Raw genomic sequence first — 57,671 nt, 5'->3', positions numbered from 1 at the left:
GCTGGTGTCCACCGGGAATGTTGGGGATAGGTATCGGCGGGACAGCTGAAAAAGCGGCGGTTTTAGCTAAAGAGTCGCTCATGGCGCCTTGCGATATTCATGAGCTCAAAGCTCGTGGCGCCCAAACCACAGAGGAAAAACTGCGCCTAGCAATTTATGACCGGGTCAATAAACTTGGTATTGGCGCCCAAGGGCTGGGTGGATTAACCACGGTTTTAGATGTGAAAGTTAAATCTTTCCCAACTCATGCCGCATCTAAACCTGTTGCACTGATTCCCAATTGCGCAGCTACTCGGCACATCCATTTTGAACTGGATGGCCATGGGGCCGCAGAATTTACACCGCCAGATCTCAGCCTGTGGCCAGAGATTACGCAAACAGCTTCAGGTGAGGTTAAACTGGTCAATTTAGATGATATTGATTCAGAAGAAATTGCAACTTGGAAAGCCGGAGACACATTGCTGCTCAACGGTAAAATTTTAACTGGACGAGACGCTGCTCATAAACGAATTCAGGATTTGTTAGCAGATGGCAAGCCACTCCCTGATGGAGTTGATTTCAACGGGCGTTTTATCTATTACGTTGGGCCTGTTGATGCGGTCAGAGACGAAGCGGTTGGCCCAGCAGGACCTACGACCTCGACACGGATGGATAAATTTACGCAGATGATGCTTGCCAAACTTGGGCTGCTTGGCATGATTGGTAAAGCCGAACGTGGTGAGCAAACGGTGCAACTGATTCGAGAGTATCAAGCCGTTTACTTGATGGCTGTTGGCGGCGCTGCTTATCTTGTTTCCAAAGCGATTAAAAAAGCTCGAGTTGTGGCTTTTGAAGATCTTGGTATGGAAGCCATATATGAATTTGAAGTCAAAGATATGCCAGTGACGGTCGCTGTTGACTCTCGTGGCAATAATGTTCATGAGCAAGGGCCGGTGATTTGGCGCGGTAAAATTGCTCAGATGCAGCCATCTTAAATGTCATTGCTCTGTTAGTGTAGCGGTATAGCTCTTATTTGGGTTATACCGCTTATTGATGGTTTTGTTGAAAAATATTTAAGTTTGAGTCCTTTCGCTATATGATGCTTTTGATATTTTTTAAGATTTAATTTTATGTGGCTGTTTAAAAAAACGATTTACTCTTTTTTAGCGATTGCGGCGAGTGTGAGTGGGTTATCTGGGTGTGTTTCTACGCATTCATCGCCACCAGTTCTGCATGCGTCTTCTTCCCCAAGCAGTTCGATGCAAACATTGATGGTAAGTCGTGATGAACGTTATCCGTTAGTCATTGGCTCGTTAATTCGTTTTTCGCCACAGATGACCCAAGCGGTTGCTCATAACAACGCTGCGTTAAAACCCCATTACCAGTGGCTTGAGTCTCAGTTGCATACGCTGTTAAATTACCGTGGATTTATGGTCACGCCTTCAGCTGCGACCCTCTATTTTGCTGCGGCGCTTTACCACCCACCTTTACAAAAAAATACGGATTCATTAGCGCGTATTTATCAGGCCAATCGCCAAAGTCCAACGGGTCGTGAAAGTTTGTCTCTACTGCTTAGAATTTATCGTCGGGGGGCTGCTGACCCTCTGTGGCAGGGGGCAGTGGATGGCTATGCGACTCTCAATTCAGATGGAACACTTGAGGTTGATTTAAAAAAATCCCGGCAGACTTTAATCAGCTTGTTAAAGACTATTCCCATGCGCTCTGCAAGTCAGTAATTATCTCTGCGTGTAAACCTATGTTTACGTTTTACGAACTGGTCTGCAATAGTAGGTCAGTTAATTTTTCTATTACGCGATACAATCATCGAGCATAAAAAAAACCCAGCGACTGCGAAGTGCTGGGCTAAGGACTGTGTTTAATTGCTTGGCATAATATAGGACTGCCGTCAGGATAAAAAGTTCATCAGAAACTCAAAAAAAAATGTTTTTTGTCGATAAAGTGTTGTAGCCCTTTGTTGGTAAACCATAAAAATAAATGAATCTGGTTTAAAAAGGACCTCATTATAAATACAACGAGAGAGCAGATATAAAATTTGCTCATTGGGGGAAATATGGAACATAAGAAAGGATTATCGCTGAAACTGAAACTTTCAGTCGCAGCGACGGTTGCAATCCTTGTTGGATGTCTTGCAGTAATGACTGTCTCTTTTTTCAGCTCAATTACACAACGTACCAATATATTAAATCAACAATTACAATCATTAACGACTAACTATAATCACTACGTAAAAGACTGGATTGATGCTCGCTCACGAGTATTAAAAGCAATCCCGACTAAACTTCCAGCCGATAATCTACTGACTACACTCAAACAAACTCGCGATAGTGCCGGTTTTTCCAACGTGTTTATTGCCTATCCGGATGGTTCTCAGCAAAATGCCGGAGGGGTGACCTTAGCGCCAGATAATAATGATCCAAGGATTTGGGGCTGGTATAAAAATGCCAGTAAAGAACCAGAAACTTTGTACATGGACAACCCATCGGTTGCATCGGCAACAGGTGAAAATGTAGTTTCATTTGGCTTAGCTCAACAGATGAACTCACAGCAGGTGGTGTATGGGGCTGATATGAATATGAGTAAAATTTTAGTTTTGCTCAAAAGCGCCCAATTACCTGGCAAAGGCTGGGTATTAATTGCCAATCAACAAGGCAATATCTTTGCTTATCAAAATACCAAGTTGCTAAATCAGCCAGTCAGTTCAATTGCCAGCCAACTCACCAAAGCTAAACTAGATGAGCTGGCGCAGTCTAATCAAATGGTTAATATGGATATCGGTGGTAACAGTTCATACGTAATGGTGTCACCGATAGCTGACAGCCGTTTATATACGGTTGTTGTTATTAATAAAAACTCAATTTTAAGTCCACTTTATAACTCTCTTTGGTCGCAGCTAGCAGTGGCGTTAGTTGTTGCGATTATCTGTATCATTTTGTTTAATTTATACAGCTATCATTTACTTAAAGCCTTAACCGTGGTTTCTAATGCGTTGGCAAAAATTGCCCAAGGCGGTGGTGATTTGACTCAGCGTATTGAAGTGTCCAATCGCGATGAAGTGGGAATGTTGGCTAATAACTTTAATCAGTTTATCTCATCAATGCAGACCCTGATTGCCGATTTGCGCGAAGATATCAGCCAGCTCAGTGATGCGGCAAAAGCATCAGAACAACGAGCCAATGGCACTGCGAAACGGTTAAATGAGCAGCAGAGGGATGTAACCTCTGTTGCTACCGCTGTCGAAGAGATGGCCTCAGCAACGGCTGAAATTGCATCTCACGCTCAACATACACTTGAAGCCGTTGGCGAAGCGACGATTAAAACCGGTGAAGGTCGCCAATTAGTTGAAAGTAATCGCGAGTCTATTGATACCTTGGCAGGTTCTGTTGAGAAAACTTCGAAAGTAATTGGGGAGTTGCATGAACATGCTCAGAGTATCAATGATATTTTGACTGCGATTCAGACTATTGCTGAGCAAACAAACTTGTTGGCATTGAATGCGGCTATTGAGGCTGCTCGAGCTGGAGAACAGGGCAGGGGCTTTGCCGTAGTTGCTGATGAAGTTCGCAACCTTTCGCAGCGCACACAAAGCTCAACCGAACAGATTCAATCGACCATCACCACCTTGTTGTCGATAACCGATAGGGCTGTGTCGATGATGCAGCAAAGTTATGAGAATTCTCAGCATACCGTTGAAGATGCCTCAAAAGCTGCACAAGCGCTCAACCAGATTGATCAGGCTGTACAGGTGATTAGCGATATGAATGCGCAGATAGCAACAGCTGCTGAGGAGCAAGCGCAGGTTACCTCTGATGTCACCAGTAACAGTGCTCGCATTAAAGACGTCACGGATCAGCTTGTGTCTGATGCCGCTAAATCGCGAGCCCATTCGGTCGATTTAGATGGACGAGCCGAACAGCTTGCTCATAAAATTGCGGCATTTAAGATTGAATAAATAATAGAAAGGCCCATACAAGATGGATGGGCCTTATTAAACAACCACGGTCAAAACTAGTGGTTAGTTGTGATTCATGATTGTTCAATGCGTGAATCACGCAATGTCTTTTTCACTTTTTTCAGGTTTTCCCGGAATCTATCACCGCGGCGCAGTGTAAACCCGGTTGCCAAAACATCAATCAAAGTCATCTGCGCGAGACGAGATGCCATTGGCATATACACATCAGTATCTTCAGGGACATCCATTGCAACCAACAAGTGGCAATATTCAGCTAGCGGCGAATGCTTTGATGTCATCGCAATGACTGCCGCGCCATTACCTCTGGCTAATTTAGCAATATCAACTAGCTCTTTGGTTCGCCCCGTGTGGGAAATGAGTACAACAACGTCATCTTCTGTGCTCAAGATACAACTCATACGCATCATGACAACATCGCTAGAGCAAGACACAGGGACGTTGAAGCGAAAGAATTTATTTAGCGCGTCTTGAGCTACGGAAGCAGATGCTCCGAGGCCACAAAATGTAATGCGTTTAGCCTGCGTCAACAGGTCAACGGCACGATTGATGACATTTGGATCCAAGCTATTTTTAGCCGCTTCTAAACAGGCAATCGATGATTCAAAGATTTTTGCCGTGTAGGCTTCTGGTCCATCATCTTCTTCTACATGGCGGTTCACATAAGGAGTGCCATTGGCCAGACTTTGTGCCAAATGTAATTTAAAATCCGGAAAACCTTTCGTATCCAGTCGCCTACAAAAGCGATTGACGGTGGGCTCACTGACATCAGCCATTTTTGCTAAGGTTGCTATGCTCGAGTGAATCGCTGTTTGTGGAGACGCAATAATCACTTCAGCGACTTTCCGTTCGGATTTACTAAAAGAGTCAATATTCTTGGTGATTTTTTCGAGCGTATTCATAAAATTCTGTCTAATGTTGTTGTCGTTTTAAGCAAGTGTCCGGAGAACTTGGTGAATTTTTGTACCTGCTTCAGGTTAGCGCATGATGAACAGTACTTATATTACGCTCAACCGATCCAGTTGTTACCCTATCTGTAAGATTTTTTCAGTTAGTCAAAATGCACGACTAAATGGTTCCATTCAAGATAAAATTACCACTAAACAACTTAATAGTAGATGTTTTTATTGGATTTTAGTATGACTTAAATCTAAATTTAGCTATTTTTGTCATCTCTTTCGTAATTTTATAACGAAATTTATTCACATTAGAGAACAGTGGGTTTTATCTTCAGGCCAATACGGGCTAAAATATGAGGATCAATAAAAGTAAAAGGAGTAGCCCATGGCGAGTGCCGGCTTAATAGCAGATGTTGGCGGGACGAATATTCGTCTAGGTGTGGTCGATTATCAAAGTGGCGAAATTAGTCACATTATCAAATATCGTTGCAGCGAGTTTCCGGGGATTGAGGATGCAATTCGTACCTATCTGAACGAAGTGGACGAAAAACTGCAGGAAGCGTGTATCGCTATTGCTTGTCCTACTGGCGGTGACTGGATTGCAATGACTAACCACAGTTGGGCTTTTTCCAGAAGTGAGACAAAACGCAATTTGGGGCTAGAAAGCTTCAATGTGATCAACGATTTCACAGCAAATGCGATGAGCATTCCGACCCTAACTGATAAGCAAAAAATTCAGATTGGAGGCGGTCCTGCTGATCCTATGGCACCTATTAGTGTTTATGGGCCAGGAACTGGGCTAGGGGTGGCTCATCTTATCAATCATCAAGGTCGGTATATTCCAATCTCATGTGAAGGTGGACACGCTGATTTCTCGCCAATCTCTGAGCTTGAAGTTGAATTGCTGTCTTTCTTAAAAGGTCGTTTTGGTCGAGTTTCAAATGAACGAATCCTTTCCGGGCCTGGGCTGGCAAATATCTATGAAGCGCTTTGCCATATTCACCAACAGCCAGTTCAGCAATATCAACCTGCTGATGTTTCTGCTAAAGGCCTAAGTGGTGAAGATTCTGTCTGCCGTCAAGCATTGGCGATGTTCTGTCAGATGATGGGGAGCTTCGGTGGTAATTTGGCGTTAACACTAGGTGCTTTTGGTGGCGTTTATATCGCTGGTGGCGTGGTTGGTAACTTTGTCGATTACTTTATTGCGAGTGATTTTCGTAACCGTTTTGAAGAAAAAGGCCGCTTTAGCCGTTATTGCTCTAAAATCCCAGTCTATCTCATTACCGCTGAGCAACCTGGTTTGCAAGGTGCTGCTGCATATTTGCGCCAAGAGTTGGGTTATCATTTAGGTGCAAAGATTGCTGAGTGAGCAAATTGGTGATTTGCTCACCAATCAAACACTAAAGTAAAGAAAATAGTTGAAAGACGAGGCGTGATTCCATAACATACGCCTCGCCTTTAAAGGTAACAGTGGTGACGTGTCCGAGTGGCTGAAGGAGCACGCCTGGAAAGTGTGTATACGGCAACGTATCGAGAGTTCGAATCTCTCCGTCACCGCCACAATGAGTTCTAAGTTCTAAACGGTGAGATGGCCGAGAGGCTGAAGGCGCTCCCCTGCTAAGGGAGTATAGGGTTTATAGCCCTATCGAGGGTTCGAATCCCTCTCTCACCGCCATTTTTAACCTTCATTTCTCTTTCAAGCATTTATCACATTCTTTTCACTCAATAGTCATTATTCTTTATCTATACTTAATTAACTACTTGTTTTGCGACTTATATTTTTAGGATGAATAGTTTATGCAAGTGGACTGGATTGATTCACAGAGTATGGATGCCGCTATCGAGCTATTGGCAGATAAATATACCGAATATTCTCATGAAGAGTTGGCTAAGCAGGTGAGTGTTCAGCGCCAGAAGTTTCATTATTTGCTTATCGGCGTATGGGTTGAAGATGAACTGGTTGGCGTCATTGGTTTTACCGAAGGGATGAAGCTGAGCTGGGGCAAATATATTTTGCTTGATGATTTCTGTGTTGCCCATAAATGGGAGTACACCGGGGTTGCAGAAAAATTAATTGCTTGGTTGCAGCATTATGGAGAACAAACAGGTTGCAGACAATTGCACATGAACTGTGATGTACAAAACTTTGCTGCGCATAAATTTTTGTTGCAAGAAGGGTTTCAAATCTCAAGCCACCACTTCAGTTATCATTTAGCATCTTTGTGAAGTGGCAGCTTAAGTGGGGCATCGTTTTAATTAGTTCTTAGTTACTGCAGCCGTGGCTCCAAGTTCAAGTAAACTTGCGTTGCCACCAATTGCCGTGGTGTTAATCGTGCAGGTTTTTTCAACGCCAAAATTAATACAAAATGAGGCATTATTTATGGTCGTCAGATAAGGGTCAGTTTCGCAAATCAAAGGCACAATGATGCCATCGCGCAGAGCTAGCTGGCGATTAAGCGAAATAATTAACTCATTATTTTTTGACCCCAGAGCCACTATTCTTAATTCAGGTTCATTAAGCAATTGCTCTTTTTGCTCCCAACTGACAATTGACACTTCCCCCGTAGCAACAAAGCGTCCCATAAGCTGTTTAAGCATCCCTTCAGCATAAGGTTTTAATTGCGGATGGGCGGCTACTTTCACTTTGTTCCGGCATAATAGGGCTGCGCTAATCATGCCACTTATCGCAGCAGCTGGCATATCTTCATCGATAATAACCGCGCTGAGCCCGCGGGGTTCAATCCATAGCTCGTTACTTTCGCCTGTTACGCCAGGCATCTGATAGATCCCTTGGAGAAATTTTTTGGCGCTAAGGCATTGATAATCAATCATGGCAACGCATTCTTGCCACTGTCTATCATCACTGGGTTGTGATTCACGAACCGATTGCGCCCATTGGCGCAGTTTATTGATGCGGGTTCCGACTATCTCACTTAATTGCGGATGACTGGTTGCGATGCTATCAGAGAGATATGTTTTAAGCATTTCCATGGCTGCTCTCCTTGTGAGTGTCGGCTACGACAGTGAAGTTTTTGCTAAAACGGTAAAGGTAGTGAGGCCCTCCGGCTTTGGGCCCGGTACCTGATAATCCTCGGCCACCAAAAGGTTGCGATCCGACAGTCGCGCCAACCTGATCGCGGTTGATGTAACAGTTTCCGACCTGAGCGTTTAAGGCAATGTTTTTAAAGCGATGTTCGATACGACTATGGATGCCCAAAGTGAGTCCATAGCCGAGTTGGTTTATTTGTTCGATAAGCGTTTCAAGCCCATGAGCGGGGTAGCGTATGACGTGTAAAATCGGCCCAAATTGTTCTTTTTCAAGCTGATTGAGTGAGCTGATTTCATACGCTGCGGGCGCGACGAAAATACCTCGGCTATCTTTTGGCTCTTCAAGTTCACAGATTGTTTGCGCTTCGTGGCGCAGTTTGGATTGGTAGGCTAATAACTGCTTTTGAGCGCTTTCATCAATCACGGGGCCGACATCTGTATTGGGCTCAAGTGGGTTACCCACTTGTAACTCAGCCATCGCACCAGCGAGCTGTTTGATAAATAAATCTGCTATATCATCTTGGACACACAATACTCGTAATGCGCTGCAGCGCTGACCTGCTGAAACAAATGCTGAGCGAAGAACATCCTTGATGACTTGTTCGGGTAGGGCGCTGCTATCAACAACCATGGCATTTTGCCCACCTGTTTCGGCTATTAGTGGGACTGGCAGTTGTTCTCGTTGTGCTAATGAGCGATTAATAGCTCGCGCTGTTTGGGTGGAGCCGGTAAAAGCGACGCCTGCAATTTGTCCTGCTGACACCAGAGCTTGACCAATTTCACTCGCGCCTGTAACTAAATGAAGCACATCGGTTGGGATCCCTGCTTGATGAAGGATCTCAACGGTGCGAACCGCAATCAGAGTGGTTTGTGGAGCAGGTTTCGCGACGACGGTATTTCCGCTTACTAATGCGGCCACGATTTGCCCGGTGAAAATTGCCATTGGAAAATTCCACGGGCTGATGCAAGCAAATACGCCGCGACCTTTGTATGCGCTGGCACAGCTTTGATTGGTATAGTCGGTAAATACGTTGGAGCTGCTTAAGCGTCGTTGCGCTTGCATCGCGTAGTAGTTACAAAAATCAATGGCTTCGCGGATTTCATCAATTGAGTCTTGCAGCGTTTTTCCTGCTTCTCTTTGGCATAAGGCGATAAATTCAGCAAAGTTTTCTTGCATTAACTGCGCTGCTTTTTGAAGGCATTTTGCCCGCGATGCAGTGTCTTGCTTAGACCATTGCGGATAAGCTTCTAAAGCACTGTGCAAAGCTTCGTTAAGTTGTTCTGGTGATGTTGAACTGACTAATCCAACCTCTTGGGCCCGGTCATAGGGCGACAGTACGCTTTGGGCATTTTCAGGGATAAATTTAAGCGAGCCATTAATTAATGGACCTGCATGCCACTGCTTGGTTGCAAATTTGTCGCGAGCTGCAATAAACGCATGAAAGTGATGATCAACATGCAGATTCACCCCTTGAGAATTGGCTCGTTGTTCACCATAAATTGCTTTAGGCAGCGCAATGCGAGGATTCGCAAATTGACTTTGAGCACTGAGTTTAGCAATTGGATCTTCGATAATTTCTTCAACGCTGCATTTAGGGTCAACGAGGCGATGAACAAATGAATTATTGGCCCCATTTTCTAATAATCGGCGCACCAAGTAGGGCAATAGATCGGCATGTCTACCAACGGGCGCGTATATTCGCACGCTGATATTCTCTTTGCTGATAATGCGATCGTAAAGAATATCTCCCATACCATGCAAGCGTTGAAACTCAAAAGGATGAGTTTTAGGGAACTGCAAAATCGCTGAGATGGTTTGCGCATTGTGGCTGGCAAATTGGGGATAAATTAGCCCTTTTGTGGCGTCACTTAGCATCATTTTGGCACAGGCTAAGTAACTGACATCGGTGCTTTCTTTGCGAGTATAAACGGGATACGTTTGAAGCCCCCGTTGCTGATATAATTTAATTTCGCTGTCCCAGTAGGCGCCTTTGACTAAACGGGTCGGAATTTCATCGCCCACTTCATGGGCTAATGATGCAAGCCAAGCCAAAACCGCGAGCGATCTTTTTGAGTATGCTTGGACGACTAGCCCCATTTTGCCCCAGCCTCGGCAGGCATCGTCACGAAATACTTTTGCAAAAACTTTAAGCGAGATTTCTAAGCGTTCCGCTTCTTCAGCATCAATGGTAATGGCGACGTCTCGCTCACGAGCTTCTCGAACCAGCTCTAAAACTGTAGCAACTAGTTGCGTTAATACGCGCTCCTGCTGCAAACTATCATAGCGCGGATGAAGGGCTGATAGTTTAATCGAAATGCTTGGTTTAGGGCTATTCGGCAGTGCTTTGGTTGCGCCAACAGCGCGAATACTGTTGAGGTAGTCTTGTTTATAGGCGTTTGCATCCTCGGCTGTTAGTGCTGCTTCTCCAAGCATATCAAACGTGTAGGTATAACCTCTTTTACGATAGCTCTCGCCATTTTTTAATGCCTGGTCAATATCTTCTCCGAGCACAAATTGGTAGCCGATAATTTTCATTGATTTTCGGATCATGCTACGGATTGTCGGGGCACTAAAGCGCGAGAGCATCACGCGAATTCCCGACTCAGCCTGACTGGGGGGAAGGTTGAGCAGTTGACCGGTAAGGCGCAAACTCCACGTCGCAGTGTTAACCAGAAGAGAATCTGATTTACCCCGATGGGCACTCCAGTTGCCTGATGTGAGTTTGTCATCAATGAGTGCTTGCGCTGTAACTGGGTCAGGAATCCGAATGAGAGCCTCACAAAGGCTCATTAACAACACGCCTTCGCGGGTATTGAGGCTATATTCGAGCAGCAACGCATCAAGCATGCCCATCGATTTTTTGTCGGATTTAATTTCACTGACTAATTGGCTGGCTGATTGAGCAACTGCGCTCTGATCATATTGTTCTTTTGCCAACGTGATTAATTCGGCTAACCATTCATCTTCATCAATGTCATTAAGCAGAGCTAGATTTTCCCATAGCTCTTGAGGTGATTGGGTTAAATAGTTGCGATCCAGTGTGTTTTTTGCATTAAACATAGGCCATTCCTTTCATCGTTGACCAACGAGGCTTTTATTTTTGTAAGCGTATTGTTGCGATTTTAAGGCTAAGTTTTGGGAAAAGTATTGAACCAACCTCCGATTTTTTTGTGTAAAAATCGGATAATAATCATTTTATGTAACTTATTGGCTACTTGTATGAGTATTTCGATAACGTGCTGGCGAAAAGCCAGTGATGCGACGAAACACATGACTAAAGCTACTCTGAGATGAAAACCCACAATTTTGGGTCACTCTTTCGATACTCATTTGTGTATCTTCTAGCAGCTTTTGAGCCTGTTTAACTCGTAATTTGGTGACGTAGCGTGATGGCGTTTGCCCAGTTTGTTGTTTAAACCGAGCATAAAATTGGCTTTCACCCAAAAAGACTCGACTTGCTAATTGCGCCACACTGATGGGGCTTTCAAGGCGACTAATAATATACTGATCGAGAAGTTCGAGGTTAAAACTGCGTGATGCGGTACTGGCATTACTTTGATAAACAGGTAAAAAATGTTTCTCTAATAAACATAACAGAGTATCTCCGCATGAACGTTTGAGTAACTTATCGCCTGGATTTCGGCTTAGCTCTTTGACTAAGTTCAGGATTAGCTGCTGGGCGCTTTTATCTAATTGAAAATAGCCGGGTTTGCTTAAGAGTGGGAGTATTCGTTGATGAACTTCTTTGGAGAAAAAGTAGTTATGTTCTGGCAAATTTAGAACGAGGATTTGATTTTTACCGGTTCCGCGAAACGTATGCCCCTTGCCAGAAGTGACCATGACCCCTTGGCCGCGAGAAACTCGATTGCTAATCCCATCAATCACAAAATCAATATAACCTTCCAGCCCAATCACTATCTGATGATGATCATGGCAGTGCAGCATGGTCTGCTTAGTTAACGTCTGAAGTTCCACTGGTTGCAGAGAAAAAGCCATATTCAATCCTTGTTATGTGGCTAACAGGCATTATGGATGATTTTTCAGCTGGTTAATTTTCGATTTGACGCCGGAAAAATCGAATCATTTCATCGCGTGTTTTAACATGATCTAAGTGGAAAATATCATGGGGGAATAACAGCTCAATCACTCCTGAATCAAAAATCCGTTTCACTTCGTATTCATTGTGCGAAACATCTTGTTGATACATATAGTTGAGCCAAGTTTGGTTGGTATGAATAATAAATTCAACGCGCATGCCTCCCAAACGAGCAAAGAATTTTAGCATCGAAGTTTGCGAACTCGAGCCAACTGCATGCCCACGATAAATAGCACTTTCTATTAATGTATCAGAAATGTCTTCTAATACCATTAGAGAGTTAGCGCGAGCAGCACTGCGAGTCAGATGTTGTTGGAATAATTTGATATCACCAATATTATCCAGAACGGCCATTAATCCTAATTCATCGTCCACTGCAACCGCTGGATTTTTTTCGTTTTTGCGCAAAAGCTTTAAAACTTTTGCTTCCGGTGGCTTTTTGCGAATCGATACATAGATAGGAACTTGTCGGCCACTACTGCCAAACCGACGTCGTTTTAAAACCGTTAACTTTTCACCCGGGTTAAGCGCCACCAATTCAGCTTGTTTAGGGTTTAGAACTTCGACATGGGTGCAGCGAAAATCATCACTTGAGTGTTCTGAATGCAGATAAACTGGGTCTAATTCACCGATTTTTAAATCGGGGCTCCACACATAGCTATTTAAGAACCCTAAGAAATTGGAGAATTTGGTAGCAATTTCGGTTTCTCGTTCACGTTGGTCAATACTGGCCGCTAAGCTCATTAAGGTGATTTTGCGACGAGCTTCAAAACGTGCTTTTTTATGATAGCGGTCATCGAACATAATTAGCATCAGTTCGATGGGGTTATTTGCCATCTCAATTTCGTTGGTGGTTTCAATAAATGAGGCGTAAGGCGAGAGAATTTTGTCTTTTAAAGAGTGAATAACGGCATCAGCGGTTCTGGCGTATTCATATACCCGATCATGGATCTCTTTGGGCGTCCCATCAATACCAAACATATTGCTTAGTAGCTGAAATGCGCGCTGAGCGCGTTGCTTTTTAAGCTCTTGAGATTGGATTAACTGGTCAATCTGGCTAAAGCTTTCAATCCCTAAGAATTCAAAAAGCTGGCTGCGCAAAGCACGATACTTAGAAATGTTGTTACTATCCTTGCGAAGATTTTTGACCCACTGTCGCGTCGAGGCACTAAAGCGGCTGCCATTAAGCGCTGATTTTTGAACGGCAAAGGGGCCATCTTGCAGTAGGGAGGTGAAAATACTTGACGAGGATAAAACGGACATATCCAAATTCTTTCTCATGCTATGCGGTACCGCTCAAATGAGCGGTACCATGACTAAAGTTAAACTAGCTAGTTTGTTTAATCGCTAATTCAATGTAAATATCGCGCAGGCGCTGGGCCATAGGGCCAGGTTTGCCATTGCCAATTACTTTATCATTAATTTTCACCACAGGATAAACAAAAGTGGTCGCAGAGCTAATAAAAGCCTCTTTGGCACTCATTGCTTCTTCTGGCGTGAACAAACGTTCTTCAACTTTAATCTGTTGTTCATCGGCAAGTTTCATTAATGCTGCACGCGTAATTCCGTGCAAAATGTCGTTACTTAGCGGGCGAGTGACCACTGTATTATCAGCTGTAACGATATAAGCATTGTTTGAGCTACCTTCGGTGATATAACCGTTTTCTGTTAGCCATGCATCATCAAAGCCTTGATCATGAGCTGTCTGTTTAGCCAATGCAGATGCTAAAAGTTGAGTCGTTTTGATATCCCGGCGGTGCCAACGGATATCTTCCATAGTCATCACTTTTAGTCCTTCTTTGGCTTTTGGACTATCCAACAGAGAGCGAGATTGGGTAAACATCACTAATGTTGGTTGTGCATCTTCAGGAAAGCCAAAGTCACGATCGCCAGCAGAACCACGAGTCAGTTGCAGATAAATGCCACCTTCGGTGATCTGGTTGAGACGAATCAGCTCATTTTGAATGTGCTCAATTTCATCTACGTTCACTGGTAAAGTAAGCTGCAACTCATGACAAGAGCGAGTCAAACGAGCCATATGACCTTCGTTATCAACTAATTTACCGTTGATTACAGCGGTTACTTCATAAACGGCATCTGCAAACAAAAAGCCACGGTCAAAAATTGACACTTTAGCATCGTGTTCGTTGATGTATTCCCCGTTAATGTAAACAATACGGTTTAACATGATCTGTTTCCTTTGTTTTATTGTTCTTATATCAACCCCAGAGTTCGGCCGTCATTGGCTGCATTTGACTCTGAGCCGTATAAGTAAACCCTTCGCCTTGGTCTTTTGCGAGCAATAGCGGGCCATCTAAGTCAACAATTTTGGCATCTTGAGCTAAAGCAAATGCTGGAGCCATCGCAAGAGAGGTTCCGACCATGCATCCGACCATAATACCAAAACCGGCCTCTACTGCGGCTTGTTTTAGTGCTAATGCTTCGGTCAGTCCACCTGTTTTGTCGATCTTAATATTGATCATCTCATAGCGACCTTTGAGATTAGCTAGATCTTTACGGTCATGACATGATTCATCGGCACACAGCGCGATAGGGTGTTCCAGCTCAGCAAGAATGTGATCTTCTGCTTGTGGCAGCGGTTGTTCAATCATCTCAACACCCAGTTTCACAAGCTCTGGAACTAACTGTTGATAGATCTCTTTGGTCCAACCTTCATTGGCATCAATGATGATACGAGCATTCGGCGCACCATTACGTACCGCTTGTACTCGTTCTAAGTCGCCAGCTCCTGCCAGTTTAAGTTTGAACAGCGGACGCAGTTTATGTTCAAGCGCCTTTTGTTTCATATTTTCTGGCTCATCAAGCGAGAGAGTATAAGCTGTAGTTAACGCTTTAGGGGGAACATCTAACAACTGCCAAATACTCTGACCTGAACGTTTGCACTCTAAATCCCAAAGTGCGCAATCGACAGCATTACGAGCGGCGCCTGCGGGCAACATTTTTGAAAGTTGCTCGCGGGATAACCCGGCTTCTAATGCCGGGCGAATATCTTCAATCTGTTGAGCTACACTTGCAAGCGTTTCATCATATCGCGCATATGGCACACACTCACCGCGTCCAACAGCTGTACCGTCAGTCAATTTGACCTGAATTACTTTTGTTTCGGTGCGGCTACCACGGGAAATTCGAAAAACTCCAGCGATTGGCCAACTCTGTTCGATAATTTCTAATTGCATAAACACTCGCTTATAACGCTAACATGTTGTCTACGATACGGCTAACACCTTGGCGGAATGGGTCAACAACAGGTAAACCAACTTCTTTTTCAAGCTGTTCCATATATTCAAAGGCTTTCGCTTCATCTAATTTTGCAGTGTTTACAGAAACACCTACAAATTTAACCGCAGGGTTAGTGAGTTTAGCGACAGCTAAGTTTAACTGCATGCATTCTTTGATATCTGGCAGAGCAAAATCAGGAGTCCCGCGCATATGTTCACGAGTTGGTTCGTGGCAAAGCACTAAAGCATCAGCTTGAGCTCCGTGAATTAAGCCTGCGGTAACGCCAGCAAATGATGGGTGAAATAATGAACCTTGACCTTCAATCACATCCCAGTGATCAGGGTCGTTGGCAGGAGCTAAAACTTCAACCGCACCTGAGATAAAATCAGAGATAACAGAGTCAACACACACGCCTGCACCGCTAACGAGGATACCGGTTTGGCCTGTTGCACGGAAAGTTACTTTCTGATCGCGTTTAGCCAGTTCTTCGGTGATAGCAAGAGCGGTATACATTTTACCAACAGAGCAATCGGTACCAACTGGCAGCACGCGTTTACCAGGGCGTTTAGTCCCAGCTGCAACAGGAAAATCCTGTGTTGGGAAACGTACGTCAAACATTTCACGGCCAAATTTGCTTGCAGTTTCAGCCAGTTCTGGAATGTCATTCAAACGAACATGTAAGCCTGCTGCTAGGTCCATGCCAGCTTCCAGAGCTTCTTGTAAAACTTTGATCCAAGCTTTGGAAATAAAACCGCCACGGTTGGCAACGCCAATTACCATGGTTTTTACGCCTTTAGCTTTAGCAGTAGGGATATCAATATCTTCCAGTCCACAATCAGCATTACAGCCTTCCATCCGATACTGACCTACGCAGTATTCTGGATGCCACTGTTTGATCCCTTGAGCTACTTTAGCTGCCAGAGCGTCAGGGGCATCACCTAAAAATAATAGGTACGGTTTTTGAATTTCCATTGTATTTCCTTAATAAAGCAATATTGTGTCGCTGATTTGATGAACTATAGTGGCTCGATGACCACAGCTCTATGCTTGCTTATGATGATTCATGAGCAAATAGATTCATCGGTATTTTTATCTTACTAAGCAATTAACGTGACATTTTGCAAAATTCTTGGCTAAGAAAAAGAAGCTTTTTTGGGGGTATCTACAGGATCGCAAAATTGCCATGTAATGATTCAGATGTATTTAGAATGATGAAATAAATATCTTTAAATTTAATAGATGGTGGTTGTTTATACTTTCTATTAAAAATATATATTTATCTATATATATTGATTATATATGCAAAAAATGAGCATTTTATGAATGATTTTGACTTATTTTGGTGCAATATTTTAATAAATGGGCTCTATTTTGGTGCTCTACCTATTTTTTATAAGGTTATTAGTTATTATTAAGCGATTTTTTTTGAGCTTATTTATAGAAAGGGAATACTGCTCTAAAGCTATTTTTAGTTAAAATGTCTTTTCGCAAATAAAAACCTAGAATTTATAACTATTTTTCAATGAATTGTTTTTTTAATGGTAATTTGGCAGATTAATTGCCTTAATCAATCAAAGATAGTTAGTTTGATAAAATCTGGGCTATAGCCAGATTATTGATTTGTTGGCCGGATGGTCGTGGAGTGTTTGAGATGGTTACCGCTGAAGCAGTTATTGATTTAGCCGCATTAAAAAATAATTTAGCTCGAATGAAGTCGTGTCAGCCTAACAGCAAAATGGTTGCCGTTGTTAAAGGGAATGCTTATGGGCATGGTAGTATCGAAGTTGCTCATGCGTTAAGTGCATCGGTTGATAGTTTTGCTGTTGCGCGTTTTGAAGAAGCTGTTGTACTGCGCAATGCTGGCATTCAAAATGCCATCGTTCTTCTGGAAGGTTGCTTTGATCAGGATGAAACCAATAAAGCGATCGAGCTTAAATTTCAGCCCGTTGTACAAAACGATCAACAAATTGCTTGGATTAAAAACGCTTCAACCTCTGGCAAAACTAATTTTTGGCTCAAAGTCGATACGGGGATGCATCGCCTTGGATTTGCGCTACACGAAATAGTAGAGAAACATTCTGAGTTGGCAAAACTGGCAGCAGTCGATAGTTTTGTTGGGTTTGTTAGCCATTTAAGTCGCGCTGATGAGCTTGATTGTTCAAGAACTGATGAGCAATTGGCCAATTTCATTGAAGCAACAAAAGATCTTAAAGGACCTCGCTCACTTGCTAACTCTGCAGCGTTGCTCACTCGCCCTGACATTGTGTTTGATAAAGCTCGCCCTGGTATCGCTCTGTATGGCGTAACGCCTTTTCCTGGGCGCTGTGGTCAGGATGAACAGCTCGAACCTGTTATGACGCTTAAATCTAAACTTATTGCTGTGCGAGACCATAAAAAAGGAGAACCTGTTGGTTATGGCGCGCTTTGGCAATCACAAGCGGATACTAAGCTCGGTGTTGTCGCAATGGGTTATGGCGATGGCTATCCAAGGTTAATGCCAACCGGGACGCCAGTTATTGTCAATGGCCGAACCGTTCCACTCGTTGGGCGAGTTTCAATGGATATGCTCACTGTTGATTTAGGTCCTGATGCGAACGATAAAGTGGGCGATGAAGTAATTTTATGGGGTAAAGAAAATCCTGTAGAACCACTTGCGCAAAGTGTTGGGACCATTGGTTATGAGTTGCTCATTCAACTAGCATCCCGAGTAAAACGCAGCTATATCAACGGTGACAATTGATCGCTAAGTTTAATAATGAGGGGCGTGAGTCATATCATTGCCCCACATATTGTACCTTTTGGCGATTTCTGACTATTGCTCTTTTGTACTTCGCTTTTACTTCATTTCTCGGAAATCTTCATTAGTACACTTTATTTTCTGCCTTTTTCCATGAGCTATAGAGCAATAAGTCACGGTTGGCAGGGGTATTCATTGGCAGTATATTAGTTGCTTCTAATAACTCGGGCTTGTCCTGTCCTGTATAATCTTGAAGTTGGGATTTACGTTGAGAACAAATTTAGTAACCCCCGAAGGGTTCGAAAGATTAACCAAAGAGCTTAATTATTTGTGGCGGGAATATCGTCCTGAAATTACCCAAAAAGTTGCGTGGGCCGCAAGTCTCGGTGATCGCTCTGAAAATGCAGATTATAAAGAAAATAAGCGATTACTTAGGCAAATTGACTCACGAGTTCGCTTCTTACGTAAGCGCTTAGATGCACTCAAAGTCGTTGAATATTCACCTGTTCAAGAAGGGAAAGTGTTTTTCGGTGCCTGGGTTGAAGTTGAAAATGAACAGGGTGAACAAAAGACCTTTAAAATTGTCGGGCCTGATGAAATCTACGGAGAACATCAGCATCACTATATTTCAATTGATTCCCCCATGGCCAGAGCGCTGCTAAAAAAAGAGGTGGATGACGAAGTGACGGTGAATACACCTAATGGTGAGCAGCTTTGGTATATCAACAAAATTAGTTATCAAACAGCGTTGCTGTGACAGTTGTCGCTAGGAGTATTTTTTAAAGGGGAGAGGTCGATATAGAGAACAACTCTTTATTTTTGTAGTACTAGGATTTTTGTAGTGCTGGTTTAATGCGTCTTTAGCTTGAAGGCAAAAATAACCTTGTCTGTTATCAGACAGAAAATAATAAGCCTTAAGCTAAACAGGGCAGGTTGACATGCCCTGTATTATCGGTAACTCGATAATTGCCTATGCTGAAACGGTGCTCTCTTGGCGAGATTTTTCTTGTTTTAATGGGCTTTCATAAACGCCAGCCAAGGCAGCATAGCCTTCACACATGACATAAAGCCAAGCGCTTCCAAACCCGCTAATATCGCAGCGGATACGGTCATGAACGGTTGGATAACGAAAATAACTATCCATCTGTTTGAGTTCTGCTAAATTAACTGCGTAAATTTTGACATCCAATGCTTGGTTGCCACCACGAATCACGACAGGTTTTTGTTTGTACTGGTAAAGTGCAAATTGAGCCGGGGTTTGATAGCGGCCTATATAATCACAACTTGCCAACAGTTGATTTGTTTCTAAGCTATGTTCCTCACCAACTTGACCATAAACAGCAATATAGATATCTCGTTCCGGTTGAGTATGTTGCATGATTAACTTACCTTAATTGTCCTTAATCTAACTTAAGAAGAAGTTCTTTATATCCCCTTTAAAGGGCTATCAGAGTTTCTGATAAATTCATATATCAATTAAATGACCAGGGAAGGGTATATGACACCTTCCCTGATGAGAGCTTATGCCAATGATGGCATATGGGTTACATCAATAATCGCGCCTTTATGACGAATCACGGTTCCCGCAAGGTCGTGTCCCCACCTTGCACAAGTTTGTGGATCTTTACCCAGTAGCATTGCACCAATAAAACCAGCGCCAAAGGAATCACCTGCGGCGGTCGTATCAACAACGGCTTCTTTAGGTACAACATTTGCGGCCACAGTATAATGATCATTTTCTACATAAATATGACAAGGTTTGGAGCCCATTTTCAATACAATTGATGTCACTCCTAGCTGGCGGGTTCTGGCTAGGCAGTCATCAGTTGTATGTTCGCCATAAAGTTCAAGCTCATCATCAAAAGTTAAAAGAGCTAAATCAGTAAGGCTGAGGATTTGTTTATAGATCTGCTGGGCTGTTTTTGCATCGCTCCAAAGTGCAGGGCGATAGTTATTGTCGAAAATAACTTTGCTACCAGCAGCTTTGGCTTTTTCTAGTGCTGCAAATAGATTTTCACGACTTTTCGGCGTTAATATAGCCAATGATATGCCGCTTAAATAAATCCAATTAAACTGCGTCAACGCTTTTGCAATCTGCGGGTAGTTGTCTTGTTCTAAACAATATTTAGCAGCGGCGTCATTTCGCCAGTAGCGAAAATGGCGTTCACCATCTGGATCGGTTTCAATCAGGTACAAACCTGGCAGTTTGTTTGCAATTTGCTGGACATACTGAGTATCAATTCCTTCTTGTTGCCAGCTATTAAGCATTTCCTGACTAAAGATATCCTCACCAAGTCCGGTAATATAACTTACGTTAACATCAGCCGAGCGGGTTAGCCGAGAAAGGTAAACAGCTGTGTTTAACGTATCACCACCAAATTTACGACTTAACAACCCTTGTGACTGTTGTTGCAGTTCGACCATGCACTCGCCGAGTATGGCTATCTGCAATTGACCCATGATTACTCCTACAATGTGACGCAAGATGCGCTTGTATGAAAGATTCAGATAACTATTCTAACGGTGAGTTTTTTCATCAATATTGATTTAACACCATTTTTTCATTATCCAACGAAATTTTTCACTAGATTAAGAAACACCGTTTTAATTATATCGTTGATGGAAATTTGTTCCTAGCTTTTCTTTACAGATAAATCGGAACGATGTTCTAATGTAAGCGTTAACAAAGGGGATGGATATGCTCGAACACTTTATGGGCCACTTCTGGGGCCAATTGTTTGGTTTTATTAGTTTTGCTTTAGGCGTCTTAAGTTTCTTGCAAACCGATGATCGAAAACTCAAATTGATCATGGTTGTTTTAAATATCAGTAATACCATTCATTATGCTTTATTTGGGGCGATGACCTCGTTGGTCGCTTCTATTTTGTCGACCTTTCGAACCGCCTTGTCCGTTAGAACACGCTCATTAGTTGTGGCTCTGATTTTTATTGCTTTAAATATTGGCCTCGGCAGTTGGGTTGCACAGTCTTTTTCCGATTTATGGAGCGTGATTGGGATGGCGATTGGCACTTATGCTCTATTTAGGCTGAAAGGAATGCCAATGCGATTTGCTTTTTTAGTCGGATCGAGTTGTTGGCTCGTCAATAACATTATTGTTGGATCAATTGGTGGGACCTTATTGGAAATTATGATGATCTCGGTGAACGCGACAACAATTTTCCGACTGTTTCGGGCCCGGAATAAAGCGCTTTGCGATGCACATTAAATGTATCTGTGATGAGTTTATTCGCTTAAGCGCTTAAAAAAATTAGTTTTGAATCTTTGCCAAGGTTCGCCCCCATAAATCAATAGGTTGAAACTTACCAAATAAACTGATTGGAAAATTCTATCTATCAAAGAAAAGATCAGCGTTATAATCTGCCTTGATGAGTTGGCTCATCAGTCCAATTAATCAAGGGAGGTGTTCATGGTGTTGGTTTGCCTCATTAGCCTGGGAGCTTTGTTGGTCGTTGCCTACTGGCAATCTCTTGGGCGTTATACATTTGTGCTGATGATTGAGAAGGATGGCGTTCGAATGCTCAAAGGACATGTGCCTGATTCGTTTATTACTTTTTGTCAGACTGTTTCGTTCATTACTCCTGCACAACATCGGGTCATCGTTCGTGGCGATCGCCATCTGGGGCAGCTCCGCCTCACTTTTTCACGTCATGTCGATGAAACAACGCGCCAGAAGCTGCGCAATCAATTTCCTTATTCAGCTTATGGCAATGCTCAATTAGATTGGAAATTACCAAATCATCTTGAGTAATTGATTTTTCATGAATTAATAAAAAAGGTAGCGTTAATCGCTACCTTTTTCTTTATGGGATAAAAGTTAAACTTTAAAGCGACTGACCAGTTGGTGTTGCTCTTGTGCAATATTGCCAATGACTTGGCTCACTTGCTGAGTTTGGCCGCTCACTTTTGTGATACTTTGTCCAACTTCTCGAATTTGATTGACGTTTTGACTGATTTCATTGGCTACAGCACTTTGCTGTTCTGCTGCACTTGCGATTTGCTCTGCCATTTGCAATACCTCGTTGTTAGCTGAGGCGATATCAATCAGTGTTTCATTGGTATGTGAGACCTGTTGGGCGGTGTCTTGAGCTGCCTGATTGGCTTGTTCAATGGTTTGTACAACGTCGTTAGTTTCAAGTTGCAATTGACCAATCACCGATTCAATTTCACCGATCGAGTCTTGGGTGCGGCTAGCAAGCGAGCGAACTTCTGAGGCGACAACTGCAAAGCCTCGGCCATGTTCTCCGGCTCGGGCCGCCTCAATCGCTGCGTTAAGAGCCAATAGGTTGGTTTGTTCGGCAATATTTTGGATAACGAGTAAGATATTGCTGATATTTTCACTGCTCGCAACGAGTTTTTTAATTCTTTGTTGAGACTGTTCTAACTGACTACTCAGTGAACTCATCGCTGTTTGAGAATCTTGTGCAGCTTTTTGTCCTTGGTGGACTGACTGCTGAGCCGTATTCACAGTTAAGTTTGTTTGTTGAGTATTATCGGCAACTTCTCGTGAGTTTGCTGCCATCTCTTCGACAGCCGTCGCGACTTGGTCGACCTGAGCAAATTGCTTGGTAATACTCTGACTGGTTTGGTCAATCAATTGAACCGTGTGGCTACTGTTTTGCTTCATGTTATCAACTGAGATGACCACATCTTTAATTAATTGGCGCAATGAGCCTACAAAACGGTTGAAGGCATCACTGAGCTGACCGATTTCATCCTTACTAGTTACCGGAACTTGGTAAGTAAGATCAGCATCCCCTGTGGCGATTTTTTCAAGTTCATTGCGTAATTTATGCAGTGGTCTCAGCAGCGGGCCAGTAAACACCCAAGTTAAAACAATCATCACGACCGCAACGATAATTCCAATCAGAAACTGCTGACTTAGCGCTTTGGTTGCATTGGTGGAGAGTTCTTGACTCATCACCTGCTGGGCTTTTAGAACTTGTTGCTCTGGCAAGCGAACCATGATGCCCCATTGGGTATTTAAATCGGCAAACGATAGTGGGTAAAAGCTGGTAAACTGATGTTTACTCTGGTCCCATTGGCTGACGATTTTGTCATTACTAATCAGCTGAGCCATATTACTAGGCGTGCTACTTTGGTCGCTATCACGTGTAATCAACGAGCCATCTTGTCCTGTCAGTACAATGCTCCCTGAGCCATCGTATAGAGCTTTGTCCATAGACTGGATCTGTTGATTAATCAGTGAGGAATCGATAAGCAGGGCGGCCTCAGCAATGACTTTGCCTTTTTCTTTAATCGGTATCGATAACCAGAAACCTTGGGCTTTATTGGTCGCTGCGCGTAAACAAGCCGTTGCATTATCTAAAGCGCAAAGTGCCGGTTGCAGTTCTGGTGATTTAAGTTGTTTGGAACTGATGGGCTTTTGCGTATATTTACCATCATTATTAATCCATCGAGCGGTAAACTGACCTACATCGTTACTGCCAAGATAATCCGATCCGATATAGCTGATATCATCTTCACCTAACTGGCCCGATTTAAATATGATTGTTATCTGGGAAGCATGTTTGTCACTGCTTAATTGTGCCTTAAGCATGGCAACGATGGATGAGCGTAGATTTGAACCTGGCAAGTAATTTTTAAGTGTATTGGCCTTGGAAGATAAGATTTGCGTGCCTAATAAATCTAACTGGTTTTTGCGAGTTTCAATTGCCCTGGTGAGTTGAGAGATCCGGCCTTTTAATTCGGTAGCGACCAGCTGTTGGGCATTTTGTTTAAGAAGCGTTCCCGCTTGTTGAGTAATTATTTTGCTATTGTGGCGAGATGAATAGATAGTTGAAACCATCAATAAGCAGACGGTTACAATAAGTGCCACCGCAGTAAATACCGTAAGTTTCCATCGAAAAGACATCTTTATCATTCCATTACAGTTTCGAAGTCTACAAGATTAGCCGATTTCCCGGTGCCCATCAATTATAACTAAGCCTTAAATCACTAATAAATTTCAAGAAAATCCTCAATGGGAGGTTATCTCTGCTAAGTTGTTTTTTAAAAGTGGAATATGCCAGACAAGTCTATTTTTTAATCAGCATTTAGATAAATTAGTTAATTAGTAAGTCATTTATAACAAAACTATCGATTAATAACGGAGATCGGTATGATAGTGACTTCTGTTTATTAGCTGTGTTTTATTTTTATGATTAATAGTCCTAGTGATGCCTTTCGTACTTATTTAAATATGCCGGAACGGATGCCTTGTTATTCAGGTGAAAAACACCCGTTTCAGGTCATTGATAATATCTGTGAAATTAGTGATAAAATTGATGTATTTCTATTTGATGGCTATGGAGTTCTCAATGTTGGCCAGACTGCGATTGATGGCGCTGTTGAGCAAATTAATAAATTAAGAGCCATGGGTAAAAGTATTTATGTGCTAACCAATGCAGCCACTCAAGACATGCCAGGACTAGTTCAAAAGTATCAAAAATTTGGTTTCAATTTTAAGTCAGAGCAAATTATTAATAGCCGTGAAGTGATGATGCAGGAATTTTTAGCGCAAACTTCACCAGAGCAAGGTTCTGTTGGGGTCATTGTTCCTGAGCAGTATCGCCCGGTTAGCACTGATTATCATGAAATTTATCCTGAAGATGACGCTTTTTGGGATGCTGATCAGTTTTTGTTTTTAAGTGGCAATGGTTGGAATCAGAATTTACAACAACGCTTAGTGCAATCGCTAAAAAATAAACCACGGCCAATTTGGGTCGGAAATGCAGATTTGATTGCACCACTTGAGCATGGGGTTTCCCATGAGCCAGGCAGTTATACATTAACGCTTGATGAGCAGCTTTATCCTTGGGTTCACTGTTATGGTAAGCCGTTCCGACCTATCTTTGAGCGCGCATTAAGTTACATTGAACGCGATTGTGGAAAGGTTGAACCATCACGAATTGCTATGATCGGTGATACCTTACATACCGATATTCTTGGCGGGGCTGCTATGGGCTTTAAAACCGTGTTGGTGACCGGGTATGGTTTTTTGCGTGATATGGATGTGCAAGTAAGCATTGATCAAGCGCAGATATTTCCAGATTATTGCCTAACTAAAATCTAGCGCAGTTATAAAAAAGCCCACTGACACAGCAGTGGGCTTATACATATTTTAGTTTACAAGCAATTACACTTTATAAGCTTCGTTATGTACGTTTGCAACTGCTCGGCCTGATGGGTCAGCATGCTGCGTAAAGCTTTCATCCCACGCTAATGCTTCAGGTGTTGAGCAAGCAACCGATTTACCCCATGGTACACATTCAGCCGCACTATCTAATGGGAAGTGCTCTTCGAAGATACTACGATAGTAATAAGCTTCTTTTGTGTCTGGTGTGTTGATAGGGAAACGGAATTCAGCGGTTTCCATCATTTGATCAGTGACTTCAGTTTCCACAAACTCTTTTAAGCTGTCGATCCAAGAATAGCCAACCCCATCAGAGAACTGCTCTTTTTGCCGCCAAGCAACGCTGTGCGGTAAATAGTCTTCAAACGCTTCACGCACGATATGTTTTTCAATTTTACCGTGGCCACACATTTTAGCTGCTGGGTTCAAACGCATTGCAACATCCATGAACTCTTTATCCAAGAATGGTACGCGACCTTCAAGGCCCCAAGCTGCCAGAGCTTTGTTAGCCCGCAGACAGTCAAACAAATGTAGTTTTGACAATTTACGAACAGTTTCTTCATGAAACTCTTTGGCATTCGGCGCTTTGTGGAAATACAAATAGCCACCGAAAAGTTCATCAGAACCTTCACCAGAAAGAACCATTTTGATGCCCATTGCTTTGATTTTTCGAGCCATCAAATACATTGGGGTTGAAGCACGTATAGTTGTGACATCATACGTTTCAAGATGATAAATCACATCACGCAACGCATCTAAACCGTCTTGAACGGTAAAGTGAATTTCGTGGTGAACCGTACCTAGATAATCGGCAACTTCTTTCGCCGCTTTTAAATCGGGTGAACCTTCCAAGCCAACAGCGAAAGAGTGCAATTGTGGCCACCAAGCAGCTGATGCATCGTTATCTTCAATACGGCGATCTGCAAATCGTTTGGTAATGGCTGAAATAACCGATGAATCCAAACCACCCGAGAGCAGTACGCCATAAGGTACGTCACTCATGAGCTGACGTTTAACCGCGGCTTCTAAAGCATCACGCAATTCTTCAACAGAAGCTGGGTTATCTTTGACATTGTCATATTCTTCCCAATCACGCTGATAATAACGAACTAACTCACCATCTTTGCTATCTAAGAAATGTCCCGGTGGAAATTCACGAACAGTTTTGCAAATAGGGGTCAGAGCTTTCATCTCTGAAGCCGCATAGAAGTTACCGTTTTCGTCATAACCTGTATACAGTGGGATAATTCCCATATGGTCACGACCAATCAGATAACGATCTTGTTCTTCGTCATAAAGGATAAATGCAAAAATACCGTTCAAGTCATCTAAGAAGGCATTTCCTTTTTCTTTATAAAGAGCAAGGATGATTTCACAATCGGATTCGGTTAAAAAGTTGTAATTGCAATTGAGATTAGCGCGCAACTGTTTGTGATTGTAGATCTCACCATTAACCGCTAGAACATTCGTCCGTTCTTCATTATAAAGCGGTTGAGCTCCATTATTTACATCAACGATTGCCAATCGTTCGTGAGCTAGGATTGCGTGGTCTGAGGTATAAATACCCGACCAATCAGGACCGCGGTGACGCAGCCGTTTTGACATTTCCAGAGCAACTTTTCGAAGCTCTGAGACATCCGTCTTAATGTCAAGCACGCCAAAAATTGAACACATATATTTCCCTTCGTTTTTTATCTCAATTAAACAACTATCCCTTACGGGGATAACCGATCATTCCAATTTGCCAATATCAGCAAATATTGCAAGTGGTTATTTGTAATTTTCTAAAATATTTTATTTTTGGAATGGCTTACGGATGTTTCTACTGTTTTATAGGGGATTTGGAGTGAAAAATTAACGTTTACTGTCTGAGCTGTTAACCGCATCATAGATGTGTTGAGCAAAACCAAGGCCGGCTTCTTCATACAAATTAACCACATGGTTAACTCCAAGAGCTTTTAGCGCGTCTTCATCATCTTCAAATCGACAGATAGCAGCAATTTCACCGGCATAATCGCGCCGATGTAATTGGGTAACGGCATATTCATTACCATTATGGTGAGGCATGGTCAAAAGTACCAGTTTTACGGATTTACTTAAAACCAGTTTTTCCCAAAAATCTGAGTCAGTTGCATCGCCTTGAATCACCACGCGGTTTGCTTCGATATGAGACTGAACTTTATTTAAATCGGTATCAATACCAATGACTTTCCCTGGGTAGTGTTGGCTCATGAGCTCATAGGCGCCAGAGCCAATACGGCCCATTCCGAGAATCACAATTTCCATATTTCCCAATTCGATAGGTAAGTCATCTAAGTGCAATCGATTTCGTTGTAATCGGCCGAGTAAATTCTGTACGCGCCGATAGATATAGTCGGCTTTTTGATTCAGTGGTGCACTAATAATAAAACTTAAGCTCAGTGCAATGGCTAAAATAGCCAGCCAGTGCCCATCGAGTAAATTACTTTTAACCGCTATGGCTGAAACAATTAAGCCAAACTCACTGTAATTGGCCAAGCTCAGGGTTCCCATCCAAGCTGTGCGAGAGCGAAGCCGGAAAACTAACATTAAAAGTAGATAAAGAATGGCTTTTAAAGGCAACAGTAGGGTGATTAATATTGCAATGACTAAGCTTCCAGCAGTTGGGAAATAATGCATGCCAATGGAGAGAAAAAAAGCGACTAAAAATAGCTCTTTAAATGCAAATAAATCACGGCTTAAATTGTTCGCTTGTGGAGTACCCGCTAACAGCATACCGATTAAGAGCGCACCTAAATCGGGTTTGATATGCACGCTATCAAACCATGCATAACCGACTACAAAAGCCATACAAAAGCCGACCAATAGCTGAACTTCACCGTGGCCTGCTCGATTTAGAAGCCGCAACAAGACAGGCCGAAGGGGGATGAGCGCGAGCAATGATAGCGCCCACAGCGATGGAACTTTTCCCGAGCTTACACTTAGGTAGATCACGGCAAATAGGTCCTGCATGACCAAAATACCAATTGCAACGCGGCCATATAACGATTGCAGTTCACTTTTGTCTTGCAAAACTTTTACAGCAAACACGGTGCTAGAAAAACTCAAGGCGAATGCCAGTAGCATGAGCGCTTCATTTGAGAGCACTTTTAGCTGGGAAATGGCCAGCCATTTAAGCGCGCTAAAAATGGCTAAAAATAAAAGCCCATTACAGATTAAGTGTAAGAATGCCGTCCCATAGACTTCGCGGCGTAAAAGAGTCCGTATATCCAGTTTTAAGCCAATTGAAAAGAGCAGTAACGTTACCCCTAAATTAGCGATGATATCGATGGCTGGAGCCTGATGAATACCTAACAGGTGCAGAACGAATCCGGCAACTAAAAAGCCTAATAGGGGCGGGAGTTTAACTAATTGAAAAAGAAATCCGGAGCAGGCTGCTGCCACTAAGATGACGATGTAATCCATTGTATTCATCGACAACAGTCCTTGAGCATATCAATCCTTTATCTGTATGCGTAATGAGTCTGGTGAACAAGAAGAGTGACGCGTGAGTTAAATATTCAATTTTCTGCTCGGTTAAGGCAAAAAAGTCATGTTATCTCGCGGCTTACAGAATAAAGCATAGCACCTGGTTTTTAATTCGCCTAGCTTTTGCAAGCAGAGTCGTTGCTGGATGTAATGCTATGCGCCATACCTTGATTGCGAAAATCTCGGGCTAAACGTAGAAATTGTTCGGGGGATTGTTCAAGAACGCTTTGATCGATAAGCAGGTCGTAACCCGTCATCTGACGCATGTTTGCCATGCGGTTTGCGAACATCGCTTTTAGACCGTGATAAATTTTACCTGAATGAGTATGGTAATAGTCATCTTCTAAAAGATGGTCACTGGGGCAAGTGCCTGAAGGGCATTCTTGGCGAAGAGCTGCATAAAGAGCACTGCGTTGTTCAGTAAGAAGATGAGCACATAATCGAGGGGAAAGGGTATCTAGCAAAAACTGTTCGTCGTTCAGCCGAATGCCAATATAATTTAATTCCAGTCGTTCAAAGCCACGTCCTACGCAGGGTATACCAAAACGATCTATTTGACGCCATGGTAAAGCCCAACCGCCATAACGGTGGTGAAATTGCAGATGGTCATGACACAACACCAGACCAAATTGAGGTTGGCCCGATTTACTCAGGCCGATACGAATCCCTAAATAGGCGAGGATAATACCAAATGCGGCAATAAAACTGACCGCAATGTTCGGAATATATAAAATGCCAACGCTAATAATTGCTAAAGCTATACCGATATAGAGACAGCTTTTGGCATTTTTTCGACAGCTTGAAGGTAGTTTAATGGTATCCATATCTGAGCCATGCATCTACGCCACTAGTTGTTAATAGTATGTTGCTTGACCCAAATAAATGCAACTGAGCTAAATCGAAATGGCTATAACCAATACCAAAAACCGCGGTTTACCCACTGCGTTAGTTGGCTAACAAATGCCTCATCTTTAAGCGCTTTATTTAAAAGATTGAAGTTAAGCTGACTTTGGTTGGCTAGCTGCTGATAGCCGGTAAAGTCTCCGTCAAATGGATAAGCTTCGCCGTCAATAAATAGCTCGCTTAACCCTTGCAAATAGATAACTTTTAGACCTTCAACGCGATGTAATATTTCCCCTTGCTCGAGTTGTTCGATTAACATCTCTGCTGTCAGGCACTCATCATCTTGCAGTGGTAAAATGTCAATATCGCGACGAGTCTGCGAAAAAAACCGACCAAAAAAGTCTCGCATCTGGCGGTTATCATTAAGCAAGTTTTGCATCAAACCTAATAATTTCTGCTGCTGGTGCCGAGTAATTTCGCCCCAAGCGTGGCCAGCAACCAATTCTGGATCGTTGTAACGGGTAAAAGGTTGGCTTTGATCGAGTAAATGGTCGGCAAAGGCACTGAAGAGCTCTTTTTGATCTGGGGCGCGAAAACCAACTGAGTAACTCAATGAATCATCAATTGAGACACCGTTGTGTGGGCAACCTGGCGGGATATATAAAACATCGCCACTTGATAACACCTCATCAATCGCAGGTGTAAATGGTTCACACTGTTTTAGCCCCGCTTCATTGGCAAATTCTTTGAGGTTCTGGCGTTCACCAACTTGCCAGTGGCGCTGTCCATGTCCTTGAATAATAAATACCCCATATTGATCAATATGAGGTCCTACTCCGCCTTGCGGGGTGGCGAAACTTATCATTAAATCATCAAAGCGCCAATTGGGAATAAAATGAAATAGTTCAGCCAATTTGGCGCAATCGTGATGCCAGTGATTGGTTGCTTGAACCAATAGTGAACTAGCGGGTTGTTCTAGCTCGTCAAATCTCTCAAATGGGCCAAACTGCACTTGCCAGTGGTTATCTCGAACAGTAACCAATCGCGACTGCAGTTCGTCTTCCATGGCGAGTCCTGCGAGTTCTTCAGCACTTAAAGGGTCGATAAAATCGGTAATTCCCTGGCGAATCAACAAAGGTTTGCGTTGCCAGTAATCCACCATGAAATGGTTGATGTCAAAATTAAGTTTCATTCCGTCTCGCTACAATAAAAGGCGAAAAAGCCACAGCACTGCGGCTGCGGCTTATTTTTATATTAAATGTCTTGGGCAAGTTTGATGGCTTGGCCAATATAATTTGCTGGAGTAAGCGCTTTGAGCTGAGTTTTTACTTGCTCTGGCAGCTCTAAGGTATCAATAAACGCCTGCATGATTTGCTGATCTACGCGTTTGCCTCGAGTCAGTTCTTTTAGTTTTTCATACGGTTTTTCAATGCCGTAACGACGCATGACGGTCTGGATTGGCTCGGCTAGAACTTCCCAGTTATGGTCTAGATCGGCAAGAATATTCGCTTCATTCACTTCTAGTTTACGAATACCTTTAAGCGTTGCTTGATACGCTATCAGTGAGTAACCCAGAGCAACACCGATGTTTCGTAATACGGTTGAATCGGTTAAGTCGCGCTGCCAACGAGAGACAGGAAGTTTACGCGCTAAATGGTCAAACAAAGCGTTTGCAATACCGAGGTTGCCTTCAGAGTTTTCAAAATCAATTGGGTTGACTTTGTGCGGCATGGTTGATGAGCCAATTTCACCGGCAATAGTTTTCTGTTTAAAGTAACCTAGGCTGATATAACCCCAGATATCTCGGTCAAAATCCAGCACAATTGTATTAAATCGAGCCAAGGCATCATAAAGCTCAGCGATGTAATCATGCGGTTCAATCTGAGTGGTATATGGATTCCAGCTTAGACCAAGGCTTGTTACAAATTCTTCTGAGAATTGATGCCAATCGATATCAGGATAAGCGCTAAGGTGCGCATTATAGTTACCCACTGCACCGTTGATTTTACCTAATATTTCAACTTGTTCGACTTGTGCTAACTGGCGACGCAGACGAGCTACGACATTGGCCATCTCTTTGCCAATTGTAGATGGAGATGCAGGCTGACCGTGCGTGTGCGAAAGCATTGGAATTGCCGCATATTGTTTGGCCAGTTCGCTGATGGCATCAATCATCTCATTAAGCTGGGCTTTGAGAATGTTTTCACGAGCTTCGCTAAGCATCAATGCGTAGGATAGGTTGTTAATATCTTCTGATGTGCAAGCAAAGTGAATAAATTCGCTCACCGCGAGCAATTCACTGTTATGGGCAACTTTTTCTTTAAGAAAATATTCAACGGCTTTAACGTCGTGATTCGTCGTGCTTTCAATGGTTTTAATGCGTGCGGCATCTTGCTCTGAAAAGTTCGCAACTAAATCATCTAGGAACTGATTGGTTGCGTCACTAAATGGGGGCACTTCACTGATCTCATTATGCGAGCTCAGTTTTTGTAGCCAACGGACTTCGACGGTAACTCGGTATTTAATTAAACCGAACTCGCTGCACAGTGCGCGCAATTGACGAGTTTTAGCACCGTAACGACCATCAATGGGGGAAATGGCTGTCAGCGCTGACAATTCCATGGCTTATCTCCTGGTTTTCATTTTTTCTAGAGTGTCGATAGACATTGCTCTACCTGGGTGAGTAGCTTACTTCGTTGGAAGATCAGCTGTAGTCGTTTACCTCCGACCTGCTGCCAGAGTATCGCCGCGCGGATCCCAGCAAGAAGGGTCGCACGAACACGATTCTGATTAGCAGGCTGCTGCAGTAAACGGCGATCGCCAGTTACCTGAATACGGCTTCCTAGCGGACTAATTATATCACTGTAAATGGCCGCTAAGCTGGCCTGAATTTGTTCATCAGTGATGGCAAAATGGTTAAGTTGGCGTTTCACTTGAGAAATACGCTCAGCGAGCATCGCCTGCATATCAGCGCGTTTATTGAGCCGCTTGGCTAATGCCAGAAGACCGACAATATAACGAGTGACTTCTGGGTCGCGCAGCTCATTGCGATGTCCCATTTGAGCTTTCATGGTATCCAAGCCGACTTTTAAACCGTTTAAAGAACCATAAACTGATTCTGTGGTGGGCGGATCGGTCTGTAATATACTGTTTAGTGACGCTTCTAAACAGTCTTGCGCAACGGACTGCCCGCGAGCAATTTGCTGAACAATTCGACAAGCCTGACAAATCCCAGCGAATCCAATTACTTGTTCTTCTAATGTATGAGTCATAGCTGCCTCTGGGCGTAACGAATCTCAATAATGCCGCCACCAAGACATTCTTCATTGTCATAAAATACTGCCGATTGGCCGGGTGTGACTGCTATTTGATAGCTATCAAATTCAACCAGCAATGTGTCATCATCAACGGGGACAATTTTGCACGGGATATCCTGCTGACGATACCGCGTTTTAACAACCGCGCGAAATGGTTCTTTGCGAGTTTGGCGATTAACCCAGTGCAGCTGTTTGACCTGCATCGCCATCGAACGCAGTCGGGGATGATCGTGGCCTTGACCGACAATTAACACATTACGTTCAACGTCTTTATCAACTACGTACCAAGGTTCTTCGTTGGCATCTTTACGTCCACCGATATGGAGTCCTTTACGTTGCCCCAAGGTGTGATACATCAACCCTTGGTGCTCACCGATGACTTCACCTTCAGCGGTTTCAATCTTGCCAGGACGGGCCGGCAGGTAACGCTGTAAAAATTCGGTAAACTTGCGCTCACCAATAAAACAGATCCCAGTGGAATCTTTTTTATCTGCGGTCACCAAACCTTGCTCTTCGGCAATTTTGCGCACTTGTGGCTTTTCTAGCTCACCGACAGGGAAGAGCGTTTGGGCCATATGTTGTTCACTTAATGTGTACAAGAAATAGCTTTGATCTTTGTTCGAATCTAAACCGCGCAACATTTTCCAATGGCCATCGATTAAACCATTACGAACATAATGACCTGTTGCGATGTAATCGGCACCGAGTTCTTCGGCCGCAAATTCTAGAAATGCTTTAAATTTAATTTCTTTATTACACATAATATCTGGGTTTGGCGTGCGTCCTGCCTGATATTCAGCTAAGAAATGCTCAAAGACGTTATCCCAGTATTCTGCGGCAAAGTTGACCGTGTGCAATGGTATTGCGAGTTTGTCACAAACGGCCTGAGCATCGGCTAAATCACTGGCGGCAGAACAGTAATCGGTCCCATCATCTTCTTCCCAGTTCTTCATAAACAAGCCTTCAACTTGATAGCCTTGTTCACGTAACAGGTAAGCTGAAACGGATGAATCGACACCGCCGGACATGCCGACAATTACTTTTTTACTGCTATTTGTGCTCATGCTAACTCGATACTAAAAATTTGCTCGCTATTCTAGCAGATGAGGCTAGGGCGATCACTATAAAGGGGTCTTTTTACGGCGTTTTGTTGGTGCTTTAGGCGACTGTTTTATTAGTTTAGCAATATTTGGATCATTGCTGATATCAGCGCTTTGCCCCGGTTCAAGTTGGTCCAAATGCCAAGGCCCAATTGATGCGCGAATTAAACGCAATGTGGGATGACCGATTGCCGCCGTCATTCTTCTAACTTGGCGGTTTTTGCCTTCTTTAATAACAAGTTCTATCCAAGTTGTGGCGATATTGGCGCGATAGCGAATCGGTGGGTTACGCGGCCAAAGTTTAGGTTCATCGATGATTTTAGCCTTCGCTGGGCGAGTTTTGCCGTCTTTAAGCTCAACTCCATCGCGAAGCTGTTTAAGTGCCTGTTCATCAGGCTCCCCTTCAACTTGCGCCCAATAGGTTTTTGCCATCTTTTGTTTAGGATTGGCTAATTGGTGAATTAGCTGGCCATTATTGGTTAGGATTAATAACCCTTCGCTGTCGCGATCAAGGCGTCCGGCCGCGTAAATATCAGGAATACTAATATAATCAGCGAGTGTTTCTCGTCCTTCGTTGTCTGAGAATTGGCAAAGCACCATGAAAGGTTTATTGAGCATGACAACACGGGTTGATGCTTGTGTTGTAATAGGTTTAGTGCGGTGACGTTCTTGGTGCGGACGTTTTTTATGCACAGATAAAGTCGTTTTATTCATGGGTTAATGATAGCAAAAATGCGTCATAAAATATGCGGTTATGATACAGGATTATGGGTAAAAACAGCCACCAAGATATTTTAGACAAAGAGAGTGCAAAGCAGCTCTTAAGAGCGGGTGTATTAGAGGACAAATGAAAAGCGGACCTATTATTATATTAAAAGGTCCGCTTTAGCTATCAGCGACGTAATACGTTCAATTATTTTGAGTTATCGTCAAAAACGATGCTCGTCGCGTGGTTACCTTTCGGGCCTTTTTGCATTTCAAATTGAACGTGCTGACCGGCTTTAAGGGTCCGATACCCCTCCATCTGGATGGTTGAGTAATGAGCGAAGATATCTTCGCCCCCCTGATCAGGGCAAATGAACCCAAATCCTTTGGCATTGTTAAACCATTTTACTGTTCCGGTTGGCATACGACATATCCCTATTTACTTGTGTTTTTACCAATGAACCACCATCATATCTAGAACAACTTAAAATATAGACATGATTTGCTATGGCAATTTTACAATCTAGTAAAAAAGTGCCAGCAGTCAAGAAGCAATTTTCAATTCTGCTGGTGTTGTCATTTTAAAGTCGTTAATGTGGTAGATATATTTCATTGAGGCTATAGTTTGAGATATGGGTAATCAGCCGAGCTGGACTGATTTTGAAGAATTAATCCAGACAGATAGAAAAACAGAACTTGAGCCCCCATCTCTATATAAAGTGGTGTTGAATAATGATGACTATACACCTATGGAGTTTGTGGTTGAGGTTTTGCAGCGATTTTTTAATATGGACCTAGAAAAGGCAACACAAGTGATGTTAACGGTTCATTATCGGGGTAAAGGCATTTGTGGGGTATTCACAGCGGAAGTTGCCGAAGCAAAGGTTGTTCAGGTGAATCAATACGCAAAAGAATTTGAGCACCCTCTGCTATGTACAATGGAGAAAGCCTGATTTAATCAATGATGTAGGGCCGTTTTGCAGGAGTCAGCTATGTTAAATAAAGAACTCGAGGTCACTCTAAATAAGGCGTTTAAAGAAGCTCGCCTGAGAAATCATGAATTCATGACGGTTGAGCATCTGTTGTGCGCTTTGCTAGATAATGGTTCTGCCAAAGAAGCATTAGAAGCATGTGGGGCGAATGTTAACCAACTCAGAGAAGACTTAAATAGTTTTATTGAGCAAACGACACCCGTTATTCCATCTAACGACAGTGATCGTGAAACTCAGCCTACGTTGGGATTCCAAAGGGTATTGCAACGAGCTGTATTCCATGTTCAATCATCGGGGAATCATGAGGTTACTGGAGCTAACGTTCTGGTGGCAATTTTTAGTGAACAGGAAAGCCAAGCGGTCTACTTTTTGAAAAAGTCAGACATCAACCGGCTTGATGTCGTTAATTATATCTCTCATGGCGTACGTAAAGTCGATGGTGATGATGATGGATTAGGGGGCGCAGCCGAAGAAGGCGAAAGCGTTTCTGAAGAACAAAAACAGTTAGAGAATTTTGCCACGAACCTGAACCAACAGGTGCTCAATGGTAAAATTGACCCACTGATTGGTCGTGATAGTGAGTTATCTAGAACGATTCAGGTCTTATGCCGTCGTCGCAAAAACAATCCTCTGTTGGTCGGTGAAGCGGGTGTCGGTAAAACTGCTATTGCCGAAGGGCTTGCTTATCGAATCGTTCATGACGATGTTCCTGAAGTTATCAAAGACGCGACTATCTACTCGCTAGATATGGGCTCCTTGTTGGCTGGAACAAAATATCGCGGCGATTTTGAAAAACGTTTTAAAGCATTGCTTAAACAGTTGTCCGGTGCTGAAAACGCAATTTTATTTATCGATGAAATTCACACCATTATTGGTGCTGGTGCGGCTTCTGGTGGTCAGTTAGATGCTGCCAACTTGATTAAACCGCTGCTCAGCAATGGCATGTTGCGTTGCATGGGCTCGACCACTTATCAAGAATACAATCAGATTTTTGAGAAAGACCGCGCGCTTGCTCGGCGCTTCCAAAAAATTGATATTGTTGAGCCTAGCGTTGATGACACAACAAAAATTTTGATGGGGCTAAAAAGCCGTTACGAAGCCCATCATGATGTGCGTTATACCAATAAAGCGATTCGTACTGCAGCCGAACTTGCCGCCAAATACATCAATGAACGTCATCTGCCAGATAAAGCGATTGATGTGATTGATGAAGCGGGCGCTAATATGCGGATGTTACCTGTTAGTCGGCGGAAAAAAACGATTGGCGTTTCTGATATCGAAGCAATTGTTGCCAAGATTGCTCGAATTCCAGAACAAAAAGTTTCTTCCACCGATAGAGAGGTTCTCAAAACCCTTGGTGAAACTCTGAAAATGATGGTGTTCGGTCAAGACCGAGCAATCGATGTCTTAGTTGATGCGATTCGTTTGAATCGTTCCGGCTTAGGAGTTGAAGGCAAACCTGTGGGCTCATTCTTGTTCGCAGGCCCAACTGGTGTTGGTAAAACCGAAGTGACACAACAGCTTGCCAAGGCAATGGGGGTTGAGCTGGTGCGCTTTGATATGTCCGAATACATGGAGCGTCACACGGTATCACGCTTAATTGGTGCGCCTCCAGGGTATGTTGGTTACGATCAAGGTGGGTTATTAACCGATGCTGTGATGAAACATCCGCATTGTGTGGTATTGCTCGATGAAATCGAAAAAGCCCACGAAGATGTCTTTAATCTGTTACTACAGGTGATGGACCACGGTACTTTGACCGATAACAATGGCCGACATGCTGATTTTCGTAATGTGATACTGGTAATGACCAGTAACGCAGGCGTAAAAGAAACGCAGCGCAGCTCAATTGGCTTTAAACAGCAAGATCACAGCTATGATGCGATGGATGAGATCAATAAAATTTTCTCGCCAGAGTTTAGAAACCGTTTAGATAGCATTATCTGGTTCAATGCACTGGATGAATCGATTATTGATCGCGTTGTCGATAAATTTATCGTCGAATTGCAAGCGCAGTTGGATGCTAATGGCGTCTCTCTTGAAGTGGATAAAGATGCACGCGCATGGTTGGCGATTAAAGGCTATGACCCAATGATGGGCGCACGTCCAATGGCTCGAGTGATCCGCGAGCAGTTGCGCAAACCATTAGCCAATGAGATTTTGTTTGGTGAACTAAACAAAGGTGGGCATGTAGATGTCTCTGTCGATAATGACACGGATGCATTGACCTTTGCTTATAATCGGGTTGCAGCAGAGCAAGTTTAATCGCTTGTTAGCGGATAACTTAAAATAAAAAAACCAGCGATTGAGCTGGTTTTTTTACATAGCGAAACAGTGACTTAGCGGGCACGGAATACAATACGTCCTTTAGACAGATCATAAGGTGTCAGCTGAACAGTCACTTTATCGCCTGTTAAAATGCGGATATAGTTTTTACGCATTTTACCGGAGATGTGAGCAGTGACCACATGACCGTTTTCCAGTTCAACGCGAAACATTGTGTTTGGTAATGTATCGAGAACTGTGCCTTGCATTTCAATGTTGTCTTCTTTCGCCATGATTCCTCAGTGAGTATACTCCAAAACTAAACGCCGCAAGAATGCCAGAATAAAGGCCTTGTGTAAAGTTTATTCGTTATATTCGCCCAGCCATTGGCCATATATAAAGCGTTGATGAGGATGAAAATGCTGTTTGTAATTCATCTTCTGACAACTGTCTATTTGGTAGCCTAAATAGAGCCATTGTTTTTGATTTTCTCTGGCTTGTTGAATTTGGGTAAGAATTAGCCAGCGACCCACCGAGCGTTTTTCAAGTTCAGGCGCAAAAAAGCTGTAGACAGCACTTAGACCCAGTTCTAGCCAATCGGTGATTGCGACGGCAACTAATTCATCTTGCAGGTAGGTCTCTAAAAAGCGAGTTGTCTGCCAATGGCTATGAATAAAGTCCCGATAGTCGTTAAAGTTATGGTGGGTCATTTCACCATCATTATGGCGACAATTTAAATAACGCTTATATAAATCAAACTGTTTAAGACTGAGTTGGTCTGCCCAGCGAAAAGACAAATCTTGATTGCGCTTTAGAACCCGCTTTTGCGAGCGAGTCGGCGTAAAGTTTTGAACGTCAACTTTTAGCGATTGGCATTGCTGACATTCAATGCAATGTGGGCGGTAGACTTCGTTACCGCTGCGTCTAAAGCCCTGTTCAATAAGCTGTTGGTAGGGCAGATTCGAGTCTTTAGCGCTAAAGACTACTAATTCACGAGCCCGTTGTGTGCTAAGGTATGGGCAATCATGTTCAGGAGTAATACCCGTGGTTAACGATATGCTCATAGATAACGAGGCTCCCAACATCCTGAGCGCAGTGGTTGATCTCGATATTGCTGCAGATAGTTATAAAACTCAGCTCGCGAGCAACTTTTGACGCCTAGTGATTGCAGATGGTCAGTGGGCATTTGCGCATCAATAAATTGACCGCCATATTGGCCAAAAAGATGTGCTAAATAAATAAATGCCATTTTTGAGGCATTGGTCGCTCGGTGAAACATCGATTCGCCACAATAGAACTGTCCAATATTTACCCCATAAAGGCCACCTACTAGTTGCTCGCCATCCCAAACCTCGATGGAGTGAGCATGACCTTGCTGATGAAGCATAATATACGCGCTTCTCATCTGATCAGTAATCCATGTTCCTTCTTGTGCGCGATCGGCGCAGCCATCTATCACTTTTGCAAAGGCAAGATTCACGCTTACTTTAAATGGCGTTTTTTTGAGCCACTTTTTCATGCTCTTACTGATATGCACTTCCTTAGGAGCAAGAATTGCGCGGGTACCGGGAGACCACCATAAAATGGGTTGGCGCTCATCAAACCAAGGAAAGATGGCGTGTCGATAAGCATAAATAAGTCTTTGTGGGCTTAAATCTCCACCAATGGCTAGCAGTCCGTCTGGATCATCAAGTGCCTGTTCAATGTCTGGAAACCAAAGTTCATCGGCTAACACATGCAATTGCATTGTATTTCTCTTAAACTCCTAACTAATGATGAGTCATCTTAAGGTATAGGCAAGTTATGAATATACGCTTTCGTTCTTGGGTTTTATTCTCTGTTGTTTTACTGACCACCACTCCGGTGTGGGCTAATTATCACCGTAACGTTGCCCGGCCCGTTGAGCAAGTTGTTTTTGGTGAGGTGACATCGGTTCGCTATTTTAATCCTACTCAAGCAAGGCATGTTCAACATAATCCTTGGAAGACGCTATTGGGGGGTGTCGTTGGTGGTGTCTTAGGAAATCAATTTGGCAAGGGATGGGGCAGAGTGGTGGCAACTGGTGTTGGCGCCGCTGCAGGTGGCGCAATTGCGCAGCAAGCTCAAGGGCCAGAGGATCAATCAGTCCAGTATCATTTGGTTGAGCTGCTGATTCGCGACAATGATACTCAAAAGTTAATTGATGTTGTGCAAGACTATGACCCAAGCATGCAATTTCATAAAGGGCAATCGGTACGAATTCTTTATTTTAAAGAAGGGGTTCGGGTCGATACTGACTATTAACTGAAAGCAAATTGACCAATCAGCCAGCAAGCTGATTGGTCAAAGAATTATTTCAGGCTATCAAGATAGCGTTCAGCATCAAGAGCTGCCATACATCCTGCGCCTGCTGATGTTATCGCCTGACGATAGATATGATCAGCAACATCCCCAGCGGCAAAGACGCCAGGTACACTGGTTGCGGTGGCGTTACCCTGAGTTCCAGAGGCGATTTTAATGTAGCCGTTGTTCATCTCCAACTGACCTTCAAAAATACTGGTATTAGGTTGATGGCCAATTGCAATGAATGCCCCCATGACGTCTAACTGAGAAAGCTCACCTGTTTGAGTATCTTTGAGTTTTACGCCAGTGACGCCCATCTCATCGCCTAACACTTCATCAAGCGTTTTATTCAGGTGCAGCGTCATATTGCCGTTTTCTACTTTGTCCATCATTCGGTCCAGTAGAATTTTTTCACAGCGGAATTTTTCACGGCGATGAATGACGTGTACCTCTGATGCGATATTTGATAGATACAACGCTTCTTCAACGGCGGTATTACCACCACCGACCACAACTACTTTTTGATTGCGATAGAAAAAGCCATCACAAGTGGCGCAGGCTGATATCCCTTTACCTTTAAATGCTTCCTCTGAAGGCAGGCCCAGATATTTAGCAGAAGCACCTGTGGCGACAATGAGCGAGTCACAGCTATATTGACCACTATCGCCAAACAACATCAAGGGACGAGTAGTTAAATCGACACGGTTGATGTGATCGAACACAATGTTCGTTTCAAACTTCTCAGCATGTGCTTTCATGCGCTCCATCAGCGCAGGGCCTGTTAACCCTTCAGGATCACCGGGCCAGTTTTCAACTTCAGTGGTTGTGGTTAGCTGACCGCCTTGTTGGATGCCTGTAATTAAAGTAGGGTTCAGATTGGCCCGGGCTGCATAAACAGCAGCGGTATAGCCAGCAGGGCCGGAGCCTAAAATGATGACCTGACTATGTTGGGTTTCACTCATAGAATAAACTCTCATTATTATTGACTGTTTCCCCATATGATAGATGAATGCTTGCCTAGATCGAAACCTCTGTTATAACATTTTTATATCATTTGTATGAATTGCTTATAAAAAGAGCGATTTTTGCAAATTACAGTGTGGTCTATTGTTTTGCCGCCTCAAAAACCTCCGGTTTATATGGGATCTTCCAATAATTGATTAATTTGCAGAGATAAATGTCGTTTATGCTTGCGAAAATATAGTTTTTATGCAAGATTGATGGAGTTAGTAAAACTTAGTTTTACTGGCCACTAACCAATGGTCTCAATCAACCTCTCGATATAGTTAAAGCTTTTATATTGGCTGAACAGTAACTTAGAGGGCTTTGAGCTTACTTCGTGTGTGAACCTATTTTCTAGGTAAATTATTTGCGGACTAACTCGTCAACAGTTTAGCTAATGTGCTGCATATATGAACAAGGATCGTGAGTTGAGCTATTTGAACCGGAGGTTGAATAACAAAAAAACGTGCAATACAACATATTATTTGAAGTCAAGGTCAGCGCATGAAGGAACTAGATCGGATTGATCGCAACATACTCAATGAGTTGCAACAGGATGGCAGAATCTCTAATGTGGAGTTGTCTAAACGGGTAGGATTGAGCCCGACACCATGTCTTGAAAGGGTTCGCCGTCTCGAACGGCAGGGATACATCTGTGGTTATACCGCTATTTTAAACCCTCAATATTTAGATGCATCATTATTGGTTTTTGTTGAAATTACTTTAAACCGGGGCGCAGCGGATGTTTTTGAACAATTTAACAGCGCTGTTCAGCAATTAGAAGAAATCCAGGAATGTCATTTAGTTTCCGGTGATTTCGACTATTTGTTAAAAACTCGTGTGGCAGATATGTCGGCTTATCGTCGCTTGCTTGGTGAGACTTTGCTGAGATTACCGGGAGTAAATGACACTCGTACTTACGTCGTCATGGAAGAGGTAAAACAGAGTAATCGGCTGGTGATCAAGCATTAGGTGTAAAAAAGTCGGTTTAATTACTGTTCGATAGAGCGGCCATTGCCGCTCTTTTATTTATATTTGCTGCCATAACATTATAAATATTTTTATAATAAGAAGTGTCTTATGTTTTTCTCATGAAGGAGAGTCGTTTTTGGCGGTTTTGTTCTCTTCCAAATTAAATGGTTGGCAGCGCTTACAAGAAGCGGGTGTCATCATTTTCATCGCACTAGCGATTGTTTGTGCGATTGCACTATTTAGTTTTAATCCAGCGGATCCAAGCTGGTCGCAAAGCTCATGGCAAGGTCATGTGGCAAATGCGGCTGGTTCATTCGGAGCGATGGTCTCGGATGGCCTGTTTTTCCTGTTTGGCTGGATTGCCTACCTTGTCCCTGTGATGTTAGCCGGTTTAGGTTATCTGTTATTCTGGCGACCCGTCCCGATTCGAGAGCTTTCTTTTTTTAACGCAGGCTTGCGACTGATTGGTTGTGTTTTAGCTGTGATTAGTGCCACTGCATTAGCTTCGGTTAATTTTAATAACTTTTATTATTTTTCATCGGGTGGATTAATCGGAGATTTAAGTTCTGGTGTTATGGATAAAGCTTTAGGAAGTTTAGGTAGCACTATTATTTGGTTGGCGCTCCTGGCGATTGGGATAACGCTTCTTACTGGCGTTTCGTGGGTCACCATTGTCGAGTCAATCGGCGAGTTATTGCAGCGCTTTGCTGGGTTTGTGAAGGATAAATTTGGTAATCGCTCTGATGATGAGCTGGTATTTGAAAGTGCGCCATCACCAATTGATGAGCCCAATGATGATGAATTTGCCATTGAGCATAAAAAATCAATCGTCTCACCATTTAAACGCTTGTTAAAACGTCGCAATGATGAAGATGAGTTTAATCAAGAAAACGATTCACAAACCGATGAAATAGATTGGCTAGAAGATGATTCATCTGATCGCCAAGAGCCCCATTTTGATATTCCAGTTGTGACCAACGATTTTGCCCAAGATGATGAAGATGAATCTGCGGCGGTTGAGAGCGACATTTCAGTTACCGAACAAGCGCCAGTATCTCAGCCTCCTAAAGCACAAATGGTCGCACCAGCCAATGCAAAAACACTAGCTGATTTTGCACCGGCTCCCAAACCAACTGATTTGGCACCATTGCCAGATATGAGCCTGCTTGACCGCCCAGATAAGAAAACTAATCCGGTCACTCAAGAAGAGCTCGATCAAGTGGCGAGATTAGTGGAAGCGAAGCTACTTGATTTTAACGTGGAAGCTAAAGTTGTCGCAGTTCATCCAGGCCCTGTAATTACCCGTTTTGAACTTGATTTAGCGCCCGGTGTTAAAGTTAATAAAATTAGTAACTTATCTAAAGACTTGGCGCGCTCGTTGTCTGCGATTAGTGTCCGAGTTGTTGAAGTAATCCCAGGTAAGTCAGTAATTGGGTTAGAGTTGCCAAATGAGCATCGTGAAATTGTTTATTTAAGTGAAGTGCTCAATTGCCCAGCATTTCATAAGAATAAATCAGCACTGACCATGGTACTGGGGAGCAATATCTCTGGTGAACCTGTGGTGGTCGATTTAGCTCGGATGCCGCACTTATTGGTGGCTGGGACAACGGGTTCTGGTAAATCCGTTGGGGTCAATGTGATGATCATCAGTATGTTGTATAAATCAACACCTGAAGATGTTCGAATGATTATGATTGACCCGAAAATGTTGGAATTGTCTGTATACGATGGCATCCCGCACTTATTGTGTGAAGTTGTGACCGATATGAAAGAAGCGGCGAACGCGCTGCGTTGGTGCGTCGGTGAAATGGAACGTCGTTATAAATTAATGTCAGCGGTTGGCGTGCGTAATTTGAAAGGCTACAACGCCAAAGTTAAAGAAGCGATTGCCCGCGGAGAACCGATTGCCGATCCGCTATGGAAACCTGGCGATAGTATGGACGAGCAAGCACCAGCACTTGAAAAATTGCCGTCTATTGTCGTGGTGGTCGATGAATTTGCTGACATGATGATGATTGTCGGTAAAAAAGTTGAAGAGTTGATTGCGCGTATTGCTCAGAAAGCGCGAGCCGCCGGGATACACCTGATTTTAGCAACTCAGCGACCATCTGTTGATGTGATAACTGGCTTGATTAAAGCCAACATTCCGACGCGAATTGCCTTTCAGGTTTCGAGTAAAGTCGACTCACGCACCATTCTTGACCAGCAAGGCGCTGAAACACTTCTAGGGCAGGGGGATATGCTTTATCTTCCGCCGGGAACAAGTGTTCCGACGCGAGTGCATGGCGCCTTTGTCGATGATGACGAAGTGCATCGTGTTGTTTCAGATTGGAAACTGCGTGGTCAGCCAGATTATATCGATGAAATTTTAAATGGTGATATGGGCCCCGAGGCATTGCTCCCGGGTGAACAACCCGAAGGTGATGAAGAGGTCGATGAGCTCTATGATCAGGCCGTTGCATTTGTTACTGAAACGCGTCGTGGTTCAGTTTCTGGTGTTCAGCGTAAATTTAAAATTGGTTATAACCGTGCTGCGCGAATTGTTGAGCAGATGCAGGCTCAGGGGGTTGTTAGTGCTCCTGGGCACAACGGTAACCGTGAGGTGATAGCCCCGCCACCAGTAAGAACTGAGTAAGAAAGCTAACGAGGTATTATGCGACAGTTACGAATTTTAGCAGCGATATTTTTGTTGTTGTTAAGCCCCTTGGTGATGGCAAATCCTGCATCTGATCTGCGCCATAAATTGGAAAAAATTAGCCATTTTGGCGCTGATTTCTCACAAACAGTGATTAGCCCTGAGGGAAAAACAATCCATCAGGGTAAAGGACATTTTGTGATTGCTAAACCGGGTAAATTGCACTGGCAAGAAACTCATCCCGGTGATGATGAAATAATCTCGGATGGGAAAACCATTTGGTATTACTCTCCAATGGTTGAGCAAGTCACCATTTATAATACATCGCAGGCCATTGTGCATACGCCGTTTATTTTGTTAGCCGATCAACGAGAAAAAACCTGGCAAGGGTATAAAGTTGCGCAACACGATGGTGTGTATACAGTAAGCAGTAAAGACTCATCACAGCAGGTTACATTTTCGCTGCGATTTGCTAAAACCGGTGATATTAGTGAATTTACTGTGGTTGATAATCAAGGTCAGCACAGTGAATTTAAATTGAGTCACTTTAACCTGAATCCTGATATTCAGTCGGGCACTTTTAGTTTTAAAGTTCCAGATGGAACTCAAATCGACGATCAACGTCAGTGATATGGATAATTTAGGATTTGATTTTGCCCCTGATTTTCGTCCTTTAGCAGCGCGAATGCGGCCTCAAACACTTGATGCTTATGCGGGGCAAAAACAGCTTTTAGATTCGGCCAAGCCGCTCTATAAGGCGATTAAAAATGGCCAGCTTCATTCAATGATCCTTTGGGGGCCGCCTGGCACGGGTAAAACGACTCTCGCAGAAATTATTGCCCGTTATGCTGATGCCAATGTTGAGAAAATATCGGCCGTGACCAGTGGCATGAAAGAAATTCGCCAGGCCATTGAGAATGCCAAAATTACTCAGCAAAGTGGGCGTCGTACCATTTTATTTGTTGATGAAGTTCACCGATTTAATAAAAGCCAGCAAGATGCCTTTTTACCCCACATTGAAGATGGAACGGTCGTTTTTATCGGTGCGACCACCGAAAACCCATCGTTTGAAGTAAACAATGCATTGCTTTCTAGAGCACGGGTTTATGTGCTTGAACAGCTAACTGATGATGATATCGAGCAGGTTCTTAAACGTGCTTTGAGCGAAGATACCCAGCTTAAACAGCGTCATCTTAGCTTTAATGATGGGGTTTTAACTCAGCTTGCCCAGTTTGCGCAAGGCGATGCTCGCCAGGCGTTGAATTTTCTGGAAATGGCGACTGATTTAGTCAGCGATGGACAGGTTATTGATGCTGAGTTATTGGCTCAGGTTTGCGGTGAACACTTTGCCAAAGTCGATAAGCAGGGCGATCAATATTATGACTTGCTTTCAGCGCTGCATAAATCGATTCGTGGTTCCAATCCAGATGGTGCACTATTTTGGTTTTGCCGAATTTTAGAGTCAGGATGCGATCCACTGATTGTTGCCCGGCGATTGCTTGCTATTGCCTCCGAGGATATTGGCAATGCCGATATTCGTGCAATGCAGGTTGCAATTAATGCTTGGGACTGTTTTACTCGGGTGGGGCCTGCCGAAGGCGAGCGAGCCATTGCTCAAGCGGTGGTTTTTTTAGCGTGTGCGCCTAAAAGTAATGCGGTTTATGAAGCGTTTAAAGCTGCTCGTCAGGCTGCTAAAGAATATGGACATCTAGGCGTGCCAGTTCATTTGCGGAACGCTCCCACTGAATTAATGAAACAGATGGGTTATGGCGCGGAATATCGCTATGCTCATTTAGAACCGGGGGCATATGCAGCAGGTGAGTGCTATTTGCCCGAAGAAATCGCTGATTTGCACTTTTATCATCCCCATGATCGAGGCTTGGAAAAACAAATTCAGGCTAAACTTGATTATCTTAATGAATTAGATGCGAAAAGTCCGCGACAACGATACCCCAAGAAGTGATAGAATAGCGGTGTAGCCAAGGTGGCTACTTTAACTATTTTAAGTTCATAGAACCAATTGATAGAGCCTTGAATAAGGCTAATGGAACAAAGATAAGGTTTATCATGCTAGATGCTAAATATCTCAGGAGTGATATTGAGACTGCAGCGCAGAAATTAGCGCGCCGCGGTTTTAAATTAGACGTCGCATTAGTGACTCAATTAGAAGAACGACGCAAGTCGCTGCAGGTCCAAACTGAAAACTTGCAAAGCGAACGTAACTCCCGTTCCAAATCGATTGGACAGGCCAAAGCTCGTGGCGAAGATATTCAGCCGTTATTAGATGAAGTCGGCTCATTAGGCGAAGAGCTTAATCAGGCCAAAAGTTGCTTAAGTGATGTTCAGCAACAATTGCAGGATATTGCCTACAGTATTCCTAATATTCCAAACGACAGTGTTCCTTTAGGTAAAGATGATAGTGAAAATGTTGAACTTCATCGTTGGGGAACCCCGCGTGAATTTGATTTTCCAGTCAAAGATCACGTTGATATTGGTGAAGGTCTCAATGGCCTAGATTTTCAGGCTGCGACTAAAATCAGTGGCTCTCGTTTTATCGTGATGAAAGATAAAATTGCGCGGCTGCATCGTGCACTTGCGCAGTTCATGCTGGACACTCAGACAACTGAGCATGGTTATCACGAGATGTATGTCCCATATCTGGTAAATGCAGACTCGCTATATGGAACGAGTCAGTTACCGAAATTTGGTGAGGATTTGTTTAATACCAAACCTGCTACTGAAGAAGGAATTGGCATGAGTCTGATTCCAACGGCAGAGGTTCCACTGACCAATATGGTTCGTGACACCATTGTTGATGAAGCTGACTTGCCAATTAAAATGACGGCTCACACGCCATGTTTTCGTAGTGAAGCAGGTTCTTATGGTCGCGATACACGGGGCCTGATTCGTCAGCACCAGTTCGATAAAGTTGAAATGGTTCAGGTTGTTCATCCAGAACATTCATACGAAGTGTTAGAACAGATGCGCGAACATGCTGAACATATTCTGCAAAAACTCAATCTGCCATATCGAGTTGTGACTTTGTGTACTGGGGATTTAGGTTTTTCAGCCGCGAAAACTTACGACTTGGAAGTTTGGGTTCCTGCTCAAAATACCTATCGTGAGATTTCATCTGTGAGCAACTGCGAAGATTTCCAGGCGCGTCGTATGCAAGCTCGGTTCCGCCCTGCGGGAAGTAAAAAACCAGAGTTAGTTCATACATTGAATGGATCTGGATTGGCCGTTGGCCGTACATTAGTGGCTGTGTTGGAAAATTATCAGCAAGCTGATGGTTCAGTTGTTGTGCCTGAGGTGCTCAGACCATATATGAATGGTCTTGAAGTTATTAACGCTGCGTAATAATTAAAGAGGCCCCTGAAAAGGGGCTTTTCATCATTGAGCTCATATAAACTCCCACATTACTTTGATTCGAGCTCATTTTAATCTGCAATGATAAATTACATTTTATTGTATAATTCAATTATTTTCTCATTAATCTCTCTTTTTTGATAAACTCTATCGACTTTCAGTCAATCCCATTTGTTTTAATACCAAGAGATTCATTTATGCACAGCCGCTCTAAGAACTCCGCTTATTTTTCACGTATGCCGCGTCCCGTGGGCTGGGCTTTGTTAGTGGGGCTTTCAGTTTTATGTGCTTGGCTTATGCAGGTGGTTGGTTTAAGTGCTGAATGGATGGTTGGCCCGATGGTTGCGGCAATAGTGATTGCGCTAATGGGCATTCGCCTTAATGTTAATCGTCCTCTGTATCAATTTTGCCAAGCGATTGTTGGCTGTGTGATTGCGCAAAGTTTAACTTCCGAAATTGTTAAAGAAGTCTTAAAAGACTGGCCGATTGTGGTCTTAGTGGTCGCTTCAGTGATGGTTTTGAGTTGGGGATTAGGGTGGATCTTGGGCAAGCTCAAAGTCATGCCAGCACAAGTAGCTATATGGGGCGCATCACCAGGAGCCGCGAGTGCTATGGTAATTTTAGCCAAAGCGTATGGCGCGGATGCTCGCTTGGTTGCATTTATGCAATATATTCGCGTGCTCTTGGTTGTCATCATGTCTTCATTGGTCGCGGCCGCGGTAGTTCCCAAAGGAGCGATGCATCACTCACTATTTGAGAATTGGGCGCAGGTTCCTAACATCAGCAGCTTCGCGCTTACTATGGCACTCATCTTTGGCAGTATGCTTCTTGCTAAATTTGCCAAGATCCCTGCCGGAGCAATGCTGATCCCGATGTTCTTAGGCACCATTTTACATGTGAATGGTTGGCTGACGATTACTCTGCCTGAGTCCTTATTGGCGATTAGTTATCTCGTTGTGGGGTGGGTGATCGGAGTTGGCTTTGACCGGCAGACGTTTCGAGCCTCGCTCTATGCGTTACCAAAAATATTGCTAATGAATGTGTTATTGATGGTGTTATGTGCCGGTTTAGCGCTACTTGCGAGCCATTGGTTTCATGTTGATTTGTTATCCGCCTATTTAGCAACTAGTCCTGGCGGTGCGAACACAGTTGCAATTATTGCCTTGTCTAACCCGGTCAATGTGCCCTTTATTATGGCGCTGCAAACGAGTCGATTGTTTGCAGTTGTGGCATTAGGGCCTTGGATTGCAAAATGGCTAGGTAAAAAAATTCAAGGATAATTTACAAAGCCTTGTTAAGTTTGATATGCATAGGACTCTTTTGATTATTAAAGAGGTACTGTATGCAGCCAAACGAAAGTTCCAATGATCTTATTGTGAAATTTGGCCATGATGAGTTAATCATCCATCGGCGTTATGAAGTGTTGAGCATTGTCAACGATCTGTTATTGGCCCTTTGGTTCATAATCGGTAGTATCTGCTTTTTTTATTCGGGAACTATTCAAGATATTGGAACTTGGTTGTTTCTCATCGGTAGTTGCCAATTATTGATTCGCCCTGTTATTCGACTCGCTCGAAGCATCCATTTACAACATTTACCAGATTCCTCACAAAACTATTAGTCGAAAAGGGCGCGCTATGAGGCTTTAGTTTGGGGAAGAAAACATGGTGATATCTCATGTTTTTTGCAAGATTAGTTCAAACCTGCTGATTTTCATACAAAAGTACTATTGTGAATTTAGCTTGGATCGTCATAATAGATGAAAATTAATATTCCGATGATTTGCATTAGCATTTTAGTGTTGTTCAATGAGCATTTGTTAGATTTTTTTATGGAAAATGGGTTGTTTTAACAAATGTTATATTGATTCTGTTGTAGCTATCGTAAGATAACGAATCATTCAAAAATTTGCATAAAGTGATGAAATAGCTATGACATCGGGCTTAAAAATGGATCGATATAAACGAATGAAAACTTTCCAGTTTGACCTGATTTTGTCAGGTCTTCGACAAGCAACTCACAACGAATTACAGTCTCTTGAAAACGAGTTAGAAAAGCGTGGCTGTCAGCAATCGAACCCCCGCCAAGACAAATATGGTGTTCGTATTTCTGTCTCGGTTGATGCTGAAACTTTCACCCGGGCTATGTATGAGAGCACGCAGTATGTTCATCATCTTGAAAATTTTAAATTGTCTGTCAGATCAATTGAATTTAACTGAGCTTATCCTTTGCAGCCGGTAATTTTAAACGCTAGTTTTTTACTTATAATTAGAGCCTTATTGAATAATTCAATAAGGCTTTTTCTTTGAATTGTTTAATTTCTTAGCGGGTGTCATTAAATTGCGCCTGAAACCGCTCATCGGCTCAATATCTAAGTCGCTATAAGTCGATATCGCTAGCATCAATAGCGAGGTTTGATACAATCGTTACCCATATTTTCACATCTCTTTGATATTGACGATAGGATCATACCCCCATGAATGTTGCTGATCAGGTAATGGCTGTTAACAATGACTTGCCAATCCGTACGGCATTGCCGGTGCATAGTGGAAAAGTGCGCTCTGTTTATTGGTTAACTGAGGCCGATAGCCGCCGTTTAATTGAGCAGAAAAACTACCCGGTTGCAGCTGATACACCATTAGCTGTGATGGTCATTAGTGACCGAATTTCGGCATTTGACTGTATCTGGCACGGCGAGGGGGGAATGCAAGGTGTTCCGGGTAAAGGGGCTTCATTGAATGCTATCTCAAACTATTGGTTTGAGCAGTTCAAACGTCAAGGGTTAGCGCAGAGCCATATTCTTGATATTCCCCATCCGTTAGTTTGGATTGTACAAAAGGCGCGTCCAGTGATGGTTGAGGCCATTGCTCGTCAGTATATTACGGGGTCAATGTGGCGAGCTTATCAGCAAGGGGAGCGTGAATTTTGTGGGATCACCTTGCCTGAAGGGCTTAAACAAAATCAGAAATTGCCGGAGCTGTTAATTACGCCATCGACCAAAGGTATTCTAGAAGGGATCCCTGGTGTTCAAGAAGCTGATGACGTGAATGTTTCTCGCTCTGATTTGATTAATAATTATCAAGCCTTTGGTTTTCGTCAGAGTCAAGATGTCGATTGGTATGAAAAATTACTCAAAGATGGTTTTGAAACAATCAGTCAGGAATTAGCAAAACACGACCAAATCTTTGTCGATACCAAATTTGAATTTGGCTATGTCAAAGATATGCAAGGCAATGAGCAGTTAATCTATATGGATGAAGTTGGTACTCCGGATTCATCACGTATTTGGGATGGTCCTGCTTATCGCAAAGGCGAAATTATTGAAAATTCAAAAGAAGGATTTCGGCAGATGTTGCTCAATCACTTCCCTGATCCGGATATTCTATTGAATAAAAACCGTATGAGTGAACGATTTGCTCTTGCTCGAGATAATGCTCTGCCAGTCTCTGCGATGATGGGTTTGTCTGATACCTATCGTGCAATTGCTCAAACGATTACCGGCAAAGCGGTTGAGCTGTCAGATAATCCTCGTCAGGAAATCCTAGATTGCTTAAACGAGCATTATCAGTTGATCGTCTAATCGGAAATTTATGAAATATACGCCAAGTCTTGATGAATTAATTCAGGCATTACAAGTTTTGCCTGGCGTTGGCCCGCGTAGTGCTCAGCGAATGGCGTTTACTTTATTAGAAAGTAAACGACCGCAGGCCCAGAAATTGGCGGATGCATTAGCAAATGCCGTTGAGCATGTTGGCCATTGCAGCTCATGTCGCAATTTCTCAGAAGAGGGGCAGTTATGCCCCATTTGCCAATCGCCCAAGCGCCATAATAGTGGTCTATTATGTGTCGTTGAAAGTCCGGCTGATGTCGCAGCAATTGAACAAACTGCCCAGTATAGTGGGCTCTATTTTGTTTTGATGGGGCATCTATCACCGCTTGATGGCATTGGCCCTAAAGAGATTGGTTTGGACTTACTTGAACAACGCTTGCACCAAGAACCTATTCAGGAATTAATTTTAGCAACCAATCCAACGGTTGAAGGCGAGGCTACAGCTTATTACATTGCTGACTTGGCTAAAGCGCAAAACATTAAGGTATCTCGGATTGCTCACGGGGTTCCGATCGGAGGCGAGTTAGACCATGTTGATGGCACAACACTATCGCACTCGTTTATAGGGCGGCAGTCTTTTTAAAATCGATGTGCCGCTTAAAAGTTTAACACAGCTTATAAGCGGCCATCTTTATCACAAAGCAAAGAGGTCTTGCCGTTTTTTAGCCCGGCGTTTTGCTTCACATTTCCCACAGCGCTGAACGCAAGGGTCTGCATCAAGTCGTTCCAGCTCAATCTCTTCTTCACAATCACTGCAAATACCGTATAAGCCGATGTCATATTGGCATAATGCGGCATCAATTCGGCGTAATTCACTCAGTAAAGGTTCAATCCGCGGATCTGCGAGCGTACATGCATAATCGACAAAATCAGATGGCGACAAATGTTGCAATTTGTCGGCTTCCTGTTGCCATTTTTGTTCCTTTGATTGTAACAATGTTGTCACAAGCGCCTGCTTAGCTGTCGCCATCATATCGTCTAGACGCTTCTTATATTGAGAATAATCCAAGATTGTTCCCCACTATTTGTCTACTTAATTAGTGGGAGTATAGGAAGGCAATTTGTTAACGTTTATGATATGAATCAACAACAGTGTGGTATTTCAGCTAATTTGTCGACTATTTGATCTAATCCCCCTTGTTTTTAATTTTGCGCTCGCTCTAGCTCATTTAAAATCGCATCGCGGTCTTTGAGGATTCTAATTTGTCGAAATAAATCATTGGCTTGGGGGTAACTAAGCTTTAAATAACTGAACCACTGTTTTGTTCTTGATGGATAATAGATAGTGTTTTTCTCATCAATCGGTTGCTGGGCAAAATGAATGAGTAAACTTAAGACATCATTCCAACTCATTTTTGCTGTGGCTGTTTTTAAAACTGCGCCAAGATTGGGGGTAGCAACCGCGCCGCGACCGACCATGAACTGCTCTGCACCAGATTGTTCTTGGCATTGTTTGAGTGATTCTCTATCCCAAATCTCCCCGTTGGCAATAACGGGCAAAGTCACATGTTGACGAATTTTGGCTATCCATCCCCAATAGGCTGGGGCGCGATAACCATCTTTTTTGGTGCGAGCATGAACGGTGAGCTCGCTGGCATTGGCTTGGGCTACCGCATCAGCTATCTCAAGAGTTTGATTGGTATCTTCATAACCTAAGCGTATTTTCGCTGAGACTGGGTATTGACTTGGAACCGCTTCTCTAACGGCTTTTACAATTTGATAGATTAATTCTGGCTCTTTAAGCAAAACCGCACCACCGCGGCTTTTATTGACCGTTTTCGCTGGGCATCCAAAATTTAGATCAATCCCTGGAGAGCCAAGTTCAATGGCTGTCATGGCATTAAGCGATAGCCACTCAGGGCTTTGCCCTAACAATTGAACACGAACGGGGGTACCGCTGGCGGTTTTACCATCATTGGCGAGCTCTGGACAGAGCCGATAGAATACTTTGGCAGGAAGCTTTTGTTCGGTGACGCGAACAAATTCGGTCACACACAGATCGTATCCGCCCAGGCCCGTTAATAACTGGCGCATTTGAGCATCAACAACACCTTCCATTGGAGCGAGAATTAAACGCATAGTGACTCTTGATAAATTAACCGAAGGGGTTGTATCGAAAAAAACAAGAGTTGTCTAGTAAAATTAGAGCTATCGGATTGGCGCATATCTCTTCAAAATGGCGAGCAATTAGGCAAATATGCTCAACAATTGCATATCAAACTTTGCAACGCGCCGACAAATTGAGATAATCCTGTCTTAATGTTGTGGTCTGTTCATTATGGCTAGTTCGCTAAGAATGCATTGGCATTTTCCTTTCTGGTTATATGTGAAGCAGTCCTGGAAGGCCCATACCTTGTGATGGGCTTTTTATTTGAACAATTGGATTTAAGTATGAACCCAGAAACTCGTGCGTTAATCGAACAAAGCATTGTGTCGATCCCTGATTATCCGCAACCAGGAATTATTTTTCGCGATATTACAAGCTTGATGGAAAATGCCAAAGCATATCAGGCAACTATCGATGAGTTGGCAAGTATCTATAAAGATCAAAAGTTTACCAAAGTTGTTGGCACTGAAGCTCGCGGCTTTTTATTTGGGGCTCCGTTAGCGTTAGCTTTGGGTGTTGGTTTTGTGCCTGTTCGTAAACCGGGCAAATTACCGCGTGAAACTATCAGCCAAAGTTATGAACTTGAATATGGCACCGATACCATTGAGATCCATAAAGATGCGGTAGACAAAGATGATAAAGTCTTATTAGTTGATGATTTAATCGCAACTGGTGGTACAGCTGAGGCTGCTGTCATCTTACTTCGCAAATTAGGCGCAACGGTTAATGACGCAGCATTTGTGATCAATTTAGTTGACCTGCCCGGACAGAAAAAGCTAGAGAGTCTAGGTGTCAAAGTCGTTGATTTAGTCCAGTATCAAGGCGAGTAGTCAACGCAGATTAGGAGCATTTTAATGAGTTATTTGGCTCTGGCGCGCAAATGGCGCCCACAGACTTTTGCCGATGTGGTCGGTCAGCAGCATGTATTGACCGCCCTGACTCATTCGCTCGATAAACAAACGCTGCATCATGCATATCTGTTTAGCGGTACGCGTGGCGTCGGTAAAACGACATTGGCGCGGTTATTTGCCAAAGCCTTAAACTGTGAAGAGGGCGTTTCTTCGCATCCTTGCGGTGTTTGTAGCAATTGTCGCGCTGTAGAGCAGGGACAATTTGTCGATCTGATTGAAATCGACGCGGCTTCGCGAACGAAAGTGGAAGACACTCGTGAGCTGTTAGATAACGTGCAGTATCGACCCGCGCGTGGTCGGTATAAAATTTATCTGATTGACGAAGTGCACATGCTCTCGCGGCACTCGTTTAATGCGTTGTTAAAGACGCTCGAAGAGCCACCTGAACACGTTAAATTCTTACTGGCAACCACCGATCCACAAAAATTGCCAGTCACGGTTTTATCGCGCTGTTTGCAATTTCAGCTGACTGCGTTTAGTGAAACTCAAATTGAGCAACGCCTAGCTCATATCCTTAAAGCTGAACAAATTGCTTGCGAGCCGCGAGCTTTAAATCAACTAGCTGTAGCGGCCAATGGCAGTATGCGTGATGCGCTGAGTTTGACCGACCAAGCCATTGCACTTGGTGATGGCAAAGTTAGCTATGACAATGTCGTTGGCATGTTAGGGATGCTCGACCCAAACCACGTTCGAGATCTGCTCGGATTTATCATGAGTGCTAACATGGATGGCTGTTTTGCAAAACTGGCAGAGCTTAAATTGTTAGCGCCTGATTATGATCAATTACATCAGCAGATGGAAGCTTGGTTGCATCGCGTCGCGCTTGAGCAATTTACGCATCGTGATGATGATGAAGTGGTTGCAACACTGGCTAATAGTGTTGATTCGGAGCTCATTCAATTGCTGTATCAGATTGCACTCTCTGGTCGGCGAGATCTGGCTTATGCGCCATCGCCCTATAGTGGTTTTGAGATGACCGTCCTTCGTATGTTGGCGTTTAAACCCGCAGCGAGCGTGAGTTTTGATTCAATACCGCCGGCTAAGAGCCAGCCTAAAGCAGCTGTAATACAAAACAATCCGCAACATGTCACCGCTGATTTTAAATCAGCCCGTCCTCGACCTGTTTCTGATTCATCAACTAAGAGTGAACTTAGTAACGATGATGACGAAGAGGATGAGCTCTCGCGTAAATTAATGCAGGAGCAAGAGCAGATTGAAACGCAAGCACAAGCGCAGCGAGCGGCACAAATAGAGGTTGACAATAGTCCGAGCGATTTTCAGGCTGCAGAGCCAGAGCCAGAGCCAGAGCCAGAGCCAGAGCCAGAGCCAGAGCCAGAGCCAGAGCCAGAGCCAGAAACTGACCCCGACGCTTTTTCGTTGGATGATCTGCTAAAAACCCGCAGTATGTTGCGCTCCCAGCTTAAACAGCAATCTCAATCTGATTCAGCACCTTTGTTTAAGCAACCTAAAGCTGCTGCTGTAGAGGTAAAAGCTGAACCTAAAGTTATCGAGCAAAACGACTCGGATGATGATGCTTATTTAGTCGATGATGAGCCGTTCGATAGTTCACAAGATGATTATGTAAGCTGGCAACAGCAGTTTGAGGCAAATAGCCCGCAAGTTGAATCGCAAGATTTGGCAATGGCCGATAAACGCGATGGTGGCGAGCCTTCATCATCAAATGATAATAGTCACACTCAATCTGAAGTCAGCTTAGATGATGAGCCAGAGTATCCGCTTTATAAAAGCGAATCACAGTTGTCAGCGCAAGCTGCCAGAGAGGCTAAAAAATCACAGGGTCCAACCCATGTAAGCACTGAAGTTGAGCTGCCAAAGCACCACTGGTCTGAAGTTTTAGATCAAATTGAAATTGGGCCTCGAGCGCGACAAATTGGTTTGAACTCAGTTTATGAGCTAACCCAAGATCAGTTACTGCTCAGTGTGAAACCGCAGTTTAAACATTTACTTCAAGAAGCAACGTGGCAAGAGTTAGCCAATGCGCTTGCGCCATTTAGTGAAGGACGTGCCGTTCACTATCAAGTTGGCGATGTTGAGGGGCAAACGCCCTTAGATCATCACCACCAGTGTGAACAAATTCAGCATAATGCTGCAAAAGTTCGCTTAAGCGAAGACCCGAACGTACAGTTCATCGAACAACGCTTTGGCGGAGTTTTAGATGAACATAGCATTAAATATTAAGTAAACTTGATCTTTGCTGGGTAAATCAGGTTTAATTGCCAGCAAAGAGCTATCTAAAAGAGAGACGAAATATGTTTAAAGGTGGAATGGGCAACCTGATGAAGCAAGCTCAGCAGATGCAAGAGCGGATGAAGAAGGTGCAAGAAGAGATTGCCAGTATGGAAGTCCAAGGCGAATCGGGTGCAGGTCTGGTTAAGATTGTGATGACCGGGAACCATAATGTTCGTCGCGTAGAAATTGATGATAGTCTGCTTGAAGATGACAAAGAGATGCTTGAAGATTTGATTGCAGCAGCAATCAACGATGCGAGCCGTCGGGTTGAAGAAACTTCTCAGGAAAAAATGGCAGATGTAACAGGTGGCATGCAGTTACCACCAGGTATGAAAATGCCTTTTTAATTAAGAAAATATGTTGGTTAGAAAACTGCTAGCCAATTAAGCTATTTTCTAAAGATTTTAAAATCCGGTATCTATTGCAGATATCGGATTTTTTGTATGGCTATTAGCAAACATACTCGAGGTATTGCTCTGTGTGTTTCAATGGCTGTGCTGCTCAATGATTTGCATTAACAGCTCACCGTTTAACATAGCGCGTTTGATAAGAGCTAAGCCGCCAACAGTTGGATTGTTCTGATAATGGGCTGCGCGAATTTCAAGTTGCTGCGCAAAGCTTGA

Annotated in this window: 53 protein-coding genes and 2 tRNA genes (2 of these 55 cut by a window edge); 28 read left to right on the top strand and 27 right to left on the bottom strand. The window is 43.3% G+C overall.

Features of this window, described 5'->3' with window-relative positions:
- The 3 genes from ABTQ23_RS06870 to ABTQ23_RS06860 form a co-directional block, all read left to right on the top strand.
- On the top strand, positions 1–974 hold the 3' portion of the coding sequence (locus tag ABTQ23_RS06870; protein WP_408614931.1) for a fumarate hydratase. It extends 544 nt beyond the left edge of the window; only the last 974 of its 1,518 coding nucleotides appear in the window; its start codon lies off the left edge, out of view; it ends in the stop codon at positions 972–974.
- A gap of 135 nt (positions 975–1,109) precedes the next feature.
- Complete coding sequence (locus ABTQ23_RS06865) at positions 1,110–1,715, top strand: hypothetical protein (RefSeq protein WP_408614929.1); 606 nt, start codon at positions 1,110–1,112, stop codon at positions 1,713–1,715.
- 335 nt (positions 1,716–2,050) lie between these two features.
- Positions 2,051–3,949, top strand: a complete 1,899-nt coding sequence (locus ABTQ23_RS06860; RefSeq protein ID WP_408614928.1) for a methyl-accepting chemotaxis protein — start codon at positions 2,051–2,053, stop codon at positions 3,947–3,949.
- Positions 3,950–4,023: 74 nt separating this feature from the next.
- Here the strand turns inward: ABTQ23_RS06860 and ABTQ23_RS06855 are convergent, their stop codons facing one another.
- The gene (locus ABTQ23_RS06855; RefSeq protein WP_408614926.1) at positions 4,024–4,869 is read right to left on the bottom strand and encodes a MurR/RpiR family transcriptional regulator; all 846 of its coding nucleotides are present in this window, start codon (positions 4,867–4,869) and stop codon (positions 4,024–4,026) included.
- Between the two features lie 382 nt (positions 4,870–5,251).
- On the opposite strand from ABTQ23_RS06855, the gene ABTQ23_RS06850 reads away from it, so the two are divergent.
- From ABTQ23_RS06850 to ABTQ23_RS06835, 4 genes are all read left to right on the top strand, one after another.
- Positions 5,252–6,235 (top strand): glucokinase, encoded by a 984-nt coding sequence (locus ABTQ23_RS06850; RefSeq protein WP_408614924.1) that lies wholly within the window; start codon positions 5,252–5,254, stop codon positions 6,233–6,235.
- A 103-nt stretch (positions 6,236–6,338) separates the two neighbouring features.
- Positions 6,339–6,426, top strand: a tRNA-Ser gene (locus ABTQ23_RS06845).
- 22 nt (positions 6,427–6,448) lie between these two features.
- Positions 6,449–6,541: transfer RNA gene (locus tag ABTQ23_RS06840), tRNA-Ser, on the top strand.
- Between the two features lie 122 nt (positions 6,542–6,663).
- Complete coding sequence (locus tag ABTQ23_RS06835) at positions 6,664–7,092, top strand: GNAT family N-acetyltransferase (protein WP_408614923.1); 429 nt, start codon at positions 6,664–6,666, stop codon at positions 7,090–7,092.
- Positions 7,093–7,122: 30 nt separating this feature from the next.
- On the opposite strand, the gene ABTQ23_RS06830 is transcribed toward ABTQ23_RS06835, so the two are convergent.
- From ABTQ23_RS06830 to dgcN, 7 genes are all read right to left on the bottom strand, one after another.
- Complete coding sequence (locus tag ABTQ23_RS06830) at positions 7,123–7,857, bottom strand: hypothetical protein (protein WP_408614922.1); 735 nt, start codon at positions 7,855–7,857, stop codon at positions 7,123–7,125.
- Positions 7,844–10,975, bottom strand: coding sequence for a bifunctional proline dehydrogenase/L-glutamate gamma-semialdehyde dehydrogenase PutA (gene putA, locus ABTQ23_RS06825; protein ID WP_408614921.1), 3,132 nt, complete (start codon positions 10,973–10,975; stop codon positions 7,844–7,846). The genes ABTQ23_RS06830 and putA overlap by 14 nt, the downstream gene beginning before the upstream one ends.
- Positions 10,976–11,119: 144 nt before the next feature.
- Positions 11,120–11,911, bottom strand: coding sequence for an AraC family transcriptional regulator (locus tag ABTQ23_RS06820; RefSeq protein WP_408614920.1), 792 nt, complete (start codon positions 11,909–11,911; stop codon positions 11,120–11,122).
- A 52-nt stretch (positions 11,912–11,963) separates the two neighbouring features.
- Positions 11,964–13,274 carry a hypothetical protein gene (locus tag ABTQ23_RS06815; protein WP_408614919.1) on the bottom strand — a complete coding sequence of 437 codons (1,311 nt, stop codon included), beginning with the start codon at positions 13,272–13,274 and terminating at the stop codon, positions 11,964–11,966.
- A gap of 64 nt (positions 13,275–13,338) precedes the next feature.
- A complete protein-coding gene (locus ABTQ23_RS06810) occupies positions 13,339–14,199 on the bottom strand; it encodes a D-amino-acid transaminase (RefSeq protein ID WP_408614918.1) in 861 nt (286 codons plus the stop codon).
- Positions 14,200–14,230: 31 nt separating this feature from the next.
- On the bottom strand, positions 14,231–15,208 hold the full coding sequence (dgcA, locus tag ABTQ23_RS06805; RefSeq protein ID WP_408614917.1) for an N-acetyl-D-Glu racemase DgcA: 978 nt from the start codon (positions 15,206–15,208) through the stop codon (positions 14,231–14,233).
- 10 nt (positions 15,209–15,218) lie between these two features.
- Entirely contained in the window at positions 15,219–16,223 is a 1,005-nt protein-coding gene (gene dgcN / locus ABTQ23_RS06800; RefSeq protein ID WP_408614916.1) for an N-acetyltransferase DgcN, read from the bottom strand.
- Between the two features lie 679 nt (positions 16,224–16,902).
- Here dgcN and alr point away from each other — a divergent pair.
- A complete protein-coding gene (alr, locus tag ABTQ23_RS06795) occupies positions 16,903–17,991 on the top strand; it encodes an alanine racemase (RefSeq protein ID WP_408614914.1) in 1,089 nt (362 codons plus the stop codon).
- Positions 17,992–18,256: 265 nt separating this feature from the next.
- Positions 18,257–18,745 (top strand): transcription elongation factor GreB, encoded by a 489-nt coding sequence (gene greB / locus ABTQ23_RS06790; protein WP_408614913.1) that lies wholly within the window; start codon positions 18,257–18,259, stop codon positions 18,743–18,745.
- Between the two features lie 213 nt (positions 18,746–18,958).
- Here greB and ABTQ23_RS06785 read toward each other — a convergent pair whose 3' ends face one another.
- A complete protein-coding gene (locus ABTQ23_RS06785) occupies positions 18,959–19,366 on the bottom strand; it encodes a gamma-glutamylcyclotransferase (protein ID WP_408614912.1) in 408 nt (135 codons plus the stop codon).
- Positions 19,367–19,509: 143 nt separating this feature from the next.
- Entirely contained in the window at positions 19,510–20,448 is a 939-nt protein-coding gene (gene kdgK, locus ABTQ23_RS06780; RefSeq protein ID WP_408614911.1) for a 2-dehydro-3-deoxygluconokinase, read from the bottom strand.
- A 238-nt stretch (positions 20,449–20,686) separates the two neighbouring features.
- Here kdgK and ABTQ23_RS06775 point away from each other — a divergent pair, with 238 nt between their 5' ends.
- Both ABTQ23_RS06775 and ABTQ23_RS06770 read left to right on the top strand, forming a co-directional pair.
- Entirely contained in the window at positions 20,687–21,214 is a 528-nt protein-coding gene (locus ABTQ23_RS06775) for a YgjV family protein (protein ID WP_408614910.1), read from the top strand.
- A 201-nt stretch (positions 21,215–21,415) separates the two neighbouring features.
- Positions 21,416–21,757, top strand: a complete 342-nt coding sequence (locus tag ABTQ23_RS06770; RefSeq protein WP_408614909.1) for a DUF3634 family protein — start codon at positions 21,416–21,418, stop codon at positions 21,755–21,757.
- 66 nt (positions 21,758–21,823) lie between these two features.
- On the opposite strand, the gene ABTQ23_RS06765 is transcribed toward ABTQ23_RS06770, so the two are convergent.
- Positions 21,824–23,881: a methyl-accepting chemotaxis protein gene (locus tag ABTQ23_RS06765; RefSeq protein ID WP_408614908.1), complete on the bottom strand. Its 2,058-nt coding sequence runs from the start codon at positions 23,879–23,881 to the stop codon at positions 21,824–21,826.
- 285 nt (positions 23,882–24,166) lie between these two features.
- On the opposite strand from ABTQ23_RS06765, the gene ABTQ23_RS06760 reads away from it, so the two are divergent.
- Positions 24,167–25,081: an HAD-IIA family hydrolase gene (locus tag ABTQ23_RS06760; protein WP_408614907.1), complete on the top strand. Its 915-nt coding sequence runs from the start codon at positions 24,167–24,169 to the stop codon at positions 25,079–25,081.
- A 63-nt stretch (positions 25,082–25,144) separates the two neighbouring features.
- On the opposite strand, the gene asnB is transcribed toward ABTQ23_RS06760, so the two are convergent.
- The 9 genes from asnB to cspD all read right to left on the bottom strand — a co-directional run bounded on the left by asnB (position 25,145) and on the right by cspD (position 35,037).
- Positions 25,145–26,815 carry an asparagine synthase B gene (gene asnB / locus ABTQ23_RS06755; RefSeq protein WP_408614906.1) on the bottom strand — a complete coding sequence of 557 codons (1,671 nt, stop codon included), beginning with the start codon at positions 26,813–26,815 and terminating at the stop codon, positions 25,145–25,147.
- 180 nt (positions 26,816–26,995) lie between these two features.
- Complete coding sequence (locus ABTQ23_RS06750; protein ID WP_408615043.1) at positions 26,996–28,585, bottom strand: cation:proton antiporter domain-containing protein; 1,590 nt, start codon at positions 28,583–28,585, stop codon at positions 26,996–26,998.
- A 179-nt stretch (positions 28,586–28,764) separates the two neighbouring features.
- Positions 28,765–29,472: a DUF2982 domain-containing protein gene (locus ABTQ23_RS06745; protein ID WP_408614905.1), complete on the bottom strand. Its 708-nt coding sequence runs from the start codon at positions 29,470–29,472 to the stop codon at positions 28,765–28,767.
- An 83-nt stretch (positions 29,473–29,555) separates the two neighbouring features.
- Complete coding sequence (locus ABTQ23_RS06740; RefSeq protein ID WP_408614904.1) at positions 29,556–30,683, bottom strand: ribosomal protein uL16 3-hydroxylase; 1,128 nt, start codon at positions 30,681–30,683, stop codon at positions 29,556–29,558.
- A 62-nt stretch (positions 30,684–30,745) separates the two neighbouring features.
- Positions 30,746–32,113: an adenylosuccinate lyase gene (purB, locus tag ABTQ23_RS06735; RefSeq protein ID WP_408614903.1), complete on the bottom strand. Its 1,368-nt coding sequence runs from the start codon at positions 32,111–32,113 to the stop codon at positions 30,746–30,748.
- Positions 32,114–32,139: 26 nt separating this feature from the next.
- On the bottom strand, positions 32,140–32,763 hold the full coding sequence (gene hflD, locus ABTQ23_RS06730) for a high frequency lysogenization protein HflD (RefSeq protein WP_408614902.1): 624 nt from the start codon (positions 32,761–32,763) through the stop codon (positions 32,140–32,142).
- Positions 32,760–33,872 (bottom strand): tRNA 2-thiouridine(34) synthase MnmA, encoded by a 1,113-nt coding sequence (gene mnmA, locus ABTQ23_RS06725; RefSeq protein ID WP_408614901.1) that lies wholly within the window; start codon positions 33,870–33,872, stop codon positions 32,760–32,762. Before mnmA ends, hflD begins: the two co-directional genes overlap by 4 nt.
- A 57-nt stretch (positions 33,873–33,929) precedes the next feature.
- A complete protein-coding gene (locus tag ABTQ23_RS06720) occupies positions 33,930–34,622 on the bottom strand; it encodes a pseudouridine synthase (RefSeq protein ID WP_408614900.1) in 693 nt (230 codons plus the stop codon).
- A gap of 199 nt (positions 34,623–34,821) precedes the next feature.
- Positions 34,822–35,037: a cold shock domain-containing protein CspD gene (gene cspD, locus ABTQ23_RS06715; RefSeq protein ID WP_408614899.1), complete on the bottom strand. Its 216-nt coding sequence runs from the start codon at positions 35,035–35,037 to the stop codon at positions 34,822–34,824.
- A gap of 208 nt (positions 35,038–35,245) precedes the next feature.
- Between cspD and clpS the strand changes: the two genes are divergently transcribed.
- Positions 35,246–35,566: an ATP-dependent Clp protease adapter ClpS gene (clpS, locus tag ABTQ23_RS06710; RefSeq protein WP_408614898.1), complete on the top strand. Its 321-nt coding sequence runs from the start codon at positions 35,246–35,248 to the stop codon at positions 35,564–35,566.
- Positions 35,567–35,605: 39 nt separating this feature from the next.
- Positions 35,606–37,870 (top strand): ATP-dependent Clp protease ATP-binding subunit ClpA, encoded by a 2,265-nt coding sequence (gene clpA / locus ABTQ23_RS06705; protein ID WP_408614897.1) that lies wholly within the window; start codon positions 35,606–35,608, stop codon positions 37,868–37,870.
- Between the two features lie 74 nt (positions 37,871–37,944).
- On the opposite strand, the gene infA is transcribed toward clpA, so the two are convergent.
- From infA to aat, 3 genes are all read right to left on the bottom strand, one after another.
- Positions 37,945–38,163 carry a translation initiation factor IF-1 gene (infA, locus tag ABTQ23_RS06700; protein WP_016401030.1) on the bottom strand — a complete coding sequence of 73 codons (219 nt, stop codon included), beginning with the start codon at positions 38,161–38,163 and terminating at the stop codon, positions 37,945–37,947.
- 69 nt (positions 38,164–38,232) lie between these two features.
- Positions 38,233–38,934: an arginyltransferase gene (locus ABTQ23_RS06695; RefSeq protein ID WP_408614896.1), complete on the bottom strand. Its 702-nt coding sequence runs from the start codon at positions 38,932–38,934 to the stop codon at positions 38,233–38,235.
- Positions 38,931–39,617 carry a leucyl/phenylalanyl-tRNA--protein transferase gene (aat, locus tag ABTQ23_RS06690; protein ID WP_408614895.1) on the bottom strand — a complete coding sequence of 229 codons (687 nt, stop codon included), beginning with the start codon at positions 39,615–39,617 and terminating at the stop codon, positions 38,931–38,933. Before aat ends, ABTQ23_RS06695 begins: the two co-directional genes overlap by 4 nt.
- 56 nt (positions 39,618–39,673) lie before the next feature.
- Here aat and ABTQ23_RS06685 point away from each other — a divergent pair, with 56 nt between their 5' ends.
- Entirely contained in the window at positions 39,674–40,153 is a 480-nt protein-coding gene (locus ABTQ23_RS06685; RefSeq protein ID WP_408614894.1) for a glycine zipper 2TM domain-containing protein, read from the top strand.
- A 47-nt stretch (positions 40,154–40,200) separates the two neighbouring features.
- On the opposite strand, the gene trxB is transcribed toward ABTQ23_RS06685, so the two are convergent.
- Entirely contained in the window at positions 40,201–41,154 is a 954-nt protein-coding gene (trxB, locus tag ABTQ23_RS06680; RefSeq protein ID WP_408614893.1) for a thioredoxin-disulfide reductase, read from the bottom strand.
- A 544-nt stretch (positions 41,155–41,698) separates the two neighbouring features.
- On the opposite strand from trxB, the gene lrp reads away from it, so the two are divergent.
- The 10 genes from lrp (at position 41,699) to recR (ending at position 52,363) form a co-directional block, all read left to right on the top strand.
- The gene (gene lrp / locus ABTQ23_RS06675; protein ID WP_131914207.1) at positions 41,699–42,166 is read left to right on the top strand and encodes a leucine-responsive transcriptional regulator Lrp; all 468 of its coding nucleotides are present in this window, start codon (positions 41,699–41,701) and stop codon (positions 42,164–42,166) included.
- A 136-nt stretch (positions 42,167–42,302) separates the two neighbouring features.
- A complete protein-coding gene (locus ABTQ23_RS06670) occupies positions 42,303–44,801 on the top strand; it encodes a DNA translocase FtsK (protein ID WP_408614892.1) in 2,499 nt (832 codons plus the stop codon).
- 18 nt (positions 44,802–44,819) lie between these two features.
- On the top strand, positions 44,820–45,431 hold the full coding sequence (lolA, locus tag ABTQ23_RS06665) for an outer membrane lipoprotein periplasmic chaperone LolA (protein ID WP_408614891.1): 612 nt from the start codon (positions 44,820–44,822) through the stop codon (positions 45,429–45,431).
- A 1-nt stretch (position 45,432) separates the two neighbouring features.
- Positions 45,433–46,764, top strand: a complete 1,332-nt coding sequence (locus ABTQ23_RS06660; protein ID WP_408615042.1) for a replication-associated recombination protein A — start codon at positions 45,433–45,435, stop codon at positions 46,762–46,764.
- Positions 46,765–46,868: 104 nt separating this feature from the next.
- Positions 46,869–48,161: a serine--tRNA ligase gene (gene serS, locus ABTQ23_RS06655; protein WP_408614890.1), complete on the top strand. Its 1,293-nt coding sequence runs from the start codon at positions 46,869–46,871 to the stop codon at positions 48,159–48,161.
- A gap of 206 nt (positions 48,162–48,367) precedes the next feature.
- Positions 48,368–49,450, top strand: a complete 1,083-nt coding sequence (locus ABTQ23_RS06650) for an AbrB family transcriptional regulator (protein WP_408614889.1) — start codon at positions 48,368–48,370, stop codon at positions 49,448–49,450.
- 62 nt (positions 49,451–49,512) lie between these two features.
- The gene (locus ABTQ23_RS06645) at positions 49,513–49,791 is read left to right on the top strand and encodes a YrhK family protein (protein WP_408614888.1); all 279 of its coding nucleotides are present in this window, start codon (positions 49,513–49,515) and stop codon (positions 49,789–49,791) included.
- Positions 49,792–50,119: 328 nt separating this feature from the next.
- Complete coding sequence (locus ABTQ23_RS06640; RefSeq protein WP_408614887.1) at positions 50,120–50,389, top strand: hypothetical protein; 270 nt, start codon at positions 50,120–50,122, stop codon at positions 50,387–50,389.
- A 257-nt stretch (positions 50,390–50,646) separates the two neighbouring features.
- The gene (locus ABTQ23_RS06635) at positions 50,647–51,750 is read left to right on the top strand and encodes a phosphoribosylaminoimidazolesuccinocarboxamide synthase (protein WP_408614886.1); all 1,104 of its coding nucleotides are present in this window, start codon (positions 50,647–50,649) and stop codon (positions 51,748–51,750) included.
- A 10-nt stretch (positions 51,751–51,760) separates the two neighbouring features.
- A complete protein-coding gene (recR, locus tag ABTQ23_RS06630; protein WP_408614885.1) occupies positions 51,761–52,363 on the top strand; it encodes a recombination mediator RecR in 603 nt (200 codons plus the stop codon).
- A gap of 51 nt (positions 52,364–52,414) precedes the next feature.
- On the opposite strand, the gene ABTQ23_RS06625 is transcribed toward recR, so the two are convergent.
- Positions 52,415–52,789 (bottom strand): conjugal transfer protein TraR, encoded by a 375-nt coding sequence (locus ABTQ23_RS06625; RefSeq protein WP_408614884.1) that lies wholly within the window; start codon positions 52,787–52,789, stop codon positions 52,415–52,417.
- A gap of 134 nt (positions 52,790–52,923) precedes the next feature.
- The gene (gene dusC, locus ABTQ23_RS06620; protein ID WP_408614883.1) at positions 52,924–53,859 is read right to left on the bottom strand and encodes a tRNA dihydrouridine(16) synthase DusC; all 936 of its coding nucleotides are present in this window, start codon (positions 53,857–53,859) and stop codon (positions 52,924–52,926) included.
- A gap of 312 nt (positions 53,860–54,171) precedes the next feature.
- Here dusC and apt point away from each other — a divergent pair, with 312 nt between their 5' ends.
- From apt to ABTQ23_RS06605, 3 genes are all read left to right on the top strand, one after another.
- Positions 54,172–54,717 carry an adenine phosphoribosyltransferase gene (apt, locus tag ABTQ23_RS06615; RefSeq protein ID WP_408614882.1) on the top strand — a complete coding sequence of 182 codons (546 nt, stop codon included), beginning with the start codon at positions 54,172–54,174 and terminating at the stop codon, positions 54,715–54,717.
- Positions 54,718–54,741: 24 nt separating this feature from the next.
- Positions 54,742–56,997 carry a DNA polymerase III subunit gamma/tau gene (gene dnaX / locus ABTQ23_RS06610; protein WP_408614881.1) on the top strand — a complete coding sequence of 752 codons (2,256 nt, stop codon included), beginning with the start codon at positions 54,742–54,744 and terminating at the stop codon, positions 56,995–56,997.
- Between the two features lie 71 nt (positions 56,998–57,068).
- The gene (locus ABTQ23_RS06605; protein ID WP_408614880.1) at positions 57,069–57,395 is read left to right on the top strand and encodes a YbaB/EbfC family nucleoid-associated protein; all 327 of its coding nucleotides are present in this window, start codon (positions 57,069–57,071) and stop codon (positions 57,393–57,395) included.
- A gap of 138 nt (positions 57,396–57,533) precedes the next feature.
- Here ABTQ23_RS06605 and ABTQ23_RS06600 read toward each other — a convergent pair whose 3' ends face one another.
- Positions 57,534–57,671, bottom strand: the 3' end of a protein-coding gene (locus tag ABTQ23_RS06600) for an ROK family protein (RefSeq protein ID WP_408614879.1). Its footprint extends 1,071 nt past the window's final position; only the last 138 of its 1,209 coding nucleotides appear in the window; the start codon falls outside the window, past its right edge; it ends in the stop codon at positions 57,534–57,536.

It is taken from the genome of Celerinatantimonas sediminis, from assembly GCF_046054195.1.
GTDB lineage: Bacteria > Pseudomonadota > Gammaproteobacteria > Enterobacterales > Celerinatantimonadaceae > Celerinatantimonas.
The sequence above is the reverse complement of the archived record's forward strand: the minus strand, read 5'-3'. Positions and strand labels throughout refer to the sequence as shown.

Coding starts and splice junctions, on each gene's coding strand:
- ABTQ23_RS06865 (WP_408614929.1), top strand. CDS start 1,110: ATGTGGCTGTTTAAAAAAACGATTTACTCTTTTTTAGCGATTGCGGCG.
- ABTQ23_RS06860 (WP_408614928.1), top strand. CDS start 2,051: ATGGAACATAAGAAAGGATTATCGCTGAAACTGAAACTTTCAGTCGCA.
- ABTQ23_RS06855 (WP_408614926.1), bottom strand. CDS start 4,869: ATGAATACGCTCGAAAAAATCACCAAGAATATTGACTCTTTTAGTAAA.
- ABTQ23_RS06850 (WP_408614924.1), top strand. CDS start 5,252: ATGGCGAGTGCCGGCTTAATAGCAGATGTTGGCGGGACGAATATTCGT.
- ABTQ23_RS06835 (WP_408614923.1), top strand. CDS start 6,664: ATGCAAGTGGACTGGATTGATTCACAGAGTATGGATGCCGCTATCGAG.
- ABTQ23_RS06830 (WP_408614922.1), bottom strand. CDS start 7,857: ATGGAAATGCTTAAAACATATCTCTCTGATAGCATCGCAACCAGTCAT.
- putA (WP_408614921.1), bottom strand. CDS start 10,975: ATGTTTAATGCAAAAAACACACTGGATCGCAACTATTTAACCCAATCA.
- ABTQ23_RS06820 (WP_408614920.1), bottom strand. CDS start 11,911: ATGGCTTTTTCTCTGCAACCAGTGGAACTTCAGACGTTAACTAAGCAG.
- ABTQ23_RS06815 (WP_408614919.1), bottom strand. CDS start 13,274: ATGTCCGTTTTATCCTCGTCAAGTATTTTCACCTCCCTACTGCAAGAT.
- ABTQ23_RS06810 (WP_408614918.1), bottom strand. CDS start 14,199: ATGTTAAACCGTATTGTTTACATTAACGGGGAATACATCAACGAACAC.
- dgcA (WP_408614917.1), bottom strand. CDS start 15,208: ATGCAATTAGAAATTATCGAACAGAGTTGGCCAATCGCTGGAGTTTTT.
- dgcN (WP_408614916.1), bottom strand. CDS start 16,223: ATGGAAATTCAAAAACCGTACCTATTATTTTTAGGTGATGCCCCTGAC.
- alr (WP_408614914.1), top strand. CDS start 16,903: ATGGTTACCGCTGAAGCAGTTATTGATTTAGCCGCATTAAAAAATAAT.
- ABTQ23_RS06785 (WP_408614912.1), bottom strand. CDS start 19,366: ATGCAACATACTCAACCGGAACGAGATATCTATATTGCTGTTTATGGT.
- kdgK (WP_408614911.1), bottom strand. CDS start 20,448: ATGGGTCAATTGCAGATAGCCATACTCGGCGAGTGCATGGTCGAACTG.
- ABTQ23_RS06775 (WP_408614910.1), top strand. CDS start 20,687: ATGCTCGAACACTTTATGGGCCACTTCTGGGGCCAATTGTTTGGTTTT.
- ABTQ23_RS06770 (WP_408614909.1), top strand. CDS start 21,416: ATGGTGTTGGTTTGCCTCATTAGCCTGGGAGCTTTGTTGGTCGTTGCC.
- ABTQ23_RS06765 (WP_408614908.1), bottom strand. CDS start 23,881: ATGTCTTTTCGATGGAAACTTACGGTATTTACTGCGGTGGCACTTATT.
- ABTQ23_RS06760 (WP_408614907.1), top strand. CDS start 24,167: ATGATTAATAGTCCTAGTGATGCCTTTCGTACTTATTTAAATATGCCG.
- asnB (WP_408614906.1), bottom strand. CDS start 26,815: ATGTGTTCAATTTTTGGCGTGCTTGACATTAAGACGGATGTCTCAGAG.
- ABTQ23_RS06750 (WP_408615043.1), bottom strand. CDS start 28,585: ATGGATTACATCGTCATCTTAGTGGCAGCAGCCTGCTCCGGATTTCTT.
- ABTQ23_RS06745 (WP_408614905.1), bottom strand. CDS start 29,472: ATGGATACCATTAAACTACCTTCAAGCTGTCGAAAAAATGCCAAAAGC.
- ABTQ23_RS06740 (WP_408614904.1), bottom strand. CDS start 30,683: ATGAAACTTAATTTTGACATCAACCATTTCATGGTGGATTACTGGCAA.
- purB (WP_408614903.1), bottom strand. CDS start 32,113: ATGGAATTGTCAGCGCTGACAGCCATTTCCCCCATTGATGGTCGTTAC.
- hflD (WP_408614902.1), bottom strand. CDS start 32,763: ATGACTCATACATTAGAAGAACAAGTAATTGGATTCGCTGGGATTTGT.
- mnmA (WP_408614901.1), bottom strand. CDS start 33,872: ATGAGCACAAATAGCAGTAAAAAAGTAATTGTCGGCATGTCCGGCGGT.
- ABTQ23_RS06720 (WP_408614900.1), bottom strand. CDS start 34,622: ATGAATAAAACGACTTTATCTGTGCATAAAAAACGTCCGCACCAAGAA.
- cspD (WP_408614899.1), bottom strand. CDS start 35,037: ATGCCAACCGGAACAGTAAAATGGTTTAACAATGCCAAAGGATTTGGG.
- clpS (WP_408614898.1), top strand. CDS start 35,246: ATGGGTAATCAGCCGAGCTGGACTGATTTTGAAGAATTAATCCAGACA.
- clpA (WP_408614897.1), top strand. CDS start 35,606: ATGTTAAATAAAGAACTCGAGGTCACTCTAAATAAGGCGTTTAAAGAA.
- infA (WP_016401030.1), bottom strand. CDS start 38,163: ATGGCGAAAGAAGACAACATTGAAATGCAAGGCACAGTTCTCGATACA.
- ABTQ23_RS06695 (WP_408614896.1), bottom strand. CDS start 38,934: ATGAGCATATCGTTAACCACGGGTATTACTCCTGAACATGATTGCCCA.
- aat (WP_408614895.1), bottom strand. CDS start 39,617: ATGCAATTGCATGTGTTAGCCGATGAACTTTGGTTTCCAGACATTGAA.
- ABTQ23_RS06685 (WP_408614894.1), top strand. CDS start 39,674: ATGAATATACGCTTTCGTTCTTGGGTTTTATTCTCTGTTGTTTTACTG.
- trxB (WP_408614893.1), bottom strand. CDS start 41,154: ATGAGTGAAACCCAACATAGTCAGGTCATCATTTTAGGCTCCGGCCCT.
- lrp (WP_131914207.1), top strand. CDS start 41,699: ATGAAGGAACTAGATCGGATTGATCGCAACATACTCAATGAGTTGCAA.
- lolA (WP_408614891.1), top strand. CDS start 44,820: ATGCGACAGTTACGAATTTTAGCAGCGATATTTTTGTTGTTGTTAAGC.
- ABTQ23_RS06660 (WP_408615042.1), top strand. CDS start 45,433: ATGGATAATTTAGGATTTGATTTTGCCCCTGATTTTCGTCCTTTAGCA.
- serS (WP_408614890.1), top strand. CDS start 46,869: ATGCTAGATGCTAAATATCTCAGGAGTGATATTGAGACTGCAGCGCAG.
- ABTQ23_RS06650 (WP_408614889.1), top strand. CDS start 48,368: ATGCACAGCCGCTCTAAGAACTCCGCTTATTTTTCACGTATGCCGCGT.
- ABTQ23_RS06645 (WP_408614888.1), top strand. CDS start 49,513: ATGCAGCCAAACGAAAGTTCCAATGATCTTATTGTGAAATTTGGCCAT.
- ABTQ23_RS06640 (WP_408614887.1), top strand. CDS start 50,120: ATGGATCGATATAAACGAATGAAAACTTTCCAGTTTGACCTGATTTTG.
- ABTQ23_RS06635 (WP_408614886.1), top strand. CDS start 50,647: ATGAATGTTGCTGATCAGGTAATGGCTGTTAACAATGACTTGCCAATC.
- recR (WP_408614885.1), top strand. CDS start 51,761: ATGAAATATACGCCAAGTCTTGATGAATTAATTCAGGCATTACAAGTT.
- dusC (WP_408614883.1), bottom strand. CDS start 53,859: ATGCGTTTAATTCTCGCTCCAATGGAAGGTGTTGTTGATGCTCAAATG.
- apt (WP_408614882.1), top strand. CDS start 54,172: ATGAACCCAGAAACTCGTGCGTTAATCGAACAAAGCATTGTGTCGATC.
- dnaX (WP_408614881.1), top strand. CDS start 54,742: ATGAGTTATTTGGCTCTGGCGCGCAAATGGCGCCCACAGACTTTTGCC.
- ABTQ23_RS06605 (WP_408614880.1), top strand. CDS start 57,069: ATGTTTAAAGGTGGAATGGGCAACCTGATGAAGCAAGCTCAGCAGATG.